The 44625-nt window shown below is 53.9% G+C and carries 42 protein-coding genes (1 of these 42 cut by a window edge); 14 read left to right on the top strand and 28 right to left on the bottom strand.

Features of this window, described 5'->3' with window-relative positions:
- The 3 genes from VH187_RS18055 to VH187_RS18065 all read right to left on the bottom strand — a co-directional run.
- Window positions 1-187 carry the 5' portion of a PTS sugar transporter subunit IIB gene (locus VH187_RS18055; RefSeq protein ID WP_329702830.1) on the bottom strand. 122 nt of this gene lie to the left of the window's left edge, so only the first 187 of its 309 coding nucleotides appear in the window; its start codon is at window positions 185-187; its stop codon lies off the left edge, out of view.
- A 390-nt stretch (window positions 188-577) separates the two neighbouring features.
- Window positions 578-1159, bottom strand: a complete 582-nt coding sequence (locus VH187_RS18060) for a fimbrial protein (protein WP_329702831.1) — start codon at window positions 1157-1159, stop codon at window positions 578-580.
- Between the two features lie 93 nt (window positions 1160-1252).
- On the bottom strand, window positions 1253-1828 hold the full coding sequence (locus tag VH187_RS18065; RefSeq protein WP_329702832.1) for a fimbrial protein: 576 nt from the start codon (window positions 1826-1828) through the stop codon (window positions 1253-1255).
- A 552-nt stretch (window positions 1829-2380) separates the two neighbouring features.
- Here VH187_RS18065 and VH187_RS18070 point away from each other — a divergent pair.
- The 3 genes from VH187_RS18070 to nrdG all read left to right on the top strand — a co-directional run bounded on the left by VH187_RS18070 (window position 2381) and on the right by nrdG (window position 6301).
- Entirely contained in the window at window positions 2381-3124 is a 744-nt protein-coding gene (locus tag VH187_RS18070) for a MurR/RpiR family transcriptional regulator (RefSeq protein WP_329702833.1), read from the top strand.
- A gap of 373 nt (window positions 3125-3497) precedes the next feature.
- Window positions 3498-5636 (top strand): anaerobic ribonucleoside-triphosphate reductase, encoded by a 2139-nt coding sequence (gene nrdD / locus VH187_RS18075; RefSeq protein ID WP_329702834.1) that lies wholly within the window; start codon window positions 3498-3500, stop codon window positions 5634-5636.
- Window positions 5637-5836: 200 nt separating this feature from the next.
- A complete protein-coding gene (nrdG, locus tag VH187_RS18080; protein ID WP_329702835.1) occupies window positions 5837-6301 on the top strand; it encodes an anaerobic ribonucleoside-triphosphate reductase-activating protein in 465 nt (154 codons plus the stop codon).
- Between the two features lie 31 nt (window positions 6302-6332).
- On the opposite strand, the gene VH187_RS18085 is transcribed toward nrdG, so the two are convergent.
- From VH187_RS18085 to VH187_RS18130, 10 genes are all read right to left on the bottom strand, one after another.
- Complete coding sequence (locus VH187_RS18085) at window positions 6333-8243, bottom strand: BglG family transcription antiterminator (protein WP_329702836.1); 1911 nt, start codon at window positions 8241-8243, stop codon at window positions 6333-6335.
- A gap of 47 nt (window positions 8244-8290) precedes the next feature.
- Window positions 8291-9442, bottom strand: coding sequence for a lactonase family protein (locus VH187_RS18090; protein WP_329702837.1), 1152 nt, complete (start codon window positions 9440-9442; stop codon window positions 8291-8293).
- Between the two features lie 97 nt (window positions 9443-9539).
- On the bottom strand, window positions 9540-10280 hold the full coding sequence (gene dagF / locus VH187_RS18095) for a 2-dehydro-3-deoxy-phosphogluconate aldolase (protein ID WP_329702838.1): 741 nt from the start codon (window positions 10278-10280) through the stop codon (window positions 9540-9542).
- Entirely contained in the window at window positions 10277-11395 is a 1119-nt protein-coding gene (locus VH187_RS18100; RefSeq protein ID WP_329702839.1) for a DgaE family pyridoxal phosphate-dependent ammonia lyase, read from the bottom strand. Before VH187_RS18100 ends, dagF begins: the two co-directional genes overlap by 4 nt.
- On the bottom strand, window positions 11379-12512 hold the full coding sequence (locus tag VH187_RS18105) for an amidohydrolase/deacetylase family metallohydrolase (protein ID WP_329702840.1): 1134 nt from the start codon (window positions 12510-12512) through the stop codon (window positions 11379-11381). Before VH187_RS18105 ends, VH187_RS18100 begins: the two co-directional genes overlap by 17 nt.
- Window positions 12513-12530: 18 nt before the next feature.
- The gene (locus VH187_RS18110; RefSeq protein ID WP_329702841.1) at window positions 12531-13175 is read right to left on the bottom strand and encodes a DUF4310 family protein; all 645 of its coding nucleotides are present in this window, start codon (window positions 13173-13175) and stop codon (window positions 12531-12533) included.
- 11 nt (window positions 13176-13186) lie between these two features.
- Window positions 13187-13963, bottom strand: a complete 777-nt coding sequence (locus tag VH187_RS18115; protein ID WP_329702842.1) for a DUF4311 domain-containing protein — start codon at window positions 13961-13963, stop codon at window positions 13187-13189.
- A gap of 21 nt (window positions 13964-13984) precedes the next feature.
- Window positions 13985-14284 carry a DUF4312 family protein gene (locus tag VH187_RS18120; protein WP_329702843.1) on the bottom strand — a complete coding sequence of 100 codons (300 nt, stop codon included), beginning with the start codon at window positions 14282-14284 and terminating at the stop codon, window positions 13985-13987.
- A gap of 2 nt (window positions 14285-14286) precedes the next feature.
- Window positions 14287-14649 carry an SFCGS family glycine-rich protein gene (locus VH187_RS18125; protein WP_329702844.1) on the bottom strand — a complete coding sequence of 121 codons (363 nt, stop codon included), beginning with the start codon at window positions 14647-14649 and terminating at the stop codon, window positions 14287-14289.
- A gap of 10 nt (window positions 14650-14659) precedes the next feature.
- A complete protein-coding gene (locus VH187_RS18130) occupies window positions 14660-14989 on the bottom strand; it encodes a glycine dehydrogenase (RefSeq protein ID WP_329702845.1) in 330 nt (109 codons plus the stop codon).
- 420 nt (window positions 14990-15409) lie between these two features.
- On the opposite strand from VH187_RS18130, the gene VH187_RS18135 reads away from it, so the two are divergent.
- Window positions 15410-15571 (top strand): Hok/Gef family protein, encoded by a 162-nt coding sequence (locus tag VH187_RS18135; RefSeq protein ID WP_329702846.1) that lies wholly within the window; start codon window positions 15410-15412, stop codon window positions 15569-15571.
- Window positions 15572-15648: 77 nt separating this feature from the next.
- Here the strand turns inward: VH187_RS18135 and cybC are convergent, their stop codons facing one another.
- Window positions 15649-16035 carry a cytochrome b562 gene (cybC, locus tag VH187_RS18140; protein WP_329702847.1) on the bottom strand — a complete coding sequence of 129 codons (387 nt, stop codon included), beginning with the start codon at window positions 16033-16035 and terminating at the stop codon, window positions 15649-15651.
- 71 nt (window positions 16036-16106) lie between these two features.
- Complete coding sequence (pmbA, locus tag VH187_RS18145) at window positions 16107-17459, bottom strand: metalloprotease PmbA (RefSeq protein ID WP_329702848.1); 1353 nt, start codon at window positions 17457-17459, stop codon at window positions 16107-16109.
- Window positions 17460-17555: 96 nt separating this feature from the next.
- On the opposite strand from pmbA, the gene yjgA reads away from it, so the two are divergent.
- Window positions 17556-18110 (top strand): ribosome biogenesis factor YjgA, encoded by a 555-nt coding sequence (yjgA, locus tag VH187_RS18150; protein WP_329702849.1) that lies wholly within the window; start codon window positions 17556-17558, stop codon window positions 18108-18110.
- A gap of 176 nt (window positions 18111-18286) precedes the next feature.
- Here yjgA and mpl read toward each other — a convergent pair whose 3' ends face one another.
- Window positions 18287-19654, bottom strand: coding sequence for a UDP-N-acetylmuramate:L-alanyl-gamma-D-glutamyl-meso-diaminopimelate ligase (gene mpl, locus VH187_RS18155; RefSeq protein WP_329702850.1), 1368 nt, complete (start codon window positions 19652-19654; stop codon window positions 18287-18289).
- Window positions 19655-19834: 180 nt separating this feature from the next.
- On the opposite strand from mpl, the gene fbp reads away from it, so the two are divergent.
- Window positions 19835-20833 (top strand): class 1 fructose-bisphosphatase, encoded by a 999-nt coding sequence (gene fbp, locus VH187_RS18160; RefSeq protein ID WP_329702851.1) that lies wholly within the window; start codon window positions 19835-19837, stop codon window positions 20831-20833.
- A gap of 51 nt (window positions 20834-20884) precedes the next feature.
- Here fbp and VH187_RS18165 read toward each other — a convergent pair whose 3' ends face one another.
- The 5 genes from VH187_RS18165 to ytfQ all read right to left on the bottom strand — a co-directional run bounded on the left by VH187_RS18165 (window position 20885) and on the right by ytfQ (window position 27146).
- Window positions 20885-22453 (bottom strand): methyl-accepting chemotaxis protein, encoded by a 1569-nt coding sequence (locus VH187_RS18165; RefSeq protein WP_329702852.1) that lies wholly within the window; start codon window positions 22451-22453, stop codon window positions 20885-20887.
- Between the two features lie 95 nt (window positions 22454-22548).
- Entirely contained in the window at window positions 22549-23550 is a 1002-nt protein-coding gene (gene yjfF, locus VH187_RS18170) for a galactofuranose ABC transporter, permease protein YjfF (protein WP_329702853.1), read from the bottom strand.
- Window positions 23537-24559, bottom strand: a complete 1023-nt coding sequence (gene ytfT / locus VH187_RS18175) for a galactofuranose ABC transporter, ATP-binding protein YtfT (RefSeq protein WP_329702854.1) — start codon at window positions 24557-24559, stop codon at window positions 23537-23539. The genes yjfF and ytfT overlap by 14 nt, the downstream gene beginning before the upstream one ends.
- A 13-nt stretch (window positions 24560-24572) precedes the next feature.
- Window positions 24573-26075: a galactofuranose ABC transporter, ATP-binding protein YtfR gene (ytfR, locus tag VH187_RS18180; protein WP_329702855.1), complete on the bottom strand. Its 1503-nt coding sequence runs from the start codon at window positions 26073-26075 to the stop codon at window positions 24573-24575.
- Window positions 26076-26189: 114 nt separating this feature from the next.
- Complete coding sequence (gene ytfQ, locus VH187_RS18185; protein ID WP_329702856.1) at window positions 26190-27146, bottom strand: galactofuranose ABC transporter, galactofuranose-binding protein YtfQ; 957 nt, start codon at window positions 27144-27146, stop codon at window positions 26190-26192.
- A gap of 378 nt (window positions 27147-27524) precedes the next feature.
- Here ytfQ and ppa point away from each other — a divergent pair, with 378 nt between their 5' ends.
- Window positions 27525-28052 carry an inorganic diphosphatase gene (gene ppa, locus VH187_RS18190; RefSeq protein WP_329702857.1) on the top strand — a complete coding sequence of 176 codons (528 nt, stop codon included), beginning with the start codon at window positions 27525-27527 and terminating at the stop codon, window positions 28050-28052.
- A gap of 72 nt (window positions 28053-28124) precedes the next feature.
- Here the strand turns inward: ppa and VH187_RS18195 are convergent, their stop codons facing one another.
- From VH187_RS18195 to tamA, 5 genes are all read right to left on the bottom strand, one after another.
- Window positions 28125-28475 (bottom strand): type II toxin-antitoxin system ChpB family toxin, encoded by a 351-nt coding sequence (locus tag VH187_RS18195; RefSeq protein ID WP_329702858.1) that lies wholly within the window; start codon window positions 28473-28475, stop codon window positions 28125-28127.
- Window positions 28469-28720, bottom strand: coding sequence for an AbrB/MazE/SpoVT family DNA-binding domain-containing protein (locus tag VH187_RS18200; RefSeq protein WP_329702859.1), 252 nt, complete (start codon window positions 28718-28720; stop codon window positions 28469-28471). The genes VH187_RS18195 and VH187_RS18200 overlap by 7 nt, the downstream gene beginning before the upstream one ends.
- 208 nt (window positions 28721-28928) lie before the next feature.
- Complete coding sequence (locus VH187_RS18205; protein WP_329702860.1) at window positions 28929-29273, bottom strand: gamma-glutamylcyclotransferase family protein; 345 nt, start codon at window positions 29271-29273, stop codon at window positions 28929-28931.
- A gap of 2 nt (window positions 29274-29275) precedes the next feature.
- The gene (tamB, locus tag VH187_RS18210) at window positions 29276-33052 is read right to left on the bottom strand and encodes an autotransporter assembly complex protein TamB (RefSeq protein WP_329702861.1); all 3777 of its coding nucleotides are present in this window, start codon (window positions 33050-33052) and stop codon (window positions 29276-29278) included.
- Window positions 33049-34782, bottom strand: coding sequence for an autotransporter assembly complex protein TamA (gene tamA / locus VH187_RS18215; RefSeq protein WP_329702862.1), 1734 nt, complete (start codon window positions 34780-34782; stop codon window positions 33049-33051). Before tamA ends, tamB begins: the two co-directional genes overlap by 4 nt.
- 212 nt (window positions 34783-34994) lie before the next feature.
- Here tamA and msrA point away from each other — a divergent pair, with 212 nt between their 5' ends.
- Window positions 34995-35636, top strand: coding sequence for a peptide-methionine (S)-S-oxide reductase MsrA (gene msrA, locus VH187_RS18220; RefSeq protein WP_329702863.1), 642 nt, complete (start codon window positions 34995-34997; stop codon window positions 35634-35636).
- A 3-nt stretch (window positions 35637-35639) separates the two neighbouring features.
- Here msrA and VH187_RS18225 read toward each other — a convergent pair whose 3' ends face one another.
- Window positions 35640-36698 (bottom strand): LacI family DNA-binding transcriptional regulator, encoded by a 1059-nt coding sequence (locus tag VH187_RS18225; protein ID WP_329702864.1) that lies wholly within the window; start codon window positions 36696-36698, stop codon window positions 35640-35642.
- Between the two features lie 190 nt (window positions 36699-36888).
- On the opposite strand from VH187_RS18225, the gene VH187_RS18230 reads away from it, so the two are divergent.
- From VH187_RS18230 to paeA, 6 genes are all read left to right on the top strand, one after another.
- A complete protein-coding gene (locus VH187_RS18230) occupies window positions 36889-38043 on the top strand; it encodes a Gfo/Idh/MocA family protein (RefSeq protein ID WP_329702865.1) in 1155 nt (384 codons plus the stop codon).
- A 12-nt stretch (window positions 38044-38055) separates the two neighbouring features.
- Complete coding sequence (locus VH187_RS18235; protein ID WP_329702866.1) at window positions 38056-39240, top strand: Gfo/Idh/MocA family protein; 1185 nt, start codon at window positions 38056-38058, stop codon at window positions 39238-39240.
- A complete protein-coding gene (locus VH187_RS18240; RefSeq protein WP_329702867.1) occupies window positions 39237-40304 on the top strand; it encodes a Gfo/Idh/MocA family protein in 1068 nt (355 codons plus the stop codon). Before VH187_RS18235 ends, VH187_RS18240 begins: the two co-directional genes overlap by 4 nt.
- A 10-nt stretch (window positions 40305-40314) precedes the next feature.
- A complete protein-coding gene (locus VH187_RS18245; RefSeq protein ID WP_329702868.1) occupies window positions 40315-41337 on the top strand; it encodes a Gfo/Idh/MocA family protein in 1023 nt (340 codons plus the stop codon).
- 77 nt (window positions 41338-41414) lie between these two features.
- Window positions 41415-42959, top strand: a complete 1545-nt coding sequence (locus VH187_RS18250) for an MFS transporter (protein ID WP_329702869.1) — start codon at window positions 41415-41417, stop codon at window positions 42957-42959.
- Between the two features lie 151 nt (window positions 42960-43110).
- Window positions 43111-44448: a polyamine export protein PaeA gene (gene paeA / locus VH187_RS18255; protein ID WP_329702870.1), complete on the top strand. Its 1338-nt coding sequence runs from the start codon at window positions 43111-43113 to the stop codon at window positions 44446-44448.
- Window positions 44449-44522: 74 nt separating this feature from the next.
- Here paeA and VH187_RS18260 read toward each other — a convergent pair.
- Window positions 44523-44625 (bottom strand): hypothetical protein (locus VH187_RS18260; RefSeq protein ID WP_329702872.1); only part of this gene is annotated, 103 nt, incomplete at its 5' end.

Here is a 44625-nt window from a genome sequence, read left to right on the forward strand (position 1 = left end):
TGATTTCATATTTGACCTGCGGGCCGAGCAGCACCACATCTGCGCCCGGCAATTCACGTTCGAATTCAGCGACGGGTACGGCGTAGATATCCAACTCCAGCGAGCGCAGTTGGGCTTCGGCTTTCATTTTGTTCACCAGCATGCTGGTCGACATCCCAGCGGCACAACACAAAACGATTCTTGGCATAACTTACCCCTTCGATGGTTCATGCGGTCATTCAGGACGCACATGACTATATTGTTAAGATTATGTGATAGAGAAGGCTATATGAAATTTATTTTCATGGATGTGATCAATGCATACTTTTCATTCATTTTTTTGAGAGGGGCGTCGAGGTGCCTAAAAGGCGCTGCGCGTGGCATATCCCTTGGGATCGCTCGCTTGCAGGCCGCGGAGTGGGCGGAAAAGTAACGATAAAAAAAAGCCAGCAGGAGTCAGCTGGCTGGGGGAGGCTAAAACATCAATCACACGCTTGCCATTGATGTGAACCGAACGGATGACAAAATTATTATCTGCCGCAAAAGTGTTTAATACGGCCTCATTATTGCGCTGAACCGTGAGGCCAGAATAATTATTTTACAGATACGTAATTTTAAACTGGGCAGAAAGCGAGACATTCCCCGGCGTCGGTGCATAAGAAGATGACACCAAACACGCAATCAGTTTCAATGTTCCAGAACTGGCGCCCTCGCCACTGTAGGAGGTTCCAACGTTATACGATGTGCTCATCTCTTCATTCACATCCAAGCGATTATATTTTCCTTTAACGCTTGCTGTTGCATCCCAAAAAGCAACGCCGACATATTTAGCCGCATCGGTAGTCGCTGTATTAGCAAGAATCGTCGGGTCAACCGTATCCTCGGCACCCAGAATACTCATTTGTGCCATTTGGTTATCCATGCAGCCTTGAAACTCAACGCGCACAGTTTGTATTTGCCCGGTAGAAGACTGAGGCTGATCGATAGTACTGATTGGCAGGGCATAAACATTAACCGGGCCAAAATCGATAGTGCTCGGTAGTGTTACTTTGCAAGGGTTAGCTTCAGCGTCACCGCTAAAGTGTACATCTTGTGATTCCACCGTTTCAAACGCATTGGCGACGCCAACGCCCAACAGTGAAAGCATCGCGCTAAAAACCATTTTCGTAAAAGCATTCATGATAACTTTCTCTTTAATTTTAAAGTAGATACGCTAAATAAATCGGGTAATACACGATCGAATTACCGGCATTGCCTCATTTCTGCATACCCGTTAAAGGTAAGTGATTTTAAACCGGGCGACCGCTGCGATATGCCCGGCAGTAGCAGGAATACTTTCAGGTCTGACTAAACTGGCTTTTAAATGGATCGAACCGCGCGTGACATCACCGACAGCCGCAACGCCAATCTGGTAAATAGAGGACGTGCCGCTATTTAAATCTATTTTCGTGTCTTTATGTGACGCCGTATCCCAAAATGAAATAGCAATATTGGATGCCGCAGTCTCTTCCGTCTCAGCATTTGCCAGCACCGTTTCATCGGCTGAATCGGCAATACCAGAAACTGAGACTTCGGCCTGTTGACTCTCAGGACAACTCTCAAATTGAATATTGTATATTTGGGTATTCTCTCCATTTACTGTCTCACTGGAGCTAAGACTGAGAGAATCGATATTAATATGTCCAAAATCGACGACATCAGGAAGTATCACCTTACACGATGTGCTGTTCAGGTTGCCAGAAACCGTCAGGTCATACGCTTCTGTTCCTGTAAAAGCCGTCGCAACGCCAATCGGTAAAAATGAAGCTGAGAGCAGACTACATAATATTATTTTCGCCAGAGTATTCATATAATATCCTTTAATTTCCCTATCAATAACCCTCTAATCATATTGATATTGCTCAGAGGTTATGTGCACTATTTCATCACCAACATCACGCCGTAAAATAAAGCCAATCAGCATAATCATTACCGTGTTCGGTGACCTACGCCGTCTCAACTCGCTTATATCTTATTGATAACAAGGTTGATGAGCAGATGAACTTTACTGTCGGCGCGGGTGTACATAAAGTGCTCCGATGTCTATTCGTGGACCTCAGAAAGCGCATTTTCAAACGCCAACACACCAGTTATCGCGGGTTTCCCAGAGTAAAGCGGCGTCGCGAAATGGCGCTGAAATACAGTACTCAGAAGAAAAAAGGGCATTTTTTGCCGCTAAAAACAGCTAATTTCCTGTCATTCGAGCGACGCAACGCCCGTCGCACATCGATAATATATTGTTAAAAACGCGATCCAGATTGTGAACCAGCCTTAGCCGTCATCGCGAAATAGTGGTATAACGTGGCTATAAGCATATGAAAAATATTTTCAAATCGTGACTTCACGCAAAGGGCAGAACCGGATGGATATCGTTGTTCAACTGAAGGATGGGATGAGCCGTTTCAGCACCCAGGAATCCCGGGTGGCGGCGTTTATTCTGGAAAACATGAGTTTTACCGCCAGCGCCTCGATTGACGAACTGGCAGCGAAAGCGGGCGTCAGTCCGGCAACCATCACCCGTTTTGCCCGTTCGGTGGGCTGCGATGATATTCGTGATCTGCGTAAACAACTGGCGCAGGCCAGTGAGCGTCGCTCGACGTGGGTGTCAGGGAACAGCGCTGCACTGCCTTCTGCCTGGCGCGATCGCTTTGATACCATCAATTTGACGCTCACCCACCAGTTGCAGCACACCAGCGAAAGTGCGGTAGAGAAGCTAAAATCACGCCTGCAAACCGCCCGTGCCGTGCACTGCTTTGCGCTCGGCGACCAAGATGTGCCGCTGGCGACGCTGCTGCAACATCAGCTGCTGCCGCTCGGGATTGCCATTAACCTCTGTCAGGACGGCAACCTGATGCGCATGATCGCCAGCACCCTGAGCGACGATCATCTGCTGCTGGTCCTGGCAACTGGCCCCGCAGATAACCTGCTGCAAAGCGCCACGTTGCAAGCCAGAATGCAGGGCGCGACCATATTCGCTCTGACCCCGGATTCACACGCGCTAAGCAATATGGCGGCAGAAGTGCTGCCGCTGGCCTCTTCTGCTCAAGCGGCGCGATACGCCCTGCTGATGCTTGTCGATTTACTCAACGACACGCTCATCGCGTGATCTCCCTCACAGCGCGACCTGCGCTGTGAACCTCTGATTTTGCGGCTTTTTTGCACACTTCAAACTATCAGAAATTTCACTATAAGCCACATTGCCCGCCTACTGCGCTGTCCCATTTTTACTTTGTTCTGAATCAAAAAAATCGCAAACATGTTTAATGCAAATCACTACATATAGAACTTAAAATGCCCCCCCGACCCTATATATTGTATTAATCGTTTATTCTCACACCAATTCCTCAAGACGTTGGGTGCTGAAATTTGTGGATAAAAGGGTCGTGACAGAAGGTAAGTAGTGGGTGAATAAGCCCAATTGCAACTTCGGTCAGCATTCTCCTCTGTGGATAACCTGTTCTTATAATTATGGAGTGATCATGACACCGCATGTGATGAAACGAGACGGCTGTAAAGCGCCTTTCAACTCAGTACGCATTCAGGAAGCTATCCTGCGTGCGGCCAAAGCAGCGGGAGTCGATGACGCAGACTATTGCGCCACCGTCGCAGAAGTCGTTTGCTCGCAAATGCAGGGCCGCGACAGCGTTGATATCAATGAGATCCAGACCGCAGTTGAAAACCAGCTGATGGCAGGCCCACATAAGCAACTGGCTCGCGCGTATATCGAATACCGTCACGACCGTGACGTGCAGCGCGAAAAACGTGGCCGTCTGAATCAGGAAATTCGTGGTCTGGTTGAACAAACTAACTCCGCCCTGCTCAACGAGAACGCCAACAAAGACAGTAAAGTGATCCCGACCCAGCGCGACCTGCTGGCGGGTATCGTCGCTAAACACTACGCTCGTCAGCATCTGCTGCCGTACGACGTGGTTCAGGCGCACGAGCGTGGCGAAATTCATTACCACGATCTCGACTACTCACCGTTCTTCCCAATGTTTAACTGCATGCTTATCGATCTGAAAGGCATGCTGACCCAGGGCTTTAAGATGGGTAACGCGGAAATTGAGCCGCCGAAATCCATCTCAACCGCCACGGCCGTCACCGCGCAAATCATCGCCCAGGTCGCCAGCCATATTTATGGCGGCACCACCATCAACCGCATTGATGAAGTGCTGGCCCCGTTTGTGAGCGAGAGCTTTAAAAAGCACCGCCAAACGGCAGAAGAGTGGCAGATCCCGGATGCCGATGGTTATGCGCATTCCCGCACCGAAAAAGAGTGCTACGACGCGTTCCAGTCGCTGGAATATGAAGTGAATACACTGCACACCGCCAACGGTCAGACCCCGTTCGTCACCTTTGGTTTTGGTCTCGGCACCACTTGGGAATCGCGCCTGATTCAGCAGTCCATTCTGCGTAATCGCATTGCCGGCCTCGGTAAAAACCGCAAAACCGCGGTGTTCCCGAAACTGGTGTTTGCGATCCGCGACGGCCTGAATCACAAGTTTGGCGACGCCAACTACGACATCAAACAGCTGGCGCTGGAGTGCGCGAGCAAGCGTATGTATCCGGACATCCTGAACTACGACCAGGTGGTGAAAGTCACCGGTTCGTTCAAGACGCCAATGGGCTGTCGCAGTTTCCTCGGCGTGTGGGAAAACGAAAATGGCGAACAGATCCATGAAGGCCGTAACAATATCGGCGTGATCAGCCTGAACTTGCCGCGCATTGCGCTCGAAGCGAAAGGCAACGAAGCGGCGTTCTGGACGCTGCTGGATGAACGTCTGGAGCTTTGCCGTAAAGCGCTGATGACGCGTATCGCCCGCCTGGAAGGCGTGAAAGCGCGCGTGGCCCCGATTCTGTATATGGAAGGCGCGTGTGGCGTACGTCTGAAAGCAGACGACGATGTCTCAGAAATTTTCAAAAACGGCCGCGCATCCATTTCACTGGGTTATATCGGCATTCACGAAACCATCAACGCGCTGTTTGGCGATTCGCACATGTACGACAGCGAAGCGCTGCGTGAAAAAGGCGTGGCGATTGTCCAGCGCATGCGCGATGCAGTTGACCAATGGAAAGACGAAACCGGCTACGGTTTCAGCCTGTACAGCACGCCAAGCGAAAACCTGTGCGACCGCTTCTGCCGTCTCGACACCGCCGAATTCGGCCTGATCGATGGCGTGACCGACAAAGGGTATTACACCAACAGCTTCCACCTCGACGTGGAGAAGAAGGTGAACCCGTACGACAAAATCGATTTCGAAGCGGCCTACCCGCCAATCGCGAACGGCGGTTTCATCTGCTACGGCGAGTACCCAAACATTCAGCACAACCTGAAAGCGCTGGAAGACGTGTGGGATTACAGCTATCAGCACGTGCCGTATTACGGCACCAACACGCCGATTGATGAATGTTACGAGTGCGGCTTTACCGGTGAGTTCGAATGCACCAGCAAAGGCTTCACCTGCCCGAAATGCGGCAACCACGACGCTGCGCGCGTCTCCGTGACCCGTCGCGTATGCGGTTATCTCGGCAGCCCGGACGCCCGTCCGTTCAACGCCGGTAAGCAGGAAGAAGTGAAGCGTCGCGTGAAACATTTAGGGAATGGGCAGATCGGCTAACGTTCTGTTTTATCGTCCTCATTGCCCGGCGGCGCTGCGCTTGCCGGGCCTACGCATTTACCATTTCATATGCTTTTCACAAACCAATTGGCGTCAGGACAAGGCGGCAAACGAGTGAATCCCAGGGAGCTTACATAAGTAAGTGACCTGGGTGAGTGAGAGCAGCCAACACCGTCATGGCGTCAATTGGGACGTGAAAAATGAATTACCACCAGTACTACCCTGTCGATATAGTGAACGGGCCTGGCACGCGCTGCACTCTGTTTGTTTCTGGCTGCGTCCACGAATGCCCCGGCTGCTATAACAAAAGCACCTGGCGGCTGAATTCCGGCCTGCCGTTTACCCAGGAAATGGCGGATCGCATCATTGCGGATCTCAACGATACGCGCGTCAAACGCCAGGGAATTTCACTGTCAGGCGGCGACCCGCTGCATCCACAAAACGTGCCGGAAATTCTGAAGCTGATTCAGCGTATTCATGCCGAATGCCCTGGGAAAGACATTTGGGTCTGGACGGGTTACACACTGGCAGAATTGAATGACGCGCAAAAGGAAGTGGTAGAACTCATCAATGTATTGATTGATGGCAAGTTTGTGCAGGACTTGAAAGACCCGGCGCTGATCTGGCGCGGTAGCAGTAATCAGGTGGTTCATCACCTGCGTTAAGTCTCAGGCGGAAACCCCTTCCGCCTGACTTTTAAAACCGACTCACACACTCCATCGCCACAGTTTTAAATTCACTAAAGTCCTTACAACCACACAGCCGTGTCATCGCCCGTTCGCGCAGGAACGTCACGAAAATATCGTAAATCGCCATCGCTTCTTCGTACTCACTTTTGCTGATCGCCAGCAGGAAAATCACGTGCGCGGTTTCATCGCCCCAGGCAATGCCTTGCGGAGCCAACACCGTGTAGACCACCGTTTTCTTCGCCAGCAGACCCAGGGAGTGAGGCAACGCAATTCCGTCGCCGAGCATTGTGCTGACAATCGCTTCACGTTCGACCACGGACCCCACAAACTCACTATCGACAAAGCCTTCTTCACGGAGTTGATCGCACAACTCGGCAAACAGCGTGTGCTGATCGACAGGTTCGTTGATAATGCGAAAATGCCGGGCATCGAAGAATTTCTCCAGCATCCACGGCCGAGTTCTGTCCACCAGCACCAGTTTGCCGATTTGTTCCAGCTGATAATCCGTTGGGAACGGTGACATGACGACCACTGGCTTATCTTTTTCAGCAATGCGCGCGGTCGAAACCACAAAGTCTTCGCTGATGTTTTCCCGTTGCTCGTAGTCGCGCAGGGTGATGGTTTCGGTCATTTCCAGTTGCGGGTATTTACGCTGCAACACCGCTTCGATCATGCGCACCATCGCATTCCCGGCGTCGCACACCAGCAGCACACGCGGCTGGCGCTGATAACCGATGTTGTAGTGACGCTCCAGCCCGACACCAATGTGCAGCACCAGGAAACCTATTTCGTTTTCGCTGATGGTCCACGGCGTGTATTTACTCCAGCCAGACACCGCCGCGAGAGTCATATCCCAGGCCATCGGATAGTGCTGTTTGATGTTATCGAGCAAGGGATTGGGCAACATTATCTGGTAGCGCACGCGGGTGATCATGGTTTTGATATGCGTCAGCAGGTCTGCGTGCAGTTGCTCATCGTTCAGCAAGTTGTAGTTATAGTGGCTGTTGATGTACTGCAAAATGTAATTCGCCAACGCTTCACCATCGTCGGCGTTAATCTGGCTGGGCGCGATCTCCTGCACCTGACGGGCGGCGATGTGCACACACAGCCAGTTTTCTTCTGAAGCGGCCAGCGTTTTACCTGCCAGTTGCTGAATAGCCGCCGCAACATTACGCGCGGCGTGGCGTACATTTTCAGCCACATCATCGGCCGTAAAGTCTGGCAGCGGATACCCTTCGCTGACACGGCGCACCGCCACGGCACAATACAGACGCACAAACAGCTCGCCCTCATCCGTCAGACGAATATGCCAGCGGTTGAAGACTTCCTGCATCACTACCGTCAGTTGTTCGGGAACGCCCGCATTCAGCGCTTCTTCGGTCAGCAGCGGATTGGCGCTGTCCTTTTGCGCCAGTTGCCAGAGCAGGTCGGTGAGACAGGCGCGAATCGACATTTCGCTGCCAAACAATTTCACACCGTGACGCGGTCGGGTTTCCAGCGTCAGCTGATAACGCGCCAGCCATTCGCGCACTTCCGCCATATCGCCCTGCAACGTTCCGCGGCTGACAAACCATTCATCGGCTAAATCTTCAAGTTTCAGGGAAAAAGCGGAAGTCAGAAAACGAACCATCAGATAATGCACGCGCTCGCTGCCAGTACGTGGAATACGCAACATACGCGGGCGGGAATCTTGCAGTGACTGGAATAACGTTTGATCGTCAACGCGCAACTGATAACCATTGCCACGGCTGAGAATAAATTGTGCACCATGCTGAGCCAGCAATTCATTGAGTGCAGTGATATCAGCCCGAACAGTACGCGTGGAAACGGACAACCGCTGGGCGAGTTCATCCTGCGGCAGCGTTTCGTTTTGCAACATTTCAAACAGTTGCGCTAAGCGTTGATTCGGGAATCGCACTCCGGTGTCCTCTTTTCGAAACGGGCGCTTTACGCCCGTAGTTCTGCTTATGATTGGGGTGTTATCACCATCTGCGACGGGCTTCCCACGGCGGTATAGCCCGGCTCAAAGGTCAATTTTCCGCTCTGCGGGGCGACCTTAAAGCGCGTGATGTTGTCGCTCCGCTGGTTCATGACATACAACCACTGGCCTTTCGGATCGAGCGTAACGGTGCGCGGATAATCGCCACGCGTCCAAACATCATCCTGATGAATCAATTCACCGTCGGCGGATACCGTAAAGTGTGCGACGCTGTTATGCAAACGATTGGCGACATAGAGCTGTTTTCCATCGTGGCTCAGCACCAATCCGGCAGCAAAGTTGGTGCCTTTGTACTCTTTTGGCAACGACGACACGGTTTTCCCTTCGGTCAGGGTGCCTTTGGTTTTATCGAGGCGATAATGGGTCAGCGTCGAGGCTTCTTCATTGATCAACCAGAGCCCATCCCCTTTCGGCGTGAAGACAAAGTGACGCGGGCCAGCGCCTTTTGACGAGGCGTCAATAAACGGCGGCGTGTTTGGCGTCAGCTTGCCTGTCGCGTCATCCAGTTGATATTGATAGATTCGGTCCAGACCCAGATCGGTCGAGAACACGTATTTTCCCTGAAGGTCGGCGGCGATCATGTGCGCATGTGGCCCATTGTGATCGCTTGCAGCAAAACTGCCGTCCACCGCCGCTTCCGGCTTAATCGCCCCCGCCGGGCCTTCATCCTGATGGGTATCTGTTGCCTCACCCAAACTGCCGTCATCCTTCACCGGCAAAACCGCGATCGTGCCACTCACGTAGTTCGCCACCAGCAGATGCCGACCGTTCGGCGTCAGCGATAAATACACCGGTCCCGCACCACCAGATGAAACCTGATTCAGCTCGGTCAGGCTGCCATCAGCGCCAATTTTCAACGCCTGAACCAGTCCTTTATCCGCTTCGCTGGCGACATACAGCGTTTTGCCGTCATGAGAAGCGGTTAACTGCGCGGCATTAGGCAGTGAACTCACCAACGTTTTATCGCGCAAATCGCCGGTCGTTGGGTCGACTGTAAAACGGTACAGACCTTCGCCATTCGGGTTATAGGTGCCGACCCAGGCAAATTGCGCCTGTGCATTGGCGGCGGTAGCAAGCAGTGAGAATGAAGCGACAAGCAGATGACGTGCAGACAGCATGGGAACTCCTTGACGGTCAGTGGGTGAAGGAAGCGGGAGAGCAGCACAACGATCAAAACCCCCGCCCGGCAGGGAGAGGGTTTTGATCAGGGTAAAATTACCCAACCAGCTTTTTGGTCATCTCCAGCAGCGTGCGAACATCCGCAGGGCGAGTGTTGCCGCTGTCTTTGTCGATGATCGAACTGTAAATATGAGGGATCACTTTTTTCACGCCCGCATCGAGGGCGATCTTCAGGATTTCGCTGTAGTTTTCCAGATCGATACCACCGGTCGGCTCCAGCCAGAAATCATGACGGGCACAGGCTTCCGCTACTGCCTGATATTCGTCGCGGCATTTCAGGCCGCCCATTGGGAAGTATTTGATTGAGCTACAGCCCAGGTCTTTCAACAGCGCGATGGCGGTGTCCACCGGCACGATGCCGTCCTGCTCTTTGCTGCTCAGCGGGCCAGTGGAAATTTTGACCATACCCGGCGTGCCGGTTGGCGACACCAGACCATTGACCACGGTTTCATTCTGACCGAGCAACGCACGGCTGGTCGCCACACCAGTAAACACCTGGTTGACGTGCTGCGGCTGCACTTCACGGGAAATCAGGCTCACCATTTCAGACTGGTTCGGGTCACCCGCGCCCAGACCGACAGACAGCGCGTTATCAATCAGCGCCGCGTATTCACGCATATCGGCCACGGCAGTCGCTACGTCCGGATAATTTTTGGAGAGCACACCCACCAGCACGTGACCTTCTGCGGCTTCGTACACGTCTTTAGCGTTCGCTTTCGATCCGGCCAGAACATTCAAACAGACACGGTCACGGTAAAAATTCGGGGTCAGTTTCATGCTTGCTTCTCCTTGTTTAGCACTTCCGCGATGCGGCTTGCTACGATCTCCAATTGTTGCGCGCTAACACTGCGCACATCCGCTTCAATGATGCCTTCGTTAGCTTTGTAGCCACGGAAATAGATGGCGTATTCGCCTTTTTTCAGCTCAGCCACCAGCTCGCCGGTCGCAATGCGGGTCACGGCTTCATCAAACTTAATTTCGGTACGGGCGATATCACGGCCCGCCGCATCCCAAACGACGCGGGACGTCACGCCGTTCAATGCATTCAGCGCGTTGATAAATGGCGTCATTTTTTCCACCATCTGCGCGCCGCTCTCTTTCTCAGCCGTCAGGTAGTGTTCAATGGCGCAGGTCAGGCCGAGAATGCCTTCTTTACCGACTTTCATCGCGCGGCCAATGCCTGCAGTCTGGCGTTTTACCCATTCAACATACTGAGTTTTACCGATAACCAGACCGCTGGTTGGCCCTTCAATCGCCTTCGCGCCGCTGTAAATCACGAGATCTGCACCGGCACGGTAGTAACACTGCAAATCTTCTTCTGCCGCCGCATCAACAATCAGTGGCAGGTTGTGTTTACGCGCCACTACCACCGCCTGCTCGACGCTGAGCATGCTTTTCTGCACGCAGTGGTGAGATTTGATGTACAGAATGGCAGCGGTACGCGGGGAAATCGCCGCCGCAAGCTGATCGGCCGAACATTCGTTGGCATAGCCCGCTTCAACCATTTTGCCGCCGCCGAGGGCGATCATCGTGGCAACTGGCGCGCCAAAGTTGACGTTGTGGCCGCGTGGCAACACGATTTCATTGTTCTCAATCGTGGTGCTGTGCAGGTTTTCCAGCAGCCAATCGCTGTCTTTCACCAGCACGCCAGCAATCGACTGAGCAATCCCGGCAGATGCACAGGAGACAACCGTTGCGCCTTCTACATCCAGCAGTTTTGCGATGTACTCGCCGGTTTTATTGACCAGGTCTTTCATTTCGAAATAGTGATTCATGCCGGTCAACACCGCTTCAACCACTTCCGGGCGCGGAGTCGACACACCCAGCGCCGTCATGCGACCAGAGGCGTTAATCACTTGTTTCAGATTATATTTCTCATAAATCGAAGTCATGTTCTGCACTCCCTTGTTCGGTCATATAGCCTTTGCCTGCGCGAATGGCGGCCAGTGGCACCAGATCCAAATCCGCCTGCAAGACATTGTTTTCGGCATCCACCAGCGTGACTGGCTGGCGTTTCAGGGTAAATACGGTGAGGTCAGCATCAAAACCAACCGCCAGATGGCCTTTCTGCTTGAGACGAATCGCCTCGGCGGCGTTGGCGGTGACGCAGTTGATGACCTGTGGCAACGACATGCCAATGGCGAGGAATTTCGCCATTACACAAGCCAGCGAATGCACCGGGCCGTTGATGCGGTTGCGGCAATAGATATCAGAGCTGATGGTGTGCGGCAGAATGCCCATCGAAATCGCCTGTTTCGCGACGTCGAAACTGAAGCTGGCAGTTCCATGGCCCACATCAAGCTTAATGCCGCGTTTTAACGCGCCAGAAACGGACGCTCGCAGCTCGCCTGATGGTGTCAAAATGCGGTTCGGTTTGCCGTTATAGCAGTGGGTAATAATGTCGCCGGACGTCAGCAGTTCGGTGATTTCATCGAGATTCGGCGGGTTGTTGCCGATATGCACCATCAATGGCAAATCACCGTTGGCCTTCTGAATTTCTTTGGCTTTTTCCAGCGGCGTGATGCCGTTTTCACCGACAACACTGCTGCTCATGCGGGCTTTGAGGCCGACGATGAAATCAGGATGACGCTTGATAGCCGCCGTTGCGGCTTCCGCGTCAATGTTCGCCATGTTGGCCAGTTCGTTCTGCGCAATCAGGCCGACGCGGGAGATATTAAGCAACGCGTACACGTCGGTGGCGCATGGACGGGTCAGTTCGTAGAACGTGTCCACATCATCGGCACCGGTACTGCCCGCATCGATGACGGTGGTGACGCCAGTGGCGACACCGACGCTGTCCGGCTGGTCATTATAAATCGGCGATTTCGGGTAGCAGTGAACGTGTAAATCAATCCAGCCCGCGCTGACGTAATGCTCGCCGTTGAGGGAGACGACTTTCGTCGCCTCTGCGTTAATGTCGCCCAGCGCGGCAATTTTACCGTCCTGGATGGCGATATCCGTTACCGTATCGTCAACCAGGCGTGCACGCTTAAGCAGTAAATCAAACATCGCTTTCTCCTTGCAGACTTAACCGATAGCCACCGGGAAGATGGAACCGAGGATCATCGCGCCGAGGATGGCCCCGCCAGTGATCGGTTTCTGCCAGATATAGAACAGTAACGCGCCGAGCAGAGAACCAATCCCGATAGGAATGGAAGCCGTCATCGCGCTTAAGATAATCAAAGGACCGAGGAATCGGCCAGAGGCGTTACCCGCGCCCATCATCACATCTGCACCGTAGGTAGAGTTGCTCTGATTGACGGTGAATTTACGCGCCAGAATGATGATGTAGCCCACTGCCAGCCCTAAAATCAGGCCCGTTGCCAGTGATGCGGCGAAGTTAGCAACCGGGAAGACAATGCCTGCGCCCAACAACAATGCCGGAACGCCAAGACCAATACCGGTCTGGATTGCGCCACCGATATCCAGGATCCCCACCAGAGAACCTTCAATGATGCGGGCAAACAGGAAGCTCGCGCCAAACGCAGCGACTGCGCCGTATACGCCGGTATCAATACCGGATTTCAGCATCGCGACGAAGGCCACTTCGTTGAAAGCACCGATGCCGTACAAGTAGTACATGTGTGTCCCGGCGAATACGCCGGAAGAAAGCAGGCCGACAAAGATCGGGAATGACCAGTCCGCGTACCAAAAACCTTTATTCTGTTCCATGCGTTATCCCCTTATTTGCCGCTCATTGAGTTGTGCAGCAGATCCAGCCAGTTCGGCACGGTCATGTGGAAGGATTCGATCATCTTCATATCGAAGCCGCGGAAGAAGCCACTCAGTACAAACAGCGCGATCACCGCAGCCATCATAATTTTGGTGACACGGTTCCAACCGGCATCTTCAACGCCTTTACCGATCAGGATGCCCAGTACCAGACCCGGTACGGCGTTACCCATAATCAGCTGTGCTGCGCCACCAAAAATGGTCGCCCAGAAACCTGATTTCTTACCGGCATCAATCGCCGCCAGCCAGAAGATGACAGGCATGATGATGTTCACCAGCAAGTTCGCCGCAGGCACCAGCACTTTAACAGCGGTGACCTGTAAGGCTTCCGGCACCGCAGAAGCCGTGGAGTTAAGGAACGCCACCACGATCATGCCGATCAGGCCGCAAGCCAGCGCCATCTTTTTCGGATCATGCAGGGTTTCTGCCACGTTGCGGTTTTTCATCATCAGCGCTGATGCGCCCCAATGAGGGATGATGCGGTGGTCAACGTCCTGCGTGAACGCACCCGCTGCAACGGAAGACGCCCAGGCGTTAAAGAAGAAGCCCAGACCAAAGGAGAAGTGAGAGGCCGGGTCACCTTCGCAGGAGTTCAACTCGCCCAAAGTACGAAAAGCACCCATCCCTTGCGTGGTGGGTGCATGAAACATGCGTGCAGCGCCAGCACCCACACCGACGCCAACCAGGCCGCCAATAATGAGTGATTTAAAGAGAATAATCAGGAACATGAGTCTGTCCTTTTCTAATGGTTATGTTGTCGTGACGAAATCCACTTTGTCGAGATTTAACGCGGTCACGTTGACGGTGACATCCAGCTCCACGCTGAACGAGCGTCGCTCCCGGCGCAGAAAGATAAACAGAAACGCTTCTTTCCGGACCGTTTCCTGCGCATGAACAACCGCCACGTCCTGTGGTTCGATGCGCAGTAAAATATGCGGTGATGCTTTCATCACCGTACCCTGAACCTGGTTGAGCGCATCGGCAAAGGCACGTGCTTTCGCCTCGCCTTTGCCCTTGACCCTCACCGTGGTGGTGAATTGTTCTTTCATGCTTATGCGCCGTATTTCTTCTGCCAGGCTTGCACCAAACGCTCGCCCAACTCTTCTTTATCCATAAAGCCGAAGCCCAGTACATTCGCGCCTTCGTTGATGGCCGTTACGCCTTCTTCCACAGAGCGCATGCCGTATTTCGCTTTATAGCCGTGCTTGGTCTGAGCGGTAATCGCACCCGCACCGCCGCTGCCGCAGAAAGAGATGCCGAACGTTGCATTTTCCGCTTTCATCACGTCGCCGAGTTTCATGTCAGCCGCGACACCCGGTACCACTACCGCGCGGCCACCGGCCTTTTCCACACCTGCTGCTACTTTCTGACCTTTGCCTAAACGATCGCCGATTACTACGGTAATTTGTTCCATGTTTTGCTCCTTAAAGGTTTTCTTTCGCCACTTCGAAGTGCACTGATAACAGCCAGGCTTCTTCATCCGGAAGATTGCCAAACTGTGCGACCACTTCGCGTGCAAGCGTCATTGATTCGGGTGAAATTTCTTCAAACAGGCTGGCTTCCACTTCTGGCAGCGGCTCTCCGGTAATAGACCGGTGCGCCATCGCACGGACATGGGACGTCAGCATTTGCTCCTGGACGGCGTTCGGGATAATGCCCTGACCTTTCAACAGGCTGTACACCTGGTTCAGCATGCGAGTAGCAAGCTCTTCGGTCTGGTTCCCTACGTCGGTAATGACTGCTCCGTTGTTCACTCTTCTCACCCCGTTTGTTGCGTCTGAATTCAAACTAACGTGTGCGGTGTCGGGTTTGTAGAGCGTTATTTTCCACTTCAAAGTGGAAAGGGAACCGACGAGAGTGATCTGTGCCACATAATTTGGCTGAATACGGATTAAATGCTGGATAAGCGTGATGAATATCACGGGAAACGACTGAGAAAACGGCTGGGAAAAGTGGAAAGACTTTGCGAGGCTTCACGTAAAACTGTGATGTCGATAAGCTTTTGTGATGGCTATACGGGAGAATAACGGCGGGTGCTTGAGGCTTTTCGTCTCAGGCATGGGACGAAAAGATGAAAGCCCCAACTTGACTCAACATCAAGGAGGGGCCTTAAACTTCCCGTCTCAACAGCGAGAAGGATAATGCCTTTCCTGCAACCAGGCAAGGAGACATCTATGAAGCAATTGCAACTCATTATCACGGTCCTGCTGATAATCGTTATATCGATTATTGCAGTGACCCTGGTCGTCCGGCGGTCCGTTTGCGATATCCACTTTCGTAATGGTTCACTGGAAGTTGCCGTGCATCTGGATTGCAAATCTGCGAAGGTGCAGTAACAGGTAAAAACTGGCGGGGGACTTCCGAATTCCCCCTTCAGCCTTCCGTCAAGAGCGTAAAGGCTCAGGCACCCTTCTTAACGGTATTTTTTGTGGTAAGTGTTACGCGTGCCAGCAAGATCAAGCGCCACACCCTGCGCTTCTTTAATTTTGCCTTCGTTCGCCAGCTTCTCAGCGTTGTCGATCTGGCCAATCAGAATGTCAAAGCCGTGGCGATAGTCTTTCATTTCAGCACTGTCTGCCGCTTTGCCTTCCAGTTTCGGTGGCGTTTGTTTCTGAGCGTCCTGTGCCGCGGTGCGCATTTTGCCAAGTGCCGCTTTCATTTCAGCTGCATCATCAGATTTCTGCACGACTTTCAGGTTTTCAGACAGCGTGTCCATATCATCGCCAAGGTCGGCAAAGGCAGGGGCGACACCCAACATCAGGGTAGAAGCTGCCAGCATAGCCAGTATTGTTTTACGCATTGCTCACTTCCTTCATTTTTTATTATTGAACAGGGGCAGCACAGCAGGTTGCGCCACCATTGAGAACAAAGTTATTGACCGGCGATTTTCATTTCCGGCAACAGTACGGAACCGCACTGAATATTACTGCGCGTTTCAATATCGTCGGCCACGGTCACGATATTACGCCACATGTCTTTCAAATTTCCTGCGATCGTAATTTCGCTCACCGGATACTGGATTTCGCCATTTTCTACCCAGAAACCGGACGCGCCGCGAGAATAATCTCCCGTTACGCCACTCACACCCTGCCCCATCAATTCAGTGACGACAAGACCGGTACCCATCTCTTTAAGCAACTTTTCAAAACTGAGGCCCTGGCCCTGAATACGCCAGTTATGGATGCCACCCGCATGACCGGTGCTTTTCAGGCCCAGCTTACGGGCAGAATAGTTGGTCAGCAGCCATTGCGTCAGAACGCCGTCTTTAATGATGTCACGGCGTTCTGTGCGCACGCCTTCGCTATCGAACGGCGTAGACGCCAAGCCTTTCAGCAGATGCGGATGCTCTTCAATGGTCAGCCATTCCGGCAGAATTTGGGTGCCCAGTGCGTCGAGCAGGAAGGTAGATTTGCGGTACACCGCGCCACCCGCAATCGCACCGACCAGATGACCAAACAGCCCGGTTGCCACTTCATTGGCGAAAATAACTGGCGCTTTCATGGTTGAGAGTTTGCGCGGTGACAGACGTGACAGCGTGCGCTGCGCACACTCCGCGCCGACAGATTCTGGGTCGAGCAGATCGCCCATCGCGCGGCCAATGGTGTACGCGTAATCGCGTTCCATCTCGCCATTTTCTTCAGCAATCACGCAGCTCGACAGCGAATGGCGCGTAGAGCAATAGCTCTGCAACATACCGTGGCTGTTACCAAAGACTTTGATGCCGTAATGGCTGTTGAAGCTGCCGCCTTCGGTATTGGTGATGCGTTTATCCGCTTTCAGCGCGGCCTGTTCGGCGCGTGAGGCAAGCTCAATGGCTTCGTCCGGAGAGACTTCCGCCGGATGGAATAAATCCAGATCCGGCGCTTCGTAGGCCAGCAACTCTTTGTCCGCCACGCCTGCATACGGGTCCGGCGAAGTGTAACGCGCGATGTCCAGCGCCGCCTGCACGGTACGCGCAATGGCATCCGGGCTGAGATCGGTTGAGGACGCACTGCCTTTGCGATTCTGATGATAAACCGTAATCCCCAGGGCGCCGTCGCTGTTGAATTCAACATTCTCTACTTCGCCATAGCGTGTACTGACGCTGATCCCGGTCGATTTACTGACCCCAACTTCTGCGGCATCAGACTGACCTGCCGCCAGCTCCAGTGCGGTGGAGACGGCTTTTTCGAGTGCTTTACGCTGTTCTGCAACCTGTGTGATTACTTTCATCGCTAATGCCATAATGTAGATAGGAGTTTATTGAAGTCTAACAGATATCCGTTTTTCAGTGCGCGTGTTAACTATGCTATTATGCGCCTCTTTTTTTAGGAGCCTGAGATGACCAAGCAGCCCGAAGACTGGCTCGACGACGTGCCCGGTGATGACGAAATCGACGATGAAGATGATGAAATCATCTGGGTCAGTAAAAGTGAAATTAAACGCGATGCCGAAGAGTTAAAAGAACTCGGTGCCGAGATCGTTGAGCTGGGTAAAAACGCGCTGGAAAAAATCCCGCTCGATGACGACCTGCGTGCCGCCGTTGAGCTGGCACAGCGAATCAAGAAAGAAGGCCGCCGCCGCCAGATGCAGCTGATCGGCAAAATGCTGCGTAGCCGTGACGTTGAGCCAATTCGCCAGGCACTCGACAAGCTGAAGAACCGTCACAATCAGCAGGTATCCCTGTTCCACAAACTGGAACTGCTGCGTGATCGTCTGGTTGAGGAAGGGGATGATGTGGTCGCGGAAGTCGTGGGTCTGTGGCCAGATGCCGACCGTCAGCAACTGCGTTCGCTTATCCGCAATGCGAAGAAAGAGAAAGAAGGCAACAAGCCGCCGAAATCTTCCCGCCTGATTTTCCAGTATCTCCGAGAACTGGCCGAAAACGCCGGGTAATCGCCAACGGCAGCCCTGGACTTTCTGGGGCTTCCCGTTATTTCGCTATAACGCTTTTATTCATTCGTTATCTACTTCGCTGAAAAGTGTGAGCAGTTGCGCGTGGGTGAAGGTCATGGCGGGAAAAGCGGGGAAATTAAGCCGCCAGCGTCAACGCCGACGGCTCAGATTATGGTTTACGCCTGCGCTTTCTGCTCCAGCATATCCAACAGTTTTTGATGAATGCCGCCGAAACCACCGTTGCTCATCACCAGAATGTGATCGCCCGGCTGGACAGATTTGCCAATCATTTCCACCAGCGTATCCACATCTGCACTCCAGTGCGCAGGCTGAATGCAGGCTTCCGCCACTTCGGCCACCTGCCATGGAATATGCTGCGGCTGTAACAGGTACACTTCGTCAGCGCGGCCCAGCGACGGCGCCAGATCGTCTTTGCAGATACCCATTTTCATGGTGTTGGAACGCGGTTCAAGCACAGCCAGAATACGCGCCGTACCGCCCACTTTGCCACGCAGTGCCTGCAGGGTCGCGAGAATTGCGGTCGGGTGATGGGCGAAATCGTCATAAACGGTGACGCCGTTGGCTTCGCCGCGCAGTTCAAGACGACGGCGGGCGTTGACGAACGCGCCCAGTGCTTCTGCGGCATCAGCAGGTTTCACACCCACATGACGCGCAGCGGCAATCGCCATCAAACCGTTATGCATGTTGTGTTCGCCCACCAGGCCCCATTTCACCTGACCGACGTTTTCGCCATCCAGCCACACTTCCCACTCAGCCGCATCAGTGGTGATTTTCTTCGCCTGCCAGTGACCCTGATCGCCCACCAACTCTTGCTCACTCCAGCAGCCCATCGCCAGCGTTTGCTTGAGGTTAATGTCGTTTTCTGGCGCGATGATGCGTCCCTGACCCGGCACGATGCGCACCAGATGGTGGAACTGTTTCTGAATCGCTTTCAGATCGTCAAAAATGTCCGCGTGATCGAACTCAAGATTATTGAGGATCAACGTGCGCGGGCAGTAATGCACAAATTTGGAACGCTTATCGAAGAAGGCGCAGTCGTATTCGTCGGCTTCAATCACGAAGAACGGGCTATCGCCCAGACGCGCAGACACATCAAAGTTGCCCGGCACACCACCGATCACAAAACCTGGTTTGTAACCACAGGCCTCGAGGATCCACGTCGCCATCCCGGCGGTGGTGGTTTTTCCGTGCGTCCCGGCCACGGCTACGACCCAACGGTCGCGCAACACAAAATCATGCAGCCACTGCGGGCCGGACATGAAGGGAATGTTTTTTTCCAGCACTGCTTCAACGCACGGGTTGCCACGGGTCATGGCGTTGCCAATGATCACTAAATCAGGCTGCGGTTCGAGCTGGCTCGGGTCATAGCCCTGAATAAGGTCAATCCCCTGCTCTTCAAGCAGCGTGCTCATCGGCGGATACACATTGGCATCCGAACCGGTCACTTCATGGCCAAGGGAACGGGCCAGCATCGCCAGTCCGCCCATAAAAGTGCCACAAATCCCCAAAATATGAATGCGCATACGTTACCGTTCCTCTTACATTAGCGGCGTATTTTACCCTCATGTGCGCGGACTGAGAACCGCATTTCGGTTAATTCCGTAATTAGCTGGCGCGATTCACCATTACGCGGAATTTTGAATGTTTGTTAAGATTGTTGGACATTAACCGCTTTACTCAACATCAAATGCAGGGAAAGTGTTATGAAAACGTTAGGTGAATTTATTGTCGAGAAGCAGCACGAGTTCTCTCACGCAACCGGTGAGCTCACTGCTTTGCTGTCGGCGATAAAGCTCGGCGCCAAGATCATCCACCGCGATATCAACAAGGCCGGTCTGGTCGATATCCTGGGTGCCAGCGGGGCTGAAAACATTCAGGGCGAAACGCAGCAGAAGCTTGACCTGTTCGCTAATGAAAAATTGAAAGCCGCGCTGAGAGCCCGTGACATCGTGGCCGGGATCGCCTCCGAAGAAGAAGACGAGATTGTCGTATTCGACGGCTGCGAGCACGCCAAATACGTTGTGTTGATGGATCCGCTGGACGGTTCATCCAACATCGACGTTAACGTCTCCGTCGGCACTATCTTCTCTATCTACCGTCGCGTCACGCCAGTCGGTACGCCGGTCACGGAAGAAGATTTCCTGCAACCGGGCAACAAACAGGTTGCTGCGGGCTATGTGGTGTACGGCTCATCGACCATGCTGGTGTACACCACCGGCTGCGGCGTACATGCCTTTACTTACGACCCTTCGCTCGGCGTGTTCTGCTTGTGTCAGGAGCGCATGCGCTTCCCGGACAAAGGCAACACCTATTCCATCAACGAAGGCAACTACATCAAATTCCCGATGGGCGTGAAGAAGTATCTCAAGTTCTGTCAGGAAGAAGATAAAAATACCCAGCGCCCGTATACCTCGCGCTACATCGGTTCTCTTGTGGCAGATTTCCACCGTAACCTGCTGAAAGGCGGGATCTATCTCTACCCAAGCACCGCCAGCCACCCGGAAGGGAAATTGCGCCTGCTGTACGAATGCAACCCGATGGCGTTCCTCGCCGAACAGGCAGGCGGGAAAGCCAGCGACGGGAAAGAGCGCATTCTGGATATCATCCCGAGCACTCTGCACCAGCGTCGTCCACTGTTCGTCGGCACCGATCACATGGTGGAAGATGTGGAACGCTTTATCCGCGAATTCCCGGACGCATAATCTGTCTCGAAATTTCCCCTCTCCTTTGAGGGAGAGGGTTCTCACTAAAATCTACGCGGCTTGATGCTGCAATCTGAATGACGCCATCGCTTCCATCAATTCACGTGATTGCTCTTCCAGCGAACGGGTGGCGGCGGAAGACTGTTGTACCAGCGCGGCGTTCTGCTGTGCCGTTTCATCCATCTGAATCACAGCAATATTCACCTGCTCGATACCACGACTCTGTTCCTGCGACGCGCTAGCAATTTCACGCATCAGTCGGGTCATGCGCATCACCTCAGAGGCGATTTCGTCCATCGTTTCCCCCGCCTGTTGCGCCAGGTCACTGCCCTCGCTGACATGCGTTTGTGAAGCGCTAATCAATGTGCGGATCTCTTTGGCGGCATCCGCGCTACGGCTCGCCAGATTACGCACTTCGCCTGCCACCACCGCAAAACCACGGCCTTGTTCACCGGCTCGCGCCGCTTCAACGGAGGCATTCAGCGCCAGAATGTTGGTCTGGAAAGCAATCCCGTCGATGACGCTCAGGATGTCGCCAATACGACTGGAACTGCCGGAAATATCGCGCATTTTTTCAATCACGTAGCACACCATTTCGCTGCCGCGATCGGCGGTGTCGGACACAGTTTTCGCCAGTTGGTGTGCCTGTTCGGCGTTATCGGCATTCTGTTTCACCGTGGCGGTGATCTGTTCCATGCTGGCCGCGGTTTGCTCCAGCGATGTGGCGGTCGATTCGGTACGTTGCGCCAGATTATTATTGCCCGCCGTCAACTCACGACTGCCAATGTCAATCTGCGAACTGGCATCGCGCACGCGCAGCACCGAGCCCATAAGTGATTGACGCATTTCGCTTATCGCCGCATTCAGGCGATTGATTTCCTGGCTGACCGGCGCATTTTCGCTGTGGGTCAGATTACCGGCGGCGACCTGTTCAAGCTGCACAATCGCGGTATTCAGCGGTTTGAGCAACATGTGACGCAGCGCCAGCCACGCCAGTACGATTACCCCGGCAGTCAGCAGAATGGCGATAATCATCAGCGTCATCACCCGATTTTTGCTGGCATGTACGGTCTTCACTTCCTTTTGCCCACGCGCATCGACCCACGACTGGAACGCCTGCATATCGTTATCAAACTGGCGAGAAACGGGGATCAGATGATTTTCCAACAGGTCGTAATAGCCGTCTGCGCTTTGCTGGTTGAGGACTCCCAGCATTGGCGTGATGCCCTGTTTGTTATACGCATCAAAACTTTTGGCTACCTGAGCCAGCAGCTGCGCGCCCTGCTCATCGTCAATCTTCGAATTAATCACATCAGACAGCGATTTCTGCGCCGTTGCCACTTCGCGATTGATGTTCTGCACCGATTTCGCCGCGTCGTCGAGCATGCCGATTTCCATCAGCCGGACGGCCTGCCCCGCTTCGTTGCGCGCACGCAGGATCAGCGTATAGCCTTTGTTGAGCTGAACCAATTGTTCGCCCTGAAGATGGTTGATGCGGGTCAGTGAAGAGGAACTTTTGGTGAGAGCGTAAATCCCCATTCCGCTGACCAGCAGCAGCAAAAGGGTCATCACGGCCAGTAAAGAAAGCAGGCCGGTACGGATTGAAAGCTTTTTCAGCATGATGTCATTCCCGGTAGCAAAGCAACTTTTAGACGGAAACAAAAAGTATCGGCTGCGACCGGGAAGACTTTAGGGTTATTAATAAATTCAGTATGTTATTGCTTTGTTATTGCTGGAGCGACGCGGGTGACCGGTGAACTCTGGCGATTTTCCCACAACACCGTCAGACCGCGTTGCAGGGCAATAAAGATGAATAACAAAATGCCGATGGCGATTTTGGTCCACCAAGAACTGAGTGTGCCATCGAAGTTGATATAAGTCTGGATCAGCCCCTGAATCCCGACACCAAACAGCGTGCCCAGTACCGTGCCGACGCCGCCACTCAGCAATGTGCCACCAATGACCACCGACGCAATCGCATCCAGCTCAACGCCCATTCCCGCCAGCGCATAACCCGCCTGCGTATAAACGGAGAAAACGATCCCGGCAAGCGTTGCCAGGCCCGTCGACAGCATATAAATGCGAATCGTGGTGCTTCGAGTGGAGATACCCATCAGGTTTGCCGAAATGGCGCTGCCGCCGATGGCGTATACCTGATTGCCGAAACGTGTGCGATGCGCGACAAACATACCCGCCACCACCACCAGCAACATCAACACGCCCATTGCGCTGAGCCGCCCGCCACCGGGGATCATCCACGCCATATCCGACAGTTTGTCGTAGATCGGATGGTTAATCGGGATCGACTCTTCCGACACCAGATAGCTCACGCCACGCAGGAAGAACATCCCCGCAAGCGTAATGATGAAAGCCGGGATTTTCAGCGCATCGATAAGCAAGCCCATAAACGCACCAAATGCACAGCCCATCAACAACACCAGTGGAAACGCCACCAGTGGCGACATGCCCCAGAAACCGATCGCTTTGGCGAGAAACACACCGGTAAAGGCGATCACCGACCCGACCGACAGATCGATACCGCCGGAGAGGATCACGAAAGTCATGCCAACCGCGATGATGCCGAGAAACGCGTTATCGGTAAGAATGTTGCAAATCACGCGGGTCGACGCGAAGCCGGGGAACTGCGTCAGGCAGTAGAGATAGCCGAGGATAAACACCCCGAGGGTGATCATCAGCGGCAGATTACGTTTTATCATGGCCGCGCACTCCTTTGAGTAAACCGATAAAGCGCGGTGACTGGACGATCAGCACGCACAGCACAACGACCGCTTTGACCACCTGATTCAGCTCCGGCTGGAAGCCCGAAAGCAAAATGCCGGTGTTCATGCCCTGAATGATCAGCGCGCCAATCACCGACAGCAGCAGGTTAAAGCGCCCACCCATCAGTGAACCGCCGCCGATCACCACCGCCAGAATGGCGTCCAGTTCCAGCCATAACCCGGCGTTGTTGGCATCCGCGCCCTGAATATCCGCTGCGACAATCACCCCGGCAATGGCGGCACACACGCCACTCAGCACATAGGTCAGCATTACCACAATGCGGGTATTCACCCCGGCGTTTTTTGCCGCGCGAATGTTGATCCCCACCGCTTCAATGAACATGCCCAGCGCCGTTTTACGGGTGAACAGCCAAAAGACGATCAGCGTCAGCAGCGCGATGATGACTGGCGTCGGCAACATCAACAGCTTACCGCTGCCAAACCAGGCCAACGACGCGGAATCAAAGGTGACAATTTGCCCGGAGGTGATCAACTGCGCCACACCACGCCCCGCCACCATCAGAATCAGTGTGGCAACGAACGGCTGGATCTTGAGGATCGCCACCAGAATGCCGTTCCACAATCCCGCCAGCACGCCCGTTGCCAGTGCCGCCAAAAGCACCATTGGCAAACTGTGACCAGCCACTTCCATCGATGCGGCAGTTGCCCCGGCAATCGCCATCACCGCACCGACGGATAGATCGATACCGCCGGTTGCGATAACCAGCGTCATGCCAATCGCCAACAGCGCGACCGGTGCGGCGCGGTTAAGAATGTCTATCGGACTGCCGAAAAGGCGTCCGTCCTGCAACACCACCTGGAAAAAGTGCGGTGAGACCAGGCTGTCGACCAATAACACAAGGATCAACGCCGCGATTTGCGGCATGCCCGTCGGCCAGCGGAAGCGGCGCTTTGGCCGCTCGGTTTGTGGGAGAGATTGTGGCATCACGTCATACCCCTTATGCCGCAATAGCATTCATGATCGCCGGAACGGACAGCGCATCCAGCGGGATCTCCGCTACCTGTTTGCGATCGCGTAAAATAATCACCCGATCCGCGTAGCCCACGAGTTCTTCCAGTTCGGACGAAATGACCAGCAGTGCGAGACCATCGGCGCACAGCGTTTCGATCAAGCGAATGATTTCAGCGTGCGCACCCACGTCGATCCCGCGTGTCGGTTCATCGAGGATCAGGAATTGCGGGCGTGTCAGCAGCCAGCGCGACAGCAACACTTTTTGCTGATTGCCGCCGGAAAGAAATTCAATCGGCTGTTCGGCACTCGGCGTGCGAATCCCCAATTGGCGAATAAAACGCTCGGCAATTTCATTTTGTTCACGGCGTGGGATCGGCCTCAGCCAGCCGCGCTGTGCCTGTAGTGCCAAGATGATGTTTTCCCGCACCGTTGCCGCCGCGATAATGCCGTCGGTTTTGCGGTCCTCAGGACAAAAACCAATCCCCAAAGACGATGCCTGATGCGGTGAGCGCAATGTCTGCGGTTTGCCTTTGATCTCTGCCGTGCCGCTGTCGGACGGTTTGATGCCGAAAATAACTTCTGCGGTTTCAGTGCGCCCGGAACCGAGCAGCCCTGCCAGCCCGACAATTTCGCCAGGCCGTACCTGTAAATCGAAGGGTTCGATAACGCCTTTTTTGCCGTAGCCTTTAAACGCCGCGACGGGTTTGTCGCTCAACAACGTGCGGCCCGCGCGTTGCAGGGCATTGTTGTCCAGCTCACGGCCCAGCATCATTTTGACCAGTTCAATCTGCGGCAACGCTTTGGTTTCTTTGCAACCGACGAAACCGCCGTTGCGCAGCACCGTGATGCGGTCGCTAACCTGATAAACCTGATCGAGAAAGTGGGTGACAAAAATCAGGCTGACGCCCTGATCGCGCAACTGGCGCATCAGGGTAAACAGCATCTCCACTTCCAGCGTATCGAGACTCGCGGTCGGTTCATCGAGGATCAGCACTTTGGCGGAGAGATCGATGGCACGGCAAATCGCGACGATCTGCTGCATCGCCACGGAGAAACGGTTGAGGGGTTCGCGAACATCAAGGGAAAAACCGTAGGACGCCATCAGCGCCGTGGCGCGCTTTTCCATCTCTTTGCGTTGCAGTAAGCCGAAACGGCGTGGTTCGCGACCAATAAACAGGTTATCCGCCACCGACATATTCGGCAGCAGGTTCACTTCCTGATACACCGTACCGATGCCCAGTTGCTGAGCGTGGGCGGTGTTTTTTGGTGAAATGGTTTCGCCTTCGAGCCAAATGGTGCCGCGATCGGCGTGATACACACCGGTCAGCGCTTTGATGAGAGTCGATTTTCCGGCACCGTTTTCGCCGAGCAGGGCCATGATTTCGCCACGACGCAGGCTGAAATCCACGTTATCCAGCGCTTTCACGCCGGGGAAAAATTTGCTCAGGCCTTCGGTATGCAGAATATCCTGGTGCTGTTGAGCGGTCATGATTGCCCTCTCCCTAACGTCCTCTCACAAAAAGAGGGAATTCAGCCAGCGCGTCACCTTTCTGGCCCTCTCCATCAAAGAAGAGGGCCAGAGTGAAGAGGCTGGCATGACGGATCAATAACCCATGTCTTTTTTCTTATCCAGCTGCGCCTGAGCGCTGTCTTTCAGGTAAAGCTGCGAATGGGTCAGGGTTAACTTCGGCGGCATGGTGCCGTCTTTTTTGAACTTTTCAAGCGCGTCAAACGCCGGGCCTGCCATGTTCGGTGTCAGCTCTACGTTGGCGTTGGCTTCGTCGGCCAGCATCGCTTTATAGATATCCGGCACGCCGTCGATAGAGCCGGTCAGGATATCTTTGCCCGGTTTCAGACCCGCTTCTTTGATGGCCTGAATGGCACCGATCGCCATGTCATCGTTATGGGCGTAAACCATGCAGATATTCTTGCCGTTGTTTTCCGCCTTGATGAAGCTTTCCATGACTTCTTTACCCTTGCTGCGAGTAAAGTCGCCGGACTGAGAACGAATGATTTTGATGTTTGGCGCTTTAGCGACGGCATCCGCAAAACCTTTTTTACGATCGATTGCTACGCTCGCCCCGACGGTGCCTTGCAGCTCAACCACGTTACATGGCTTGCCCGCTACGGTTTTCACCAGCCAGTCGCCAATCAGTTGACCTTCCATCACGTTGTTGGCGGTGACGGTGGTCATGTAGAGCGATTTGTCTTTCACATCAATGGAGCGGTCGAGCAGGAATACCGGGATCTTCGCCTGTTTGGCTTCTTTCAGCACCGGTTCCCAACCTGTCGCCACGACGGGCGCGATAAAGATGGCGTCCACGCCCTGAGCGATAAACGAGCGTACAGCCTTGATTTGGTTTTCCTGTTTTTGCTGACCATCGGCGATTTTCAGCGTGATACCGCGTTTTTCAGCCTCGCTTTTCGCCACGCTGGTTTCAGCCGCACGCCAGCCGGATTCAGACCCGACCTGTGAAAAACCTACGGTTAAAGGAGCAGCGATGGCCATAGACGACATAGCTGCGGAAACAGTAGAGACAAGAAGTAAGCGCTTCCACATAAGGGTATCCTCTTCGGGTTATTGTTGGTTTACCCGTCATACTTCGAGCCGCAGATGCGTTGGCTGCACTCCCTCTCTTGCCGCCTGTCTGCAACTCGAATTATCTTGGGTATAAAAGCGTCATCTGCCGAAAAACTATAGACAATGGGAAATGTAACGTGATGCGTTACATCACACTTCCCAAAAGAGAAAGGGGGATTTGTAAGCGGTTCCACAACCTTATTCATGAAGTGGCTGGCTTTATGGATTTTTCACCTGGTTAAAGGCTCTGAAAAACGTCCTGTGGGCCTTCTGTCGCTGAAAAGAAGCAAAGACATTTAAGTTGAGTTGGCTATAATACCGGGCACTTGGTTGCCATACATTTTAAAGGAATCAGACATGAGCTTACTCAACGTCCCGGCGGGCAAAGAGCTGCCTGAAGACATCTACGTTGTTATCGAAATTCCCGCTAACGCCGATCCAATCAAATACGAAATCGACAAAGACACCGGTGCGCTGTTTGTAGACCGTTTCATGTCTACCGCGATGTTCTACCCGTGCAACTACGGCTACATCAACCACACCCTGTCTCTGGACGGTGACCCGGTTGACGTATTGGTCCCAACGCCATACCCACTGCAGCCGGGTTCTGTGATCCGCTGCCGTCCAGTTGGCGTGCTGAAAATGACCGACGAAGCCGGTGAAGATGCGAAACTGGTTGCTGTACCGCACACCAAACTGAGCAAAGAATACGATCACATCAAAGATGTGAACGACCTGCCAGAACTGCTGAAAGCGCAGATCTCCCACTTCTTCGAGCATTACAAAGATCTGGAAAAAGGCAAATGGGTTAAAGTTGAAGGCTGGGACAACGCTGAAGCTGCGAAAGCAGAAATCATTGCCTCCTTCGAACGCGCTAAGAAGTAATTCTTACCGTGTTGAAAGCACCGCCTACGGGCGGTGTTTTTGTTTGTGCGCCACACCGCTGCACGCTCTCTTTCACTCGACGATTGCCTGAACTCGCAGCAACAACTCCAGCATCACTTCGTCCGTCGCCGTATCCACCTTCTTTGCCGCACGCGCCTGCAAATCCAGCATTCGCAGTTGATTGAGCAGCACCACGCCCTGTATTTTTTTCTGCTGACTGTCCAGCATCACCGAAAACCCGGCATAACGAGCATAATTGCCCCCTTGCGTCACGGGAGCGACCAGCGTCATTCCCAATTGATTGAAGCCAAAAGGGGAGATAACCACCGCCGGACGCGCACTGCCTTTTTGCTCATGCCCGCTGCTCGGGTCAAACCCGACCATGACGATATCGCCCCGTCGAAAGGTTTGCCGTGTCACCATTGCTCACGGCCTTGTGGGTTGTCTTCACCCCAAATTTCATTTTCGCTGATCTCAGGCGCGTTCGGATCACATTGCGCGAGCAGTTCATCCAGGCTGTACTTCTTGCTCACAGGTGTGAGAATGAATTGATTGTTTTTCACTTCTGCCTCCATGCTCTGCCCGACCGTCAGGCCAAGCGCTTTAACCACAACACCAGGAATGACCATACCGGTACTGTTTCCCCATTTTTTTATGATGATTCGCATACACCCTCCGAGGTTAGACAAAGTATAACCTGGAGATTGCGCTTGTCATGTTTTACACGCTTCATTTTCGCGCGGCCAGCATCATTTCCAGAATTTATCAATAAATGCGCAGAAGGCCGAAGGGCAGGAAGAGATCGGAATTTGTTGCAGAAATATCTTCAGTGTTGCTCGCAAAAAAATAACGCCACTCGAAAGTGGCGTTATCCATTCAGAACTTATCTTTATCCAGCCAATTGCCGGTTTCTATTCGGGTGAACCCGTCCACCGGACGCTGGTAGACGTACATCCACGCGCTTCCGTAGGGCGTCCGAATTAAATGACGCGCGTATTCACCGCCTTTGGTACGCAGCGCATCAAGCTCGGCCAGCGTCGAAGCGTCGATACGATACACTTCACCCACTACCGTGCCCGCACCAGGCACCGCGCCTGGATAGTGGCCCAGGCTGTAGAGTTGATAGTCATCGACGTTATGATCGCCCAGCCACTGAGCGTTGGTCATCCAGTGACTGTTGCCTTGTTTACGCCGCAAACTGCCGTATACAAATATTCGCATTGCTAGAACTCAAACTGATAGAGCAGATCAAGTGCCTGGTCGATGCCAGACACCGCTTCCAGATATAGCTTGGGCATCAGGCGGTAGCGTAACGTGAGTGTTGCTAAAGAGTCAAAAATTCCCACGCCATATTTTACTTGCAGGCCCGGCGCGATATAACCGCTCACGACCACCTGCGAAGAATCGCCAACCCCTGCGGTATCCAGGGCCAGATTGCTTACGCCAAACGTCTCGCCGATTTTACCCACAATCTGACCACTTTGTGCAACCCCCAGACCCACTAATGCGGATGTCATGGCGGCACCGTCGCCTTGTTCACTGTCGAGACCCTGACCACGCAACAGATAAGAAAGCGCTTCCTGCTGCGACATCGCCGGGTCAGAGAAGATTTCCGCTTTCGGCTGATCTGCCATTCCAGTCACACGCACCCCAGCAACCACGTTATCTTCCGTCGCATCCGGGTTACGAATGGCTTCGATATTGAGCATTGGCTGGTCCGGCGGGCCGGAGAACAGCAAGATCCCTTTACGCACGATTAAATCTTGCCCATAAGCGTGGAAGCGGCCATCCGGAATATTGATTTGTCCGTTGAGGCCGAGACCGTGTTTGTCCTGCGCCACTTTCAGGTCACCGGTCAGACGTGCTTTAAGGCCAAAGGCATCCAGACGAACGTTGTTGCCCACGTGGATAGTCAAATTACTGTTGATCGGAATACCTGCAGTTTGCGGATCGACAGGTTTAAGATCTTTATCGAGCATGACTTCATCACTGGAGACACCAACGGCGCTTTCTGGCACATCGTGGACCACGATACGCGCCCACGGCACATCGACGTTGCCGTCCAGCGTGAACAGGCTCGGCGTCGCGGTGAAGACTACATCAGGCGAGACATCAAGGCGTACCATCGGCGGCACGGTGATGCGAACACGGCTGCCTTTCGCCGCCACCTGCGCACGCCAGTTGTCGATTTGCGTCCAGTCGGCATTGCCGCTCAGGCTTATCTGCCCTTGCTGGGTCGCAATCACACCATCGAGCGTTGAACGGGTGCCGTTGAAGTTCATCGCAACCCGGCTCGGCTGCATATCGAACGGCATAAAGTTACCATCGATATCCAACCCACTGAGTTGCAACTGACCGAACAACTGCGGACTCTGAAGATTACCGCCGAGGCGAAGATTCGCATTCAGATTGCCCGTCGCTTTTTCACCGCGAGCGAAAATCGGGTTAATCATCGCCAACGAGAAGTTACGAATATTAACGTTGCCGCCGAGATTGCGCCGTCCTTGCGGGTCGGTGATATCCACCTGACCATCAAACTGACCGTTGTTGGTCAGACGGATAGTCCAACCCAATTGGGCACGGTTGTTATGCAAATCCGCCGTCAGATTGAGCGTATCAAACCCAATCGGCAGCGCGCCGTCATTTACGGTCTGCGTCACTTTCACGTTGCGCCCGGAAAGGCTCACTTTGCCCTGCGGCAACCCTTCTTTGGTGGCATCCCAACTGACGTCAGCATTCCCGGTAAACACACCGCTGGCCTGTGTCGCATCCGGCATGAACGGTTTGAGCATCGCCAAATCAAAGCGATTGAGATTCACCACCGCACGTCCGGTCGCGCCTGCATCAACGGTTTGCGGCACACAGAGTTCAGCGTTCGGGTTATTCCAGCAATGAGGCCCGACACTGATCTTCTGCTCTTTGTTACGGTAATCGAGCGCAATTGCGCGGGAGAGCGACCACGGGCCAACCGGCGTCTGGAAGCGAGTGTTGCTCAGCGTGCCTTTCCAGCGTTCTTCTTTGCGGTCAAAACTGCCCGCCAAATCGAGCTGCCCGGAAACCGGTTCGCCCTGAATACGCAGTTCCAGCTTGTGCTGTTTCTCGTCACCTTTGGCGGAAAGCAGCACCTGACTGATATTTACGCCCGGTTGCGCGATGCCGTTCACCCGCACATCGAGATTGCCGCCAATCTGGTCGGTCGATTTGATGTCGCCTTTGATGCTCGCCTGCGCCACGGAGATTTCCTGCCAGCGCAGATTGCGGGCGGTGATATCTGCCAGCAGCTGTGGTGCGTCAACCGAACCACGGACTTTCAGCAGTCCTTTCGCCGTGCCGCCCAGACCCGGCAGAGCGTTATCCAGCCCCGGCGCGTCGATGGTGGCATCGAGATTCAAATCTTTCACCCCCAACTCACCTTTCACGTCCGCGCTGTTACGCCCCAGTTCCAGATGCAGCCCAGGAATTTTCCATTGCAGATAACTGTTGCCAGAAAGTTTGCCTTCAACGTTGACCTTATTCTGCTTCACGTTGCCGGTCAGTTTGAGTTCCGGCACGTCCATCTGCCAACTGCCGCCGTAAAGACTGCCGCTGGTTTTGATCAGACCGTTGAGCTTCGCAGGCCAGTCCGGCACTTCTTTGGCGGTGTTGATCCCATTGAGCGTCAGTTCTCCGCGCCAGCTTATCGCCTGCTGCCAGTCGAGCAGGGCTTTCAGTTCGGTTTTCCCTTCCAGCGCCGCGATGGTCAGCTTGTCGAGATTCACCTGCTGTTCGTTGCCCTTGGCATCCAGCGTGATGGTCGCAGGCGGAACCCCCTGCCCTTTAACCGCCGTGCGGAACGACAACGTGTAGTCGGTCATTTTGCCGCTGAGCTTCAGCTTAACGTCATCGGCCTGGAACTGTTTTTCGCCGGTAAAAGGCCAGTAAAGCTGTTTGCTGAGCACTTCCAGGTTCAGCGGCAGCCCCGCTTCGGCGAGCTGCGCCTGCGCGCGAATACCGACATCTACCGGGCCTGAAAGATTGATCCCGACTTCAAGCTGCTTGCGCACCTCGCCGCCGATCTTCATTTTGATTTTCTCGCCCTTTACCGGGTCGATATTCAGGGTGCTGTTGAGGGTTAAATCGACCGGCCAGTTATCCTGCAATTTCGCAGTGCCGGTCGCGTTAACCGTGCCCTGGCTGGAATCCACATCCAGCGCGTCGAGCTTCATGTTGCCGTCGATGCTGCTGACTTTCAGCAGCAGGTTATAAACGGTCAGATCGGTGTCGCCGGTCAGGCGCAACTGTTCACCGCGAAATTCTTCAATGTTGAGATTCAGCGGCAGATGCACATCGGTCATGGCAGGCAGGATCGGCTGTGAGAAAAGATCTTTCATCGTCTCGCCGAGCGGTTTTTCTTCCGGCTTTGGCTTGTTGATTTTCGGATCGATCACTTGTTCCTGCGCCACTTTGGCGACTTTAGGCAGCGCAATCAGCAACCCTTTCAGCGACGTCGGTGTGAGCGTCAGGTTTTTCTCCTGCCAGTGCAGGCCGGAGGTGAAATCCATCACCGATACCGTGGTGTCATCGATTTTAATATTGACGTTATTCAGCGCCACCCGGCTCAGGGTTAACGGATACGGCGTGGAGAGGTTCAGCGGGCCGCTGTCCTCTTCTTCGACCGGCGCTGACGGCGGCATTTTTTTGCTGTCGATAATGACATTCACGTTCGCAAGCGACAGGTCGTTCACGCACAAACTGCTGTTCCACAGGCAGGCCGTGTTCACCGCCAGATGGAATTGCCCGGCGTCAACAGCTACACCCGGCTGTTCATAACGCAGGTTTTTTATCGTTAAATCTTTCCAGCCACCGACCACCTGGCCGATGGACAAACCCGGCACCCAGCGGTCGGCTGCCTTAAAGACCAAATGCAGGCCCGTTGTCGTGCCCACCAGGAACGCCACCGTGCCCAACAGCAGGATGATAAACGCCAGGACGCCGAGGCTAATCTTCTTCCATAAACTCATAATTCAGGCCCCAGACCGATGTAGAACTGCAAACCGTGTTCCTCTTTGTCACCCACTGGGGCCGCGATATCGAGCTTGATCGGCCCGACAGGCGACTGCCAGCGCACGCCTACGCCCGCACCGGTTTTGAAATCACTGTCGCGGAAATCATTCACCGCTTCGCCGCTGTCGATAAACATCGCGCCCCACCATTTTCCGGTCACGTTGTACTGATACTCCAGCGAGCCGGTCACCAGGCGCGAGGCCCCGGTGAGTTTGCCGTTGTCATCTTTTGGTGAAATGGACTGGTATTTGTAACCACGGATGCTGCGATCGCCCCCGGCGAAGAAGCGCAGATCCGGCGGCACTTTGTCGAAGTCGCCGGTTTCAATCCAGCCAATGTTGCCGCGCGCGACAAAACGATGGCGATCGTAAAGCGTACGGATCCAGGTATTTTGCGCCTGTGCGACGATGAAATCGACGTCCGATCCCCACGAGGTATTGGACACATCGACAGAATAACGCTGTGAATCACCCCAGGTCGGCATCAGGCCACCACGCGAGCGGGTGCGGCTGATCATCACGCCCGGATACAGCAGCATCGTAGTGTTAGTCACATCGGCTTGGGTAAAGTGATCCAGGCTCCAGCGCAGGTTGATAGCGCGCTGCCAGCCGCTGGAGAGATCCCAATAACGTGAAACGCCAAGGGTGGTTGAATCGGATTCGGTATCGTTCAGATCGGTGCGCTTAAAGCCGCCCTGCAACAGGTAATATTGCTCCAGCGGGTTTTTCAGCAACGGCACTTTGTAAGAGAAATCAAGCTGCTGTTCCGGTGCTGACAGACTGAGATCGGTAGTCAGGCTGTGGCCGTAGGAGTTCATCCACGGCTTGTTCCACGAGGCTTTCACGCGTGGGCCAACGTCGGTGGAATAGCCGACACCGGTTTCGATGGTATTTTGCGTACGCGGAGAAACGACGCCATTCAGCGGCAGCACTTTCGTTTTTCGCGCTTTATCAAATTCGGGTGCCACGATGACCGAGTTAAACCAGCCCGTCGCGGAGAGTCGACGGTTAAGTTCGGCTAAATCATCCGAGGTGTAGTAATCCCCTTCTTTGAACGGGATCAGGTTTTGCAGATAACGATCCTGGATCTGCGAACCCTGGAATGTCACTGCGCCAAAGCGATAGCGTTCACCGCTGTCATAGTCGATATCCCAGAAGGCCTGATGCCTGTCCAGCGATACGCCCAGTTGGCTCTTTTTGAACTCGCTGTCGAAATAGCCCTTGCGTAGCGATACGCCGGTCAGGCTTTTTTTGAAGCCGTCGTAGTCGGCGTGGTTCAGTACCGTGCCGATCGCCGGGCGCTTGTTCAGCAAATCCAGATAGTCGCGGTCAGTGCGAGCGCCGCCGCGTAAAATCACGTCGGTGCCGCCAATTTTGACCGGCACGCCAGGTTTAACGTGCGCCATCAAAACCTGACGCCCTTTGGCGGGGGCTGGTTTCAGTTCGAAATCAATTTGTGGCTCGTAGTAACCGAGCGCTTTAAGTCCCGCGCGTATCGCGTCATCCACACGCGCACGGAAACGGCGATCCGGTGTCACCTCGTCGCTCTCAATGGTCGACAGCTGCGCGCGAACGTTTTTCAGCAGCTCTCCCGAAAGTCCATCTACCTGTAAACGTATGTTTGCCGCACTGGCAACACCACTGACCAAAAGCAGGCTGGCCCAACATAAATGGCGAAATTGTGGCACGTTATCTCCCAAATATCCTTGTTTCCACCCCGTCAGGAAACACAATGGCCGATCCTCGGCTTAACAAAATTTCAACACTAGAGGTTGAAAAAAAGGCGACTACCTCAATATTTCTTATGATTAGATCTAAACGTATTCACCGCCTTTATTGTGTTCAAAGAGAGGCGCTGTGGCAACCTTAACCCCAATTTCCTTTATCCGGAGGCCAAACCGTGAGTTTATTCGATAAAAAACACATTGTAGCTCAAGCGGATGCGCTACCCGGTCGCAATACGCCGATGCCTGTCGCAGCCCTGCACGCCGTAAATGACCATTCGATGACTAATATTCCTCAGGGTATGGAAGTCGCACTGTTCGCCATGGGCTGCTTCTGGGGCGTTGAGCGCCTGTTCTGGCAACTGCCTGGGGTCTATAGTACCGCAGCAGGCTACACGGGCGGCTATACGCCGAATCCGACTTATCGCGAAGTGTGCTCTGGTGAAACCGGTCATGCCGAAGCGGTTCGCATCGTGTATGACCCGGCGGTTATCAGTTACCAACAGCTGTTACAGGTGTTCTGGGAAAATCACGACCCCGCTCAGGGCATGCGCCAGGGCAATGATAAGGGTACTCAGTACCGCTCAGCGATTTATCCGCTCACCCCAGAGCAGGAAAAAGCGGCCAACGAAAGCCTGGCGCGTTTTCAGGCGGCAATGCGTGAAGCCAACGACGAGCGCGTAATTACCACCGAAATCGCCACCGCGAAACCGTTCTACTACGCGGAAGATGACCACCAGCAGTACCTGCACAAAAATCCGTACGGCTATTGCGGTATCGGCGGCATCGGCGTTTGTTTGCCGCCGCAGCTTGCCTGACAGCTAGCTCTCTATCGCAACGCGGGCCGCATGCCGCGTTGCGTTACTCACCGTTCCCGCATCCTGCAATTTCCCCTGCAACAACACGTTCAACACCGAAGTGCCCTGCCGATTCAGGCGGTTTTGCAATAAATGCACGGCTTCGACGCCTAACTCCCGACAGGGTACGATCACGCTGGTAATGGCGTTAGCCATTTCATTATTAAGCCGCCAGTGAAAATCGGTAGTGATCAGCGAAATATCTTCTGGCACACGTAGTCCGTTACGTTCCAGTACCCGCTGGACGCCAAGCGTCATCGTTGTGCTTCCAGGGAAAATCACCTGTGGCCATTGTTCTCGCGGCGTTTCTTCCAGCCATCGGGCCAGCGCCTGTTCCGATTCTTCCGCCGTAAATCCTTCGGTAATAATCACATCTTTCTGCGCATTAAACGGAACGTGGTAGCGACGATAAGCCTCTTTGATACCGTCGAGTCGGGCGTGCAGCGTCTCACGACGCAGGGTAGTCATAGACAATACGCGGCGATGCCCTTGTTCAAAAAGATAACGCATAGCGTTGAAACCGATGGCGCGGTGATCGGGTGAAACCGCATCCAGCACGCGTTCTTGATCGTTGGTATTAATTAACACGCAGGGTTTATCAAGGGTTTGTGCCAGTTTAAAAACGGTGGAATCGTCGGTGCCGATAATAATGATCGCATTGATATTCTTATTGTTGGCTTTATCCAGAAAGACTTTAATATCCGCATCCTGTTCTTCCAGCCCACAAAAAGTCAGATAGACATCGTGAGGCTCAATCGCGTCGGCGATCCCCCGCGTCACTTCCTGATAGAAAATATCTCCACGCGCCGTAAAGGTTCTGGCTGGCGCAAAGACGGCAATGCCATTGATCAGCAAACGCCCGCTGGCGAGCTCATCCAGCACACCCAATTTTCGGGCGCAGCGCAAAATCGCTTCCCGCGCTTTCTCACTGGTGTATGACTTACCGCTCAACACCCGCGAAACGGTGCTGACGGAGTAGCCCGTCGTCGTCGCAATCAGGTCCATTTTAAGCTTGCCGGACATTGTGTGACCTCGCTCGCAATGAATATCTGCAAATTTTTGCAGATACAGTGACCTGATTTTAAAACAGAATTTTATGTTGCACGGCAAAATGATAATTAGCCTGCGAGCATTCTCACAAAATCCTTTTGTCTGTCCGCATCACCTTTCCTATTTTCGCTTTATTCGTCATTAGCTCTGAATAAGGTGTGACATGAAAAGCGTAAGATTCGGCATTATTGGTGTGGGTAATATCGGCACGGTTCACGCACGCTATTTACTGGCAGGTACAGTGAAAGAAGCGCGGCTGACCGCAGTGTGCGATATCGACGAGAAAAAACACGACGCCATCCGCGAAGTTGTGGGTGATAAGGTCGAAATCTTCAGTAACGCCCGTGACCTGCTACAAAGCGGACTTATTGACGCGGTGATTGTTGCCACACCGCATTATGCTCACCCTGAGCTGTCGATACTGGCGATGCGCAACGGTATTCACACGCTCTGCGAAAAACCGGCGGGCGTGTATACCGCACAAGTCCAGGCAATGAACGCCTGCGCGCGTGAATGCGACGTGGTGTTCGGCATCATGTACAACCAGCGCCCTAACCCGCTGTATCAGAAAGTCAAAGATCTGATCGACAGCGGTGAACTCGGCGAAATTCGCCGCTCCAACTGGATTATCACCAACTGGTATCGCTCACAGAGTTATTACAACTCCGGCGGCTGGCGCGCCACCTGGAAAGGCGAAGGCGGCGGCGTGCTGCTCAATCAGGATCCGCATCAACTCGATCTCTGGCAATGGCTGGTTGGCATGCCGGTACGGCTGCGTGCGTTCTGCCAGTTTGGTAAACATCGCCAGATTGAAGTGGAAGACGAAGTGACCACCTACGCTGAATACGCCAACGGCGCGACGGGCGTGTTCATCACCACCGTAGCAGAAACACCAGGAACCAATCGACTGGAAATCGCCGGTTCACGCGGCAAAATTGTCGTCGAAGAAGGCCGTCTGCGTTACTGGCGCTTACGTGAATCCGAAGACGCATTCAACGCCCGCTGGCAAAACGGCTTCGGCGAACCGGAATGCTGGGAAGTCACTATCCCGGTCGCCGCCGAGTGCAGTGAGCATCATGTGATCACCGCCAATTTCTGTGCCGCCGTTTTGCGCGGTGAACCGCTTATCGCCCCTGGTCTGGAAGGCATACGCGGCCTGACCCTCTCCAACGCCATGCACCTCTCCACCTGGACCGACGGCTGGGTTGATTTGCCGTTTGATGAACAGAAATTCAAACAGTTGCTCGATGAACGCATCGCCGCTTCGGTGGATAAACAGGTCGAGAGCCGCACCCTCGACGCTTCCGGCACCTGGTAATCAGGAGAGATCATGTTACGCATCGCATTAGTCGGAACGGGAAATATCTCCCACAACCACATTCAGGGCTATCTCGACATGGGCCCGCGCTGTCAGATTGTCGCGCTGGTTGATATCTATCCGGAAAAAGCGCAGGAGAAAAAAGCGCGTTACGGATTACATAACGCACGTATCTACAGCAGCCACCAGCAGATGCTGGAAAGCGAGCCAGATGTCGATATCGTCGATGTCTGCACGCCGCCATACGTTCACGTAGAAATCAGCATCGACGCGCTGCATGCCGGGAAACACGTGCTGTGTGAAAAACCAATGGCGGCATCACTGGAAGAGTGCGACGCGATGATCGCCGCCCAACAGGCCAGTGGCAAAACGCTATCGGTTATCGCTCAAAACCGCTTTACCGACGCCTTCTGGCGGCTGAAAGCAGCGGTAGATTCCGGGCTTGCCGGGAAAATCTGTCACGCGCAGGTGGATTCCTTCTGGTGGCGCGGGCACTGCTATTACGATTTATGGTGGCGCGGAACGTGGGAAAAAGAAGGCGGCGGCTGCACGCTGAATCACGCCGTACACCACATCGACGCCATTCAGTGGATGCTCGGCTTCCCAAGTGAAATAGTGGCGATGATGAGCAATGTCGCTCACGACAACGCCGAAGTGGAAGATCTCAGCGCCGCCATTTTCAAATACCCTTCTGGCGCGCTAACGCAGCTCACCGCGTCCGTGGTGCATCACGGCGAAGATCAGAAGATGGTGATTCAGGGCGAAAAAGCCCGAATTTCCGCACCGTGGGACGTGTTCGCCAGCCAGTCTGCTGATAACGGTTTCCCGCAGGCGACTAACGACACCGTGCTCGAAGACCAACTGCAAACACTGTTTGCCAACACGCCAAAGCTGCGCTGGACGCTGCACACCGGGCAAATCGATAACTTCCTCAGCGCAATTGAGCAGCAAACCGCACCGTTAGTTGACGGCGTGCAGGGCAAACGCTCGCTGGAAATCATCACCGCCATTTATAAATCGGCGATCACCCGAACGGTGGTTTCTCTGCCTATCTCACCAGACGATGAGTTTTACCGTACCGGTGGCCTGACCGCTCGCGCCCCGCACTTTCATGAAAAATCCGCCTCGGTCGCCAACTTCAGCGAAGTGGGTGCGATCCCGCTCGGCAAAAATTTCGATACAGGAGACACACAATGAACAAAAACGACGGTATGAATTACGCCCCGACCGGCAAACCGCAGCCCGTGGTGAAGCCCGGTGAATTTGTGTTTGCCGCCGCCGCGCTCGATCACGGGCACATCTACGGCATGTGCAACGGACTGCTCGAAGCAGGCGCAGAACTGAAATGGGTGTGGGATCCGGACCCAGCGAAAGTCGATAAGTTCGTGCAAACCTACCCGCAGGTGCAAATTGCGCCATCGCTTGAAACGTTGCTTAACGATCCGCAGGTAAAACTTATCGCGGGCGCTGGCGTGCCTTCTGAACGCTGCCCATTAGGATTGAAAGTGATGGCGGCGGGGAAAGATTACTTCGTCGATAAAGCGCCGTTGACCACCCTTGAGCAACTGGAAGACGCCAAAGCGATGGTGGCGAAAACCGGGCGCAAATACGCGGTCTATTACAGCGAACGTCTGCACGTCGAAAGTGCCGTTTTCGCCGGGCAACTGGTGAAACAGGGCGCGATTGGTAAGGTTATCCAGACGCTTGGCACCGGGCCGCACCGCGAAGGCGAAGGCCGTCCGGCGTGGTTTTACGATCGGCGCTATTTCGGCGGCATTCTCTGTGACATCGGTAGCCATCAGATTGAACAGTTCCTGTTCTACACCGGCAACGAAGAGGCGCACATCGTCGCAAGCCAGGTGCGCAACGTGAACCACCCGCAATATCCGCAGTTTGAAGATTTCGGCGATGCGATGCTCGCCGGGGCTAACGGCGCGACCGGTTATTTCCGCTGCGACTGGTTTACCCCCGCAGGCTTGCCGACATGGGGCGATGGGCGCTTAACGCTGCTCGGCACCGAAGGCTATATCGAAATTCGCAAATACATCGACCTGACGCGCGGCGAGCAGGACGTGGTGTATCTGGTGAATAAAGACGGTGAACACCGTTATCCGGTCGCGGGCAAAGTGGGCTTCCCCTATTTCGGCGAGCTGATTAAGGACTGCCTGAACCGCACCGAAAACGCCATGAGTCAGGCACACGCCTTTAAGGCCGCCGAGTTGTGCGTGAAGGCACAAATGCTGGCGAATGCTGGGCGCTAAGGAGGTTGCAATGAGAACGCTCAATGCCGCTATCATCGGCTGTGGTTCTATTCACCGCTGTCACGTCGACGCTCTGCAACAGACACCCGGCGTAGTGCTGCGCGCGGTGGTCGATATCGAGAAAGACAAAGGCCTGGCGCTGGCAGCGGAATATGGCTGCCATTTTTATCAGGATTACCACGAGATGCTTTGTGATGAGGCCATCGACGTGGTGCATATCTGCACCCCGCATTATCTGCATAAACCGATGATCCTTGCTGCGCTGGCGGCAGGAAAACAGGTGTTCAGTGAAAAACCGGTGGGGATGAATCTGGCGGAAGTGGCAGAGATTCGCGAAGCGGAAAAACAGGCCGACGGGCAACTCGGCGTGTGTTATCAAAACCGCCTCAATCCGACCAGTCTGGCGCTGCGTCAACTGCTCGATGAAAACACACTCGGCAAACTGCTCAGCATTAATGCCTTTCTCACCTGGTCGCGCACGCCACCTTATTACGCCGACAGTCCGTGGCGTGGGCGCTACGCCACCGAAGGCGGCAGCCTGCTTATCAATCAGGCGATTCACACACTCGATCTCCTGCAATGGTTTGGCGGCGGTGTTTCGCGGCTCAAAGGCGTGGTGGATTGCGCGAGGCTCAGCGACACCATCGACACCGAAGACACCGCCATGGCCACGCTGGAATTTTCCGGCGGCGCGCGCGGGCTGTTCTTCGCCAGCAACAATCACACCCGCGACGCACCGCTGCAGCTGGAAATCCATTGCGAAAATGGCGAGCTACAGCTGCGGGACAACACGCTGTGGCGCGTAAGCGAGGGCAAACGCGTGATGATCGCCTGCGACGAAACGCCCTACAGCCACAGCAAAAGCTATTGGGGAATCGGCCATCTTCAGGCCGTTCGTCAGTTTTATGACGCGATTCGCAGCGGGAAAAGCGAAGGCGTTACCCACCTTCATGAAGCAGCAAAATCGCTGCATCTCGTGGAGGCAATTTATCGTTCGTCACAATTACGACAATGGGTCTCACTGACCCAATAACAATGCGGTTCCGGCTGTAATAAGATGCGGCACATTACGGTGTGCCATAACAATTTCATCAGCACGAGAATAATAATATGGCTAAACCTACTGAACGCAGAGTGGGGTACGGCGTGGCGATTGGCTACGGCGTTACCGATCTTTTTGGCGGGGGTGCTTTTGCCGTTATCGGCACCTGGTTACTCTTTTTCTATACAACCTACTGTGGCCTGTCGGTGTTGGAGGCAGGATCGATTTTCGCGATTGCGCGCGTGATTGACGCCATCCTCAGCCCGGTGATGGGTTACGTCACCGATAACTTTGGTGATACCTGGCTTGGGCGTAAATTTGGCCGTCGTCGCTTCTTCCTGCTGCTCAGCGCACCGCTGATGTTCCTGTATGCGCTGGTCTGGGTCACCGACATGAGCTACTGGTATTACCTTGGCACTTACCTTTCCATCGAACTGCTTTCCGCGATGGTGCTGGTGCCGTGGGAAACGCTGGCTGCGGAAATGACCAACCGCTTTAGCGAACGCACACGTCTTTCCGGCGTACGCATGATGTGCTCTCAGTTTGGCGGTTTTCTGGCGGTGTCAGTGCCTGGCATCATTATGCAATTCACGGGGAAAGATAATTCGTTAACTTACACACTCACCGGCAGTATTTTTGCCCTGATTTTCTTCATCGCGGTATTCACCACCTGGGCTTGCACCTGGGAAGCCAAAGATGTGCGTGAAGAATATGAGTTCAAACCTGTAAATAACCGCAAATCGGGTTTGTTCAATCATCTGAAATATCTGGTTTTAGATCTCTTGTCCTCATTTAAAATAAGGGCATTTCGCCAGCATATTATTATTTATATCTGCTCATTTACCGCGATGGACGTATTTGGTTCGGTGTTTACCTATTACGTGGTGTATGCGCTGGGCCGCGATGCAGGTGCGGTTTCAGGATTACTGACCATAGCGGCCTTTGTTTCGGTGCCGGGCACATTCGGCTTTATGATGCTGATGAATAAACTCAACATTACGCCGTCCGGCGCGTTGCGGCTGTCATACAGCTGTATTTTTGCGGTGCTGGCCTTCCTGTTCGTGGTGTACATCAACGATATTGCCGTGCCAACGCTGCTGTTTTCTGCTGTGTTTGTGGTGCTCGGCGCTGCGCGCGCGGGGCTGTATTACATTCCGTGGAACATCTACAGCTTCATTCCTGACGTCGATGAGATGGTCACCCGCCAGCGCCGCGAGGGCATTTTTGCAGGCGTTATGGTGCTCACCCGCAAAAGCACAGTCGCGCTGGCGATTATGCTGATTGGGATTGTGCTGGAAGAAAGCGGTTTCGTGAAAGGTGGTGGCAGTCAGCCCATCAGCGCCCTGCATGCGATTATCGGCCTGATGATTTTCGCCACAGCGGCCCTGCTCGCCATCAGCTTCTTGATGACCTATAAATTCAAACTTAATCAAGCCACCCATAAAACGCTGATTAAGGAAATCGCCCGGCGTAAATTGGGCGGAGCCGCCAGCGATTGTGATGAAAATACCCGACAGGTGATTAAAGATCTGACGGGGCTTCCTTACGATCAGGTGTGGGATGCCAGCCCTGCCGACGCCAAAAATAGCGCCGCACTGGCGCCGGGAAGTTAAGCCTCTGGCGATTTTACAGTCCCTTACGCTATACTATGCCTCGATGTTACCGGTCCACAGCCTTCGGACCGGTTTTTTTAGGTGTCATTCCACATTCTATAAACCACTCAACCATCCTTCCGAGGTTCTGACCTGAACGGTTAGAAAAACTATGCTAAACAGTATATTAATCATACTCTGCCTCATCGGCGTCAGTGCGTTTTTCTCGATTTCCGAGATTTCGCTTGCAGCTTCCCGCAAGATCAAACTGAAGCTGCTCGCCGATGAGGGCAACATTAATGCACAACGTGTTCTTAAAATGCAGGAAAACCCCGGTATGTTCTTTACCGTGGTGCAAATTGGCCTTAATGCCGTTGCTATTTTAGGGGGTATTGTTGGTGATGCCGCTTTCTCTCCGGCCTTCAACAAAATCCTTATCAACTACGTTTCTGTCGAGCTCGCAGACCAGATAAGCTTCATTCTGTCCTTCGTGCTGGTGACCAGTCTGTTCATCCTGATAGCTGACCTGACCCCGAAACGCATCGGTATGATTTCGCCCGAAGCTGTGGCTTTGCGGATCATCAACCCGATGCGCTTCTGCCTGTCCGTGTTCCGCCCGCTGGTGTGGTTATTCAACGGCATGGCGAATATGATTTTCCGCCTGTTCAAGCTGCCAATGGTACGCAACGACGACATCACCTCCGACGATATTTATGCGGTGTTTGAAGCCGGTGCGCTGGCAGGCGTGCTGCGTAAACAGGAGCACGAGCTGATTGAAAACGTTTTCGAACTCGAATCGCGTACCGTGCCGTCTTCCATGACTTCACGCGAAAACGTTATCTGGTTCGATCTCACCGAAGACGAACAGAGTCTGAAGAACAAAGTCGCGCAACATCCGCACTCTAAGTTCCTGGTGTGTAAAGACGATATCGACCATATCATCGGCTACGTTGACTCAAAAGATTTGCTGAACCGCGTGCTGGCAAACCAAAGCCTGGCGCTGGCCAGTGGCGTTCAACTGCGTAATGCGCTGATTGTGCCGGATACCTTGACGCTCTCCGAAGCGCTGGAAAGTTTCAAAACCGCAGGCGAAGACTTCGCGGTTATCATGAACGAATACGCGCTGGTGGTGGGTATCATCACGCTCAACGACGTGATGACCACGCTGATGGGTGACCTGGTCGGCCAGGGTCAGGAAGAGCAGATTGTCGCGCGTGATGAAAACTCATGGCTGGTCGACGGCGGTACGCCAATCGATGACGTCATGCGTGTGCTGGATATCGACGAATTCCCGCAGTCGGGCAATTACGAAACCATCGGCGGCTTTATGATGTTTATGCTGCGTAAAATCCCGAAACGCACTGACTTCGTGAAGTTCTCAGGCTATAAGTTCGAAGTGGTGGATATCGATAACTACCGTATCGATCAGCTGCTGGTGACGCGCATCGACAGTAAGCCAACGGTGCTGACACCGAAACTGCCGGATACACAAGAGCAAGGCGCGGCCTAATTGCCGCCCCCGCAGAAACACTAACGGCTCCCAGTGGGAGTAATGCCAGTCAGTTAAGCGACTGACTGGCTGTTTTATATGGCTTTTCTGTACTTGTAGGGCCTTTCCTTTACCACTCTCGGGAAGGCTCTTTCTCTTCTTGTTGGCAGTTTTACCATCTGCGCCATGCTTTCCATA

It is taken from the genome of Scandinavium sp. (genome assembly GCF_036271055.1).
GTDB lineage: Bacteria > Pseudomonadota > Gammaproteobacteria > Enterobacterales > Enterobacteriaceae > Scandinavium.

Excerpts from the sequence above, each read along its gene's own strand:
- VH187_RS18060 (WP_329702831.1), bottom strand. The coding sequence starts at position 1,159 with ATGAATGCTTTTACGAAAATGGTTTTTAGCGCGATGCTTTCACTGTTG.
- VH187_RS18065 (WP_329702832.1), bottom strand. The coding sequence starts at position 1,828 with ATGAATACTCTGGCGAAAATAATATTATGTAGTCTGCTCTCAGCTTCA.
- VH187_RS18070 (WP_329702833.1), top strand. The coding sequence starts at position 2,381 with ATGGATATCGTTGTTCAACTGAAGGATGGGATGAGCCGTTTCAGCACC.
- nrdD (WP_329702834.1), top strand. The coding sequence starts at position 3,498 with ATGACACCGCATGTGATGAAACGAGACGGCTGTAAAGCGCCTTTCAAC.
- nrdG (WP_329702835.1), top strand. The coding sequence starts at position 5,837 with ATGAATTACCACCAGTACTACCCTGTCGATATAGTGAACGGGCCTGGC.
- VH187_RS18090 (WP_329702837.1), bottom strand. The coding sequence starts at position 9,442 with ATGCTGTCTGCACGTCATCTGCTTGTCGCTTCATTCTCACTGCTTGCT.
- dagF (WP_329702838.1), bottom strand. The coding sequence starts at position 10,280 with ATGAAACTGACCCCGAATTTTTACCGTGACCGTGTCTGTTTGAATGTT.
- VH187_RS18100 (WP_329702839.1), bottom strand. The coding sequence starts at position 11,395 with ATGACTTCGATTTATGAGAAATATAATCTGAAACAAGTGATTAACGCC.
- VH187_RS18105 (WP_329702840.1), bottom strand. The coding sequence starts at position 12,512 with ATGTTTGATTTACTGCTTAAGCGTGCACGCCTGGTTGACGATACGGTA.
- VH187_RS18110 (WP_329702841.1), bottom strand. The coding sequence starts at position 13,175 with ATGGAACAGAATAAAGGTTTTTGGTACGCGGACTGGTCATTCCCGATC.
- VH187_RS18115 (WP_329702842.1), bottom strand. The coding sequence starts at position 13,963 with ATGTTCCTGATTATTCTCTTTAAATCACTCATTATTGGCGGCCTGGTT.
- VH187_RS18120 (WP_329702843.1), bottom strand. The coding sequence starts at position 14,284 with ATGAAAGAACAATTCACCACCACGGTGAGGGTCAAGGGCAAAGGCGAG.
- VH187_RS18125 (WP_329702844.1), bottom strand. The coding sequence starts at position 14,649 with ATGGAACAAATTACCGTAGTAATCGGCGATCGTTTAGGCAAAGGTCAG.
- VH187_RS18135 (WP_329702846.1), top strand. The coding sequence starts at position 15,410 with ATGAAGCAATTGCAACTCATTATCACGGTCCTGCTGATAATCGTTATA.
- cybC (WP_329702847.1), bottom strand. The coding sequence starts at position 16,035 with ATGCGTAAAACAATACTGGCTATGCTGGCAGCTTCTACCCTGATGTTG.
- pmbA (WP_329702848.1), bottom strand. The coding sequence starts at position 17,459 with ATGGCATTAGCGATGAAAGTAATCACACAGGTTGCAGAACAGCGTAAA.
- yjgA (WP_329702849.1), top strand. The coding sequence starts at position 17,556 with ATGACCAAGCAGCCCGAAGACTGGCTCGACGACGTGCCCGGTGATGAC.
- mpl (WP_329702850.1), bottom strand. The coding sequence starts at position 19,654 with ATGCGCATTCATATTTTGGGGATTTGTGGCACTTTTATGGGCGGACTG.
- fbp (WP_329702851.1), top strand. The coding sequence starts at position 19,835 with ATGAAAACGTTAGGTGAATTTATTGTCGAGAAGCAGCACGAGTTCTCT.
- VH187_RS18165 (WP_329702852.1), bottom strand. The coding sequence starts at position 22,453 with ATGCTGAAAAAGCTTTCAATCCGTACCGGCCTGCTTTCTTTACTGGCC.
- yjfF (WP_329702853.1), bottom strand. The coding sequence starts at position 23,550 with ATGATAAAACGTAATCTGCCGCTGATGATCACCCTCGGGGTGTTTATC.
- ytfT (WP_329702854.1), bottom strand. The coding sequence starts at position 24,559 with ATGCCACAATCTCTCCCACAAACCGAGCGGCCAAAGCGCCGCTTCCGC.
- ytfR (WP_329702855.1), bottom strand. The coding sequence starts at position 26,075 with ATGACCGCTCAACAGCACCAGGATATTCTGCATACCGAAGGCCTGAGC.
- ytfQ (WP_329702856.1), bottom strand. The coding sequence starts at position 27,146 with ATGTGGAAGCGCTTACTTCTTGTCTCTACTGTTTCCGCAGCTATGTCG.
- ppa (WP_329702857.1), top strand. The coding sequence starts at position 27,525 with ATGAGCTTACTCAACGTCCCGGCGGGCAAAGAGCTGCCTGAAGACATC.
- VH187_RS18195 (WP_329702858.1), bottom strand. The coding sequence starts at position 28,475 with ATGGTGACACGGCAAACCTTTCGACGGGGCGATATCGTCATGGTCGGG.
- VH187_RS18200 (WP_329702859.1), bottom strand. The coding sequence starts at position 28,720 with ATGCGAATCATCATAAAAAAATGGGGAAACAGTACCGGTATGGTCATT.
- VH187_RS18205 (WP_329702860.1), bottom strand. The coding sequence starts at position 29,273 with ATGCGAATATTTGTATACGGCAGTTTGCGGCGTAAACAAGGCAACAGT.
- tamB (WP_329702861.1), bottom strand. The coding sequence starts at position 33,052 with ATGAGTTTATGGAAGAAGATTAGCCTCGGCGTCCTGGCGTTTATCATC.
- VH187_RS18225 (WP_329702864.1), bottom strand. The coding sequence starts at position 36,698 with ATGTCCGGCAAGCTTAAAATGGACCTGATTGCGACGACGACGGGCTAC.
- VH187_RS18230 (WP_329702865.1), top strand. The coding sequence starts at position 36,889 with ATGAAAAGCGTAAGATTCGGCATTATTGGTGTGGGTAATATCGGCACG.
- VH187_RS18235 (WP_329702866.1), top strand. The coding sequence starts at position 38,056 with ATGTTACGCATCGCATTAGTCGGAACGGGAAATATCTCCCACAACCAC.
- VH187_RS18240 (WP_329702867.1), top strand. The coding sequence starts at position 39,237 with ATGAACAAAAACGACGGTATGAATTACGCCCCGACCGGCAAACCGCAG.
- VH187_RS18245 (WP_329702868.1), top strand. The coding sequence starts at position 40,315 with ATGAGAACGCTCAATGCCGCTATCATCGGCTGTGGTTCTATTCACCGC.
- VH187_RS18250 (WP_329702869.1), top strand. The coding sequence starts at position 41,415 with ATGGCTAAACCTACTGAACGCAGAGTGGGGTACGGCGTGGCGATTGGC.
- paeA (WP_329702870.1), top strand. The coding sequence starts at position 43,111 with ATGCTAAACAGTATATTAATCATACTCTGCCTCATCGGCGTCAGTGCG.